Annotated in this window: 49 protein-coding genes and 2 pseudogenes (2 of these 51 only partly in view); 12 read left to right on the top strand and 39 right to left on the bottom strand. The window is 54.2% G+C overall.

From position 1 onward, the window contains the following. From ACK5LI_RS13275 to ACK5LI_RS13260, 4 genes are all read right to left on the bottom strand, one after another. Positions 1–2,175 carry the 5' portion of a DMSO/selenate family reductase complex A subunit gene (locus ACK5LI_RS13275; protein ID WP_416950127.1) on the bottom strand. 267 nt of this gene lie to the left of the window's left edge, so only the first 2,175 of its 2,442 coding nucleotides appear in the window; it begins with the start codon at positions 2,173–2,175; the stop codon falls past the left edge of the window. Between the two features lie 355 nt (positions 2,176–2,530). Further along, on the bottom strand, positions 2,531–3,817 hold the full coding sequence (locus tag ACK5LI_RS13270) for an SO_0444 family Cu/Zn efflux transporter (RefSeq protein WP_416950125.1): 1,287 nt from the start codon (positions 3,815–3,817) through the stop codon (positions 2,531–2,533). A 220-nt stretch (positions 3,818–4,037) separates the two neighbouring features. Next, complete coding sequence (locus tag ACK5LI_RS13265) at positions 4,038–5,291, bottom strand: hypothetical protein (protein WP_416950123.1); 1,254 nt, start codon at positions 5,289–5,291, stop codon at positions 4,038–4,040. A gap of 152 nt (positions 5,292–5,443) precedes the next feature. Further along, the gene (locus ACK5LI_RS13260) at positions 5,444–6,232 is read right to left on the bottom strand and encodes a M48 family metallopeptidase (protein WP_416950121.1); all 789 of its coding nucleotides are present in this window, start codon (positions 6,230–6,232) and stop codon (positions 5,444–5,446) included. Positions 6,233–6,441: 209 nt separating this feature from the next. On the opposite strand from ACK5LI_RS13260, the gene topA reads away from it, so the two are divergent. After that, positions 6,442–8,688, top strand: coding sequence for a type I DNA topoisomerase (gene topA, locus ACK5LI_RS13255; RefSeq protein WP_416950119.1), 2,247 nt, complete (start codon positions 6,442–6,444; stop codon positions 8,686–8,688). Between the two features lie 264 nt (positions 8,689–8,952). Here the strand turns inward: topA and ACK5LI_RS13250 are convergent, their stop codons facing one another. Both ACK5LI_RS13250 and ACK5LI_RS13245 read right to left on the bottom strand, forming a co-directional pair. After that, positions 8,953–10,017: a permease gene (locus tag ACK5LI_RS13250; protein ID WP_416950215.1), complete on the bottom strand. Its 1,065-nt coding sequence runs from the start codon at positions 10,015–10,017 to the stop codon at positions 8,953–8,955. 229 nt (positions 10,018–10,246) lie between these two features. Next, positions 10,247–10,549, bottom strand: coding sequence for an ArsR/SmtB family transcription factor (locus ACK5LI_RS13245; protein WP_416950116.1), 303 nt, complete (start codon positions 10,547–10,549; stop codon positions 10,247–10,249). A gap of 514 nt (positions 10,550–11,063) precedes the next feature. Here ACK5LI_RS13245 and ACK5LI_RS13240 point away from each other — a divergent pair. The 3 genes from ACK5LI_RS13240 (at position 11,064) to ACK5LI_RS13230 (ending at position 15,377) form a co-directional block, all read left to right on the top strand. After that, on the top strand, positions 11,064–11,540 hold the full coding sequence (locus ACK5LI_RS13240) for an RrF2 family transcriptional regulator (RefSeq protein WP_416950113.1): 477 nt from the start codon (positions 11,064–11,066) through the stop codon (positions 11,538–11,540). 162 nt (positions 11,541–11,702) lie between these two features. Next, the gene (locus ACK5LI_RS13235) at positions 11,703–14,000 is read left to right on the top strand and encodes a PAS domain S-box protein (RefSeq protein WP_416950111.1); all 2,298 of its coding nucleotides are present in this window, start codon (positions 11,703–11,705) and stop codon (positions 13,998–14,000) included. Positions 14,001–14,162: 162 nt separating this feature from the next. Beyond that, complete coding sequence (locus ACK5LI_RS13230) at positions 14,163–15,377, top strand: response regulator (RefSeq protein ID WP_416950109.1); 1,215 nt, start codon at positions 14,163–14,165, stop codon at positions 15,375–15,377. 136 nt (positions 15,378–15,513) lie between these two features. On the opposite strand, the gene ACK5LI_RS13225 is transcribed toward ACK5LI_RS13230, so the two are convergent. Next, positions 15,514–15,969 carry an EamA family transporter gene (locus tag ACK5LI_RS13225; protein ID WP_416950213.1) on the bottom strand — a complete coding sequence of 152 codons (456 nt, stop codon included), beginning with the start codon at positions 15,967–15,969 and terminating at the stop codon, positions 15,514–15,516. 929 nt (positions 15,970–16,898) lie between these two features. Between ACK5LI_RS13225 and ACK5LI_RS13220 the strand changes: the two genes are divergently transcribed. Next, on the top strand, positions 16,899–17,453 hold the full coding sequence (locus ACK5LI_RS13220) for a GNAT family N-acetyltransferase (RefSeq protein ID WP_416950107.1): 555 nt from the start codon (positions 16,899–16,901) through the stop codon (positions 17,451–17,453). 86 nt (positions 17,454–17,539) lie between these two features. On the opposite strand, the gene ACK5LI_RS13215 is transcribed toward ACK5LI_RS13220, so the two are convergent. Genes ACK5LI_RS13215 through ACK5LI_RS13205 form a run of 3 tightly spaced genes read right to left on the bottom strand, consistent with a single transcriptional unit; the run spans position 17,540 to position 19,225 of the window. Further along, complete coding sequence (locus ACK5LI_RS13215) at positions 17,540–18,169, bottom strand: tetratricopeptide repeat protein (RefSeq protein ID WP_416950105.1); 630 nt, start codon at positions 18,167–18,169, stop codon at positions 17,540–17,542. Beyond that, positions 18,159–18,551, bottom strand: a complete 393-nt coding sequence (locus tag ACK5LI_RS13210) for a hypothetical protein (protein ID WP_416950103.1) — start codon at positions 18,549–18,551, stop codon at positions 18,159–18,161. The genes ACK5LI_RS13215 and ACK5LI_RS13210 overlap by 11 nt, the downstream gene beginning before the upstream one ends. A gap of 2 nt (positions 18,552–18,553) precedes the next feature. Continuing rightward, on the bottom strand, positions 18,554–19,225 hold the full coding sequence (locus ACK5LI_RS13205; RefSeq protein ID WP_416950100.1) for a YkgJ family cysteine cluster protein: 672 nt from the start codon (positions 19,223–19,225) through the stop codon (positions 18,554–18,556). A 200-nt stretch (positions 19,226–19,425) separates the two neighbouring features. On the opposite strand from ACK5LI_RS13205, the gene ACK5LI_RS13200 reads away from it, so the two are divergent. Beyond that, positions 19,426–19,590 carry a hypothetical protein gene (locus ACK5LI_RS13200; RefSeq protein ID WP_416950097.1) on the top strand — a complete coding sequence of 55 codons (165 nt, stop codon included), beginning with the start codon at positions 19,426–19,428 and terminating at the stop codon, positions 19,588–19,590. A 16-nt stretch (positions 19,591–19,606) separates the two neighbouring features. Here ACK5LI_RS13200 and ACK5LI_RS13195 read toward each other — a convergent pair whose 3' ends face one another. Both ACK5LI_RS13195 and ACK5LI_RS13190 read right to left on the bottom strand, forming a co-directional pair. Next, positions 19,607–19,795: a ferredoxin gene (locus tag ACK5LI_RS13195; protein ID WP_416950095.1), complete on the bottom strand. Its 189-nt coding sequence runs from the start codon at positions 19,793–19,795 to the stop codon at positions 19,607–19,609. A gap of 192 nt (positions 19,796–19,987) precedes the next feature. Next, positions 19,988–21,313 (bottom strand): trypsin-like peptidase domain-containing protein, encoded by a 1,326-nt coding sequence (locus tag ACK5LI_RS13190; RefSeq protein WP_416950211.1) that lies wholly within the window; start codon positions 21,311–21,313, stop codon positions 19,988–19,990. Between the two features lie 192 nt (positions 21,314–21,505). Between ACK5LI_RS13190 and cobT the strand changes: the two genes are divergently transcribed. Both cobT and ACK5LI_RS13180 read left to right on the top strand, forming a co-directional pair. Then, positions 21,506–22,582, top strand: a complete 1,077-nt coding sequence (gene cobT, locus ACK5LI_RS13185; RefSeq protein ID WP_416950092.1) for a nicotinate-nucleotide--dimethylbenzimidazole phosphoribosyltransferase — start codon at positions 21,506–21,508, stop codon at positions 22,580–22,582. Between the two features lie 95 nt (positions 22,583–22,677). Then, on the top strand, positions 22,678–23,649 hold the full coding sequence (locus ACK5LI_RS13180; RefSeq protein WP_416950088.1) for an ABC transporter ATP-binding protein: 972 nt from the start codon (positions 22,678–22,680) through the stop codon (positions 23,647–23,649). A gap of 325 nt (positions 23,650–23,974) precedes the next feature. On the opposite strand, the gene ACK5LI_RS13175 is transcribed toward ACK5LI_RS13180, so the two are convergent. The 5 genes from ACK5LI_RS13175 to ACK5LI_RS13155 form a co-directional block, all read right to left on the bottom strand. Continuing rightward, a complete protein-coding gene (locus ACK5LI_RS13175; protein WP_416950086.1) occupies positions 23,975–24,628 on the bottom strand; it encodes a class I SAM-dependent methyltransferase in 654 nt (217 codons plus the stop codon). A gap of 310 nt (positions 24,629–24,938) precedes the next feature. Continuing rightward, positions 24,939–25,550: a recombination mediator RecR gene (recR, locus tag ACK5LI_RS13170; RefSeq protein WP_416950084.1), complete on the bottom strand. Its 612-nt coding sequence runs from the start codon at positions 25,548–25,550 to the stop codon at positions 24,939–24,941. Between the two features lie 4 nt (positions 25,551–25,554). Continuing rightward, complete coding sequence (locus ACK5LI_RS13165; protein WP_416950082.1) at positions 25,555–25,866, bottom strand: YbaB/EbfC family nucleoid-associated protein; 312 nt, start codon at positions 25,864–25,866, stop codon at positions 25,555–25,557. Positions 25,867–25,916: 50 nt separating this feature from the next. After that, the gene (dnaX, locus tag ACK5LI_RS13160) at positions 25,917–27,674 is read right to left on the bottom strand and encodes a DNA polymerase III subunit gamma/tau (RefSeq protein WP_416950080.1); all 1,758 of its coding nucleotides are present in this window, start codon (positions 27,672–27,674) and stop codon (positions 25,917–25,919) included. A 70-nt stretch (positions 27,675–27,744) separates the two neighbouring features. Further along, the gene (locus ACK5LI_RS13155; protein ID WP_416950078.1) at positions 27,745–28,668 is read right to left on the bottom strand and encodes a branched-chain amino acid transaminase; all 924 of its coding nucleotides are present in this window, start codon (positions 28,666–28,668) and stop codon (positions 27,745–27,747) included. A 253-nt stretch (positions 28,669–28,921) separates the two neighbouring features. Here ACK5LI_RS13155 and ACK5LI_RS13150 point away from each other — a divergent pair, with 253 nt between their 5' ends. Further along, positions 28,922–29,767, top strand: a complete 846-nt coding sequence (locus ACK5LI_RS13150; protein WP_416950076.1) for a M15 family metallopeptidase — start codon at positions 28,922–28,924, stop codon at positions 29,765–29,767. Further along, complete coding sequence (locus ACK5LI_RS13145) at positions 29,743–31,215, top strand: M99 family carboxypeptidase catalytic domain-containing protein (RefSeq protein ID WP_416950074.1); 1,473 nt, start codon at positions 29,743–29,745, stop codon at positions 31,213–31,215. Before ACK5LI_RS13150 ends, ACK5LI_RS13145 begins: the two co-directional genes overlap by 25 nt. Positions 31,216–31,387: 172 nt before the next feature. Here the strand turns inward: ACK5LI_RS13145 and ACK5LI_RS13140 are convergent, their stop codons facing one another. The 12 genes from ACK5LI_RS13140 to ACK5LI_RS13085 form a co-directional block, all read right to left on the bottom strand. Further along, positions 31,388–33,376: a response regulator gene (locus tag ACK5LI_RS13140; protein WP_416950072.1), complete on the bottom strand. Its 1,989-nt coding sequence runs from the start codon at positions 33,374–33,376 to the stop codon at positions 31,388–31,390. Positions 33,377–33,472: 96 nt separating this feature from the next. Continuing rightward, a complete protein-coding gene (gene divK, locus ACK5LI_RS13135) occupies positions 33,473–33,868 on the bottom strand; it encodes a DVU0259 family response regulator domain-containing protein (protein WP_416950070.1) in 396 nt (131 codons plus the stop codon). After that, positions 33,843–34,304 (bottom strand): response regulator, encoded by a 462-nt coding sequence (locus ACK5LI_RS13130; RefSeq protein ID WP_416950068.1) that lies wholly within the window; start codon positions 34,302–34,304, stop codon positions 33,843–33,845. The genes divK and ACK5LI_RS13130 overlap by 26 nt, the downstream gene beginning before the upstream one ends. A gap of 31 nt (positions 34,305–34,335) precedes the next feature. After that, entirely contained in the window at positions 34,336–35,259 is a 924-nt protein-coding gene (locus tag ACK5LI_RS13125) for a universal stress protein (RefSeq protein WP_416950066.1), read from the bottom strand. A gap of 3 nt (positions 35,260–35,262) precedes the next feature. Then, complete coding sequence (locus ACK5LI_RS13120; protein ID WP_416950064.1) at positions 35,263–35,805, bottom strand: hypothetical protein; 543 nt, start codon at positions 35,803–35,805, stop codon at positions 35,263–35,265. Positions 35,806–35,824: 19 nt separating this feature from the next. Beyond that, positions 35,825–36,214 (bottom strand): acidic tetraheme cytochrome c3 TmcA, encoded by a 390-nt coding sequence (gene tmcA / locus ACK5LI_RS13115; protein WP_416950062.1) that lies wholly within the window; start codon positions 36,212–36,214, stop codon positions 35,825–35,827. 21 nt (positions 36,215–36,235) lie between these two features. Further along, positions 36,236–37,555: an electron transfer complex ferredoxin TmcB gene (tmcB, locus tag ACK5LI_RS13110; RefSeq protein WP_416950060.1), complete on the bottom strand. Its 1,320-nt coding sequence runs from the start codon at positions 37,553–37,555 to the stop codon at positions 36,236–36,238. A gap of 35 nt (positions 37,556–37,590) precedes the next feature. Continuing rightward, positions 37,591–38,250 (bottom strand): TmcC family electron transfer complex membrane anchor subunit, encoded by a 660-nt coding sequence (gene tmcC / locus ACK5LI_RS13105; protein ID WP_416950058.1) that lies wholly within the window; start codon positions 38,248–38,250, stop codon positions 37,591–37,593. 14 nt (positions 38,251–38,264) lie between these two features. Continuing rightward, positions 38,265–39,515 (bottom strand): electron transfer complex subunit TmcD, encoded by a 1,251-nt coding sequence (tmcD, locus tag ACK5LI_RS13100; protein WP_416950056.1) that lies wholly within the window; start codon positions 39,513–39,515, stop codon positions 38,265–38,267. Positions 39,516–39,900: 385 nt separating this feature from the next. Next, positions 39,901–40,239, bottom strand: a complete 339-nt coding sequence (locus ACK5LI_RS13095; protein ID WP_416950054.1) for a tRNA-binding protein — start codon at positions 40,237–40,239, stop codon at positions 39,901–39,903. A gap of 63 nt (positions 40,240–40,302) precedes the next feature. Then, the gene (locus ACK5LI_RS13090; RefSeq protein ID WP_416950052.1) at positions 40,303–41,673 is read right to left on the bottom strand and encodes a PFL family protein; all 1,371 of its coding nucleotides are present in this window, start codon (positions 41,671–41,673) and stop codon (positions 40,303–40,305) included. A gap of 26 nt (positions 41,674–41,699) precedes the next feature. After that, positions 41,700–42,254, bottom strand: coding sequence for a glycine cleavage system protein R (locus ACK5LI_RS13085; protein ID WP_416950050.1), 555 nt, complete (start codon positions 42,252–42,254; stop codon positions 41,700–41,702). Between the two features lie 232 nt (positions 42,255–42,486). On the opposite strand from ACK5LI_RS13085, the pseudogene ACK5LI_RS13080 reads away from it, so the two are divergent. Continuing rightward, positions 42,487–42,801, top strand: a pseudogene (locus ACK5LI_RS13080) (helix-turn-helix domain-containing protein); the annotation flags it as partial. A gap of 197 nt (positions 42,802–42,998) precedes the next feature. Next, the gene (locus ACK5LI_RS13075; protein ID WP_416950048.1) at positions 42,999–43,415 is read left to right on the top strand and encodes an AraC family transcriptional regulator; all 417 of its coding nucleotides are present in this window, start codon (positions 42,999–43,001) and stop codon (positions 43,413–43,415) included. Between the two features lie 419 nt (positions 43,416–43,834). Here the strand turns inward: ACK5LI_RS13075 and ACK5LI_RS13070 are convergent. From ACK5LI_RS13070 to ACK5LI_RS13025, 10 genes and pseudogenes are all read right to left on the bottom strand, one after another. Next, positions 43,835–44,428, bottom strand: a pseudogene (locus tag ACK5LI_RS13070) (DNA-3-methyladenine glycosylase I). Positions 44,429–44,440: 12 nt separating this feature from the next. Continuing rightward, positions 44,441–44,872: a YbaY family lipoprotein gene (locus ACK5LI_RS13065; RefSeq protein WP_416950045.1), complete on the bottom strand. Its 432-nt coding sequence runs from the start codon at positions 44,870–44,872 to the stop codon at positions 44,441–44,443. Between the two features lie 632 nt (positions 44,873–45,504). Beyond that, positions 45,505–47,808, bottom strand: a complete 2,304-nt coding sequence (locus ACK5LI_RS13060) for an STT3 domain-containing protein (protein WP_416950043.1) — start codon at positions 47,806–47,808, stop codon at positions 45,505–45,507. 40 nt (positions 47,809–47,848) lie between these two features. Then, the gene (locus ACK5LI_RS13055; RefSeq protein ID WP_416950041.1) at positions 47,849–49,000 is read right to left on the bottom strand and encodes a glycosyltransferase family 2 protein; all 1,152 of its coding nucleotides are present in this window, start codon (positions 48,998–49,000) and stop codon (positions 47,849–47,851) included. Continuing rightward, the gene (locus ACK5LI_RS13050; protein WP_416950039.1) at positions 49,001–50,155 is read right to left on the bottom strand and encodes a DegT/DnrJ/EryC1/StrS family aminotransferase; all 1,155 of its coding nucleotides are present in this window, start codon (positions 50,153–50,155) and stop codon (positions 49,001–49,003) included. Between the two features lie 55 nt (positions 50,156–50,210). Continuing rightward, positions 50,211–50,699, bottom strand: coding sequence for a dTDP-4-dehydrorhamnose 3,5-epimerase family protein (locus tag ACK5LI_RS13045; protein WP_416950209.1), 489 nt, complete (start codon positions 50,697–50,699; stop codon positions 50,211–50,213). 11 nt (positions 50,700–50,710) lie between these two features. Further along, on the bottom strand, positions 50,711–51,829 hold the full coding sequence (gene rfbG, locus ACK5LI_RS13040) for a CDP-glucose 4,6-dehydratase (protein ID WP_416950037.1): 1,119 nt from the start codon (positions 51,827–51,829) through the stop codon (positions 50,711–50,713). Further along, positions 51,819–52,622, bottom strand: a complete 804-nt coding sequence (rfbF, locus tag ACK5LI_RS13035) for a glucose-1-phosphate cytidylyltransferase (RefSeq protein ID WP_416950035.1) — start codon at positions 52,620–52,622, stop codon at positions 51,819–51,821. Before rfbF ends, rfbG begins: the two co-directional genes overlap by 11 nt. Before the next feature lie 233 nt (positions 52,623–52,855). After that, entirely contained in the window at positions 52,856–53,614 is a 759-nt protein-coding gene (locus tag ACK5LI_RS13030; RefSeq protein WP_416950033.1) for a sugar phosphate nucleotidyltransferase, read from the bottom strand. A 39-nt stretch (positions 53,615–53,653) separates the two neighbouring features. Next, positions 53,654–57,671 carry the 3' portion of a DegT/DnrJ/EryC1/StrS family aminotransferase gene (locus ACK5LI_RS13025; protein ID WP_416950031.1) on the bottom strand. The gene runs 500 nt beyond the window's last position, so only the last 4,018 of its 4,518 coding nucleotides appear in the window; its start codon lies beyond the right edge, outside the window; the stop codon is at positions 53,654–53,656.

Genomic DNA, 57,671 nt, shown 5'->3' with positions numbered 1-57,671 from the left:
CATCCAAACACGCTGAGGCGCCACCTGCGCCGTCCACTCAAGGTTGCCATATGACGAGTGGGTTCTTTGCTTGTAATGGTGGCCGATAAGCTGCAGCGGATATTTTTCCGTCAGCGGGTCCGAAGGGCCTTCCCACGCGGGATCATAGATAGGCAGCCCGGTGATACGGTCACCCTTTGGCAGTTCCCAGCGCAGGCCGATGTCATGCAGTTCTTTACAGAATATTTCCACTTTGCCGGAGGGCGTGTTCAGAGGATGTGCATCAGAGTCTTTTCTAAACGCTTCGTATGGCACAGGGGGTTCGCCGTCGATGCGCTTTTTGTATACGCCCATATTGAAGGCCTCTTCCATATCTGCAGGCAGGTCAGAATATTTTTTGCGGGTCTCGTGGTAAAGGTATTCAATCCACTGGTCGCGGGTGCGGCCTTCTGTATATTTCTGCTTCAGCTCGGGGCTGACTGCTCCGGCAATGCCTACGCAAATATCATAAATACTTTTGCACTCACCCATCGGCTCTACAACTTTATCCGCAAAAATCAGATACTGCATGACGGACGATTTGGCTCCGTCACACAGGTCGCGCTCTTCCTGCGTGGTAACGGCAGGCAGCACATAGTCTGCAAACCTGGCGCTGGAAGTCATGAAGTTGTCCACCACCACAATTGTTTCCAGCTTGGTGTCGTCCTTCAGCAGTTTTGCAGTGGCGTTGATGTCTGAGTGCTGGTTGATAAGTGCGTTACCTGCGTAGCTCCACAGGAACTTCATGTCGGCACCCAGCTTTTCCGCACCGCGAACGCCCGCATTGGTGGCGGTCATGGTTTTGCCGCGTTCAATGGCCATGGGCCATGCGTAGTGCGAAATAACGGCCTTCACGTTATTTTTCAGCATGGGGAACGGCACAAAGCTGAAGCCGACGTTGCCTTCTCTTGCTCCGGTGTTGCCGCCGCGCACGCCTATATTGCCGGTAAGAGCCGCCAGCGTGCAGATAGCGCGGGCAGTCTGTTCGCCGTTGGCATGACGCTGCAGACTCCAGCCCTGCACGATGAACGCAGGCTTTGCCCCTGCAACTTCACGCGCAAGCTGAATAATGCGCTGCGCAGGAATACCGGTAATTTCAGATGCCCACTCCGGTGTTTTTTCCACACCGTCTTCGCCCAGCCCCAGAATGTACGATTTGTACGAGTTGTTCGGGCCGACGCCTTCGGGCATATGGTCTTCATCAAACCCGATGGTACAGTTATCCAGAAACTCCTGATCCACCAGATTCTCTCTGATCAGCACGTGGGCAAGGCCGCACACCAGAGCCGTATCCGTACCGGGCCGGATGGGAATCCATTCGTCACCCACGGCGGTATTGGTGTCGGTATAGCGCGGGTCAATGCTGATGATACGGGCCATGCCGTCCTGACGCGCCTTGATGATGTCGTATACCAGACCGCCCCCGCTCATGCGGCAGCCTGCGGGGTTGTCGCCGAACAGCAGAACAAGCTTGCTGTGACGGATATCCGCAAACGTATTACCGGCAACCCAGCCGCTGCCGAACATAGGCGGCAGAGCGCTTTCCAGCTGTCCCGCGCTGTAGTCGCCATACTGGTCAACGTAGCCGCCCATAGCATTCATCAGACGGGCCATGGGGCTTGCGCTGGGATGCCATGAGCGAGACATTACCGCACCAAGGGTGCCGGTACCGTAATTAATGAAAAGCGATTCATTGCCATGTTCCTTGATGGCTTTCTGCATTCGACCGGCGATTTCTTCAAAAGCCTGTTCCCATGTAATGCGTTCGAACTTGCCTTCACCACGTTCGCCTACACGCTTCAGGGGGTATTTCAGTCTGTCGGGGTGGTTTACCCGTTTGCGGATGGAGCGGCCGCGCAGACATGCCCTGATCTGATGGGTTCCGTATGTATCGTCGCCAGTGTCATCCGTACTGATACGCACCAGCGCCCCGTCTTTGACATGGCCTTTAATCAGACAACGGCTGCCGCAGTTCACGGTACAGCATGTCCACACAGACCGGTCGAAACCCAGCGCTTTCTGAGCCTGTGCCTGCCCGACAAACGCCAGCAGGCCGCTGGCGTGCGCCGCAAGGGTTCCCCCTGCAATGGCAGTCCATTTTAAAAACTCTCTTCTGCCCATAGGGGACAAAATGCCTCTATCTTCGTTACTGTTCATTCCGCACCCTCCATTGGCTTTATCAGTGTGCCTGCGTTCAGAAGCACGCTCTTTATGCGTATTTCATCCTCGTTATCAGGATGGGGTATTGTAGTGTTGCTTCTGCCATAACATTGTTTGTCCACGAAGGCCACTCAGCTTGCATTGGAATTGCCTTTTTCAACTAAAATCACACAGTTTGCTGATTACAGTACACTTACGTTCTGCAAACGCATAACATCAGCACGTCCTGTCATGTAACATGCTTGTATAGAGTATAAAAAAGAAGCCCCCCACAGCATCCTGTTGCTGCGGAGGGCTGTATCAGCGGTCCAGCTCTACTTCTTATTCCATAATAATATCAAAATATTGCCACTTAATGGTTACAGGAACAACCATGGGCGTGATCATGTGCGGGGCCTAATTTTTTTGAAGAAAGAAACATGCGGTATACCACAAGTCCCACCAATACGACGGCAGAAGCAACAGCAATAATACCGTGAGAATCTTCCTCTGCAGCTCCCACCCACGCGGTGATGCTCAGCCCCAAGTAGGCGTACAGCCAGTTTACAAACAGCCCGAGGATCACGGAACACACAGCGATGCTGGCTACATACACAGCGGCAACCTTTTTACCCATCAACTTTGCCACCACGGTAAAAGTGGCCGCATTGGTAGCAGGCCCCGCAAGCAGAAACACCAGCGCAGCCCCGGGCGAAAGCCCCTTAAGCGCCATTGCTGCCGCCACAGGGGTGGATGCCGTGGCGCATACATATAGCGGCAGCCCCAAAACAAGCATCACCAGCATACTCATAAGCCCGTCGCCAAGGTAACTGGCAAAAAAAGTATCCGGAACAATGGTTGTAATTACAGCGGCCAGCAGGATGCCTACCATAAGCCACTTGCCGATATCGCTGACAAGTTCGCCGAAACCAAAACGCATTCCGCTGGTAAACTTTTCCATCACTGTAACCGGAGCAGGGCCGGAAGAAGAGCAGCAAGAATCGGAACTGCAGCCGCAACTGTCAAGCCCGGCAAGGTGTTCGTGGTCATGCGCCGTTGCTTCGGAATGCTGCGCATCTGTCGTTTCAGGGTGCACTTGCAGCGGAGTCAGATGTGCATGAGCATCGGAATGCGAATCACACCCGCAGCCAATGCCGCAAGCAGATTCGGCGGGCGCAGCTCCGATGCCGCCAGCCTGCACAACAGGAGCGGGCAAAAGGCCGGAACCGGCTTGCGCCTTACGTTCTTCCGGTAAAAAGTTCACCGCGACACCGGCAACGATGGCTGTAAAAAATGACGCCACGGGACGCACCACAGCCATAACCGGGTCAAGCAGTGCGTAGCTGACTGCTATGGAGTCAACGCCTGTTTCAGGAGTGGAAATAAGAAAGGAAGTTGTCGCACCGCGGCTTGCTCCCTGCTGCCTCAGCCCTGCCGCGGCAGGAATGACGCCGCATGAGCAGAGCGGCAGGGGGACTCCGAAAAGTGACGCCTTGATAACCGGCAAAATCCGTCCGCGGCCCAGATGGCGGGCCACAAGGTCTTCCGGTAAAAATCCTTTCAGCAACCCCGCAACAAAAAATCCAAGCAACACATAAGGCGAAGCTTCCAGCAGGATATCCCAGACAGCCCATGCGTACTGTATAATAATTTCAGGCATGTATCCTCCGGCACCATACAGATGCAGAAATTGAACAAAAGAACATATGAACAAGTATTCATATGTGAAGTACATCTCCTGCCCTTTCGTGTCAACGGGGGCCTGAAAAAATATCCGGCAACAAAAAATAACATCTTGTCCTCTTGCGCATTCCATAAAAAAGCGACCCCCTGTGAAGAAGGCCGCATAGAATCAGGCATTATAAAAAGAGTGTAGCCCGTTATGCGAACATGGATTTGTCGCTGCCGATGAGCGAGAGAGCAAGCTCCATTTCGCGTCCGAGTCTGTCCTGCACGGCGGAACGGACCGAAGAAGTGGAAGAGCCGAACTGCCTGCTGCGCAGGTCATATACAGTACGGATGAGATTACCCTGAAATTCAGGGTCAGTCAGGCCATCGCCGCTATCCAGCTTGCCAAGTGCCTGCCGGAAAATCCGCGCCGCACCGGTGGGGCCATGCTGTACGGCAGTACTCCACAACACTTCGCCCATAACGCCGGTAATATCATCACGATCAAATGCAGTGTTGCGGGTAAGCTTACGCAAAGCGGGCAGGAAATTGTTGTCGCGCACAAACCTGTTTTGCAGCGATTCAAACCGGTCAGGGTCTTCAGCCGCTATTTTCTTCCACTCACGCGGCATTGAGCCCCCCTTGCCGCCGGTGTTGGCAGGGCCTGCTGCTGCAAGTCGCTGCCCATACTCCGGAGCTGCGCGATGTAAAAAGCGGATAAAGGCGTCCATGCTGCCGGCACGTGATGAAATCTGATATTTACCGTATGAGGTACCGCCATGCCTGTCGTAGCCGATGCTGGACACGCCTTTTGTGCCGGATTCAAACTGCGCAGCAAGCCAGCCAAGCGCACGGCTTGCTGCAGCCTGCGCGCCGTCTGCGCCTGCAATACCCGCCGGTGCAGCCTCGGAAGCGGGTTCCAGCGCCGCGGCTGCGGCCTCCATGACTTGTGCCATTTTTCCGGCATCAGATGCCGGTACGGCAGCCCCCATGCCGTCAGGGCTTACGCGTGTCTGCTGCTTATAGGCTTTTGCCGCGGTATCCCACGAAATTGAGCCCCGCACCTGACCGGTATCACTTCCGAGCCCCACCGCATCGGCAATGGCGGATCGGAGTGAAACTAATCCGCTCTTCAACCTCGGGTCAGCCGCCACCTGATTACCATCATCTGTAAGTACACGGGTAAGCGTAGCCAGTGCACGCGTATTCAGCAGGTTCATGCTGCCCATCACGGCGCCTTCGAACAATGACGTTTTTTTGTCGTCCTCGTCGGAGCCAAGCGCGTCGTTCAACAGCGACTGCCCTTTGTTCAAAAACGCAGGGTCAGAAAGCAGCCGCTCAAAACGCCCGCTGTCTTGTATACCTTGCTGCGCCTGCTGCCCGGGCAGGCGTCTGCCAGTAACCGGAGTGCGCAGGACTTTGCCCAGCCCCTGCACACTTAACATGCTGTAAGGATCGTATGCCATGATGCTACCTCGCACGGGGGAGTCCCCCGAAACACTGGTAGCAATCATAGTGCCTGAAGGCACTACCTATGGTAATACAGCACGTTGCACACAAAAAAAACACAGATGAAAACTGTGCTTTTTTTTATTGTCGGATATCCGACGCCGCCGGCCTACTTTGCTGCGGGCCGGTAGTATTGCATCGCTTCCGGCAAAAGGCTTTTGATAGCCTTGATACGGTTTGCATCAGCAGGGTGAGTGGAAAGAAACTCCGGCGGCTTAGGCCCGCCCTGCTTTGCCATGTTTTCCCACAGGATGACGGCAGATTCAGGGTTGTAGCCTGCTTTCGCCATCAGAATAAGCCCGATGCGGTCTGCTTCATATTCGTGGGTGCGGCTGTACGGCAGCATAACGCCGACACTGGCGCCGACGCCGTATGCGGCGAGAACGGCCTGCGTCACTTCGGGTGAAGCCTGTGAACCTACTGCCACAGCAGTGCCTACCTGCCCCACCTGCAACATAACCTGCGTTGAATAGCGCTCTGCACCGTGGCGGGCCAGAGCATGGGCAACCTCATGCCCGACCACCGCGGCAAGCTGCTCTTCCGTCTGCGCGGCTTTAAACAGACCGGTATAGACAAAAACCTTGCCTCCCGGCAGGCAAAAAGCATTCAACTCATCTTTTTTAATGGTATGAAATTCCCATCGGTATTCAGGATGCGCTGCAGCAGCGGCAATACGCTTGCCCACGCGCGATACCATCTGCGCTTTTTCGCTGGTGGTATCAACTTCCTCTGTCTGCAAAAGTTTTTTCGAGGAGCTGGCTCCAAGGGCCATTTCCTGCTGAGAATCCATAAGTATCATCTGGTTACGGCCCGTATACGGCGCTTTGGCGCATCCGGCCAAAGCCACAGCCATAACAACCAAACCAATATAAAACCAATTTTTCATAAATTTGCGCATAATCCCGTCCTTACTGGATTCCGGCTGCTTCCAACCCGTTCTCAGCGGCGAGTACGGGGCATCACCACCTTGACGCTGTTGGCATTTGTCGTATCTTCCCCTACCTGAAAGCATGCGTCAGCGGCAAGCCGCACACGCTTATACATTATGCACCCGTCAGGCTGCAACGCGGCTATGTAACTCCGGCAGACTGCAAACAAGGACAGCTCATGGGCAAAGACCTCATCATCGTGGAATCTCCTGCAAAGGTAAAAACTATCAAGAAATTTCTGGGCAATAAATATATTGTTCAGGCCAGCGTAGGACACATTCGCGACCTGCCTACCAAAGAACTGGGCGTGGACGAGGAAAATGATTTTTCCCCCAATTATCAGGTCATTCAGGGCAAACAAAAAGTTGTTGCGGCCTTGCGTGAGGCTGCAGCCAAGTCTGACAACGTCTATCTGGCGCCTGACCCCGACCGCGAAGGTGAGGCTATTGCGTGGCATGTTGCTGAAATTATCGGCAAAGAAAACACAAAGATCAGCCGTATCCAGTTTAACGAAATTACGGCCCGTGCCGTGCGTGAAGCGCTGGAAAACCCGCGCGAGCTGAACCGCAGCCTGTTTGATGCCCAGCAGGCCCGTCGGGTACTGGACAGGCTGGTAGGGTATAAAATTTCTCCCATTCTGTGGAATAAAGTAAAGCGCGGCATATCCGCAGGTCGTGTACAATCTGTGGCCTTGCGCCTGATTGTAGACAGAGAGCGCGAGCGTTACGCCTTTACCTCTGAAGAGTACTGGGTATTCCGCGCCAACCTTGCAGCAGATGCTCCCCCGCCTTTCAAAGCCGACCTGCACAAAGTAAACGGCAAAAAGCCCGAAATTCCCAGTGCGGAAGCAGCGGCTGCATTGGAAAAATCCATCGAAGGCAAACCCTTTGTTGTAGAATCCGTGCAAAAAAAAGAACGTTCGCGCAAAGCTCAGCCGCCGTTCATCACCTCTACGCTGCAGCAGATGGCAAGCCAGCGGCTGGGTTTTTCCGCCAAGCGCACAATGTCTGTTGCCCAGCGCCTGTATGAAGGTCTTGATCTTGGCGAAATGGGCACAACAGCCCTTATCACTTATATGCGTACCGACTCTGTCCGCGTGGCGGACGAAGCCCGCGACAGTGCCCGCAAGCTGATTGCCAGAGTGTACGGCAAAGAATACTGTCCTGCGAAGGCTCCGGCATACAAGACCAAAGGCTCTGCACAGGACGCGCACGAAGCCATCCGCCCCGTTGACGTCAACCTGACACCCGAGCAGGTGAAGGGTCTCATCGCGCCCGAGCAGTTCAGCCTGTACAAGCTTATCTGGTCGCGCTTCGTGGCCTCTCAGATGGCTCCCGCACGTTTCCATGACACCACGGTGCTCATCGGCTGCGGCGATACCCAATGGCGCGTAAAAGGCGAGCGTCTGCTTTTCCCCGGCTATATGGCAGTTGCTCCCGCATCCACCAAGGATGCCAACATCGAGCTGCCGCCCATGCAGGAAGGACAAGCGCTGGAACTGACCAAGCTGGAAAAGGAACAGAAGTTCACCCAGCCGCCGCCCCGATACTCTGAAGCATCACTGGTAAGAGAAATGGAAGAACGCGGCATCGGCCGCCCTTCCACATATGCCAGCATCATTTCCACCATCGTGGACCGCGACTACACCAAGCTGGAAGAAAAGCACTTTGTGCCTACCGACCTTGGTTTTGTGGTCTGCGATATGCTGACAGGTCACTTTGCCACGTTGATGGACATCGGCTTTACCGCCCAGATGGAAACCTCTCTGGATAAAGTGGCGGAAGGTGAGCAGGACTGGGTATCGCTGATGAAAGAATTTACCAGCGACTTCAACCCCACTCTTGCCGCTGCCGCCAAAGAAATGAAAACCGTAAAAGGCGGACTGGAAACAGAAATCAGCTGCACTGAATGCGGTAAGCCCATGGCTATCAAGTTCGGCAAAGCGGGTACCTTCCTTGCCTGCACGGGCTATCCCGACTGCAAGAGCACCAGCAACTTCACCCGCGATGAACACGGCAAAATTCAGCTTGTGGAGCGTGAAAAAGAAGAACTGCAACCCGTGGGAACCTGCCCTGAGTGCCAGAAAGATCTGGTCATCAAGCGCGCCCGCACCGGCAGCCGGTTCATAGCCTGTACCGGTTACCCGGACTGCAAACACGCGGAGTCGTTCTCCACCGGCGTTCCCTGCCCCAACGAAGGGTGTGACGGAGAACTGGTTGAAAAAAGCTCCAAGCGGGGCAAGATCTTCTATTCCTGCAACAAGTACCCCCAGTGCGATTTCGCCACGTGGAACTACCCTGTTGCGGAAGCCTGCCCTCAATGTGAGTCTAAAGTACTGACCATCAAGTCCACCAAAGCAAAAGGCAAGCATATCGCCTGCCCCAGCTGCCGGTATACGCGCGAACTGCCGGACGATGACGAATAGCAGCCAGCAGCACGTTTGGATAAATATAAGGCGGGGAATTCATCCCCGCCTTTTTTATCGTGTAACGGCAGAAAAATAAAAAGAACGCAATGACACTGTACCAAGAAGCTTCGTTATCAGCGCAGCCTGCCGGACAGGCGTACGAAATAAGCTCCGTTTACCGGAAGGCAGACTGCGGCACCAAGTAATTGCAACACCTTGCCCGTAAACACAAAAAAGCCCGCCAGCAACACTGGCGGGCTTTTATAACAGCTAAGCGTGCTTTTAAATCAGCATATTGAACAGGAAGCCCACCATCAGAATGCCGCCCCCCACCACGCCGAAGAAGGTAAGAATAAGCGGAAGCTTGAGTACGCGGCGCAGGATGACTGCTTCAGGCAATGACAAGGCAATGACCGCCATCATAAACGCCAGCACAGTGCCCAGCGCGGCGCCTTTGCCCAGCAGAGCCTGAACAACAGGAATAATGCCCGCCGCGTTGGAGTACATAGGAATCCCCATTACTACTGCTGCAGGTACGGACCACCATGCTTCCTTACCCATGATGGACGCCATGAATCCTTCGGGAACGTATCCGTGGATGCCCGCCCCCACGGCAATTCCCAGCACAATGTACAGCCAGACCTTTTTAACGATGTCACGCACGGCATCAAGAGCATACTGAACGCGGCCTTCCCATGACATGGAATGCATGGGCATACCTTTCATGCTGCCCTGCTGGCTTTGCGTCACCCAGTCTTCAATATAGCGTTCCATGCCAAGGCGGCCGATAATCCAGCCGGAAACGATGGCAATGGCAAGACCGGTGCCCATGTAGATGGCAGCTATCTTCCAGCCCAGCAGGCCGTATAGCAGAACCACCGCAATCTCATTCACCATGGGGGCGGCAATAAGAAACGAAAAAGTCACGCCCAGCGGAACACCAGCGGTAACAAAGCCCATGAACAGCGGCACGGCGGAACAGGTACAGAAAGGTGTAACAATGCCCAGCACGGCTGCCATGACGTTGCCTATGGCTTCATTGCGTCCTGCCAGCATTTTCCGTGTGCGTTCCGGCGAAAAAAAAGACCGAATAATGCCTACGCCGAAAACCACCAGCATAAGCAGCATAAGGACCTTGGGCGTATCATAAATGAAAAACTCCACGGCATCGCCCAGATGTGTGCCCCGTGCAATCCCCAGCAGATCGTAGGTTACCAGCTGTGAAAACGGGACAAGTTGCCAGTATATAGCAAACCAGAGTATAAGACCTGCTGCCAGTTTGATAGCGGTGCGCGGCTCTATGCCTTTTTTCCGGTTTACCGGAGTCAGCGGCGTAAAAGCCTGCATCGTGCTTGTTGCACCAGTGGCCAGCCCTGCAGAGGTCGCAGCCTGTTTTGAACCATCGCTTTTCTCACCCTGCTGTTCACTCCCGCCTTTAGGCGAACAACAACACGAAGGTGTACTGAAAGGATTATGTTGTGCCATGAAGTATCTCCTGCTTTTGCTTATTGCCGCTTAGCGCGCTAAGCCGGATGTGTTACAAATTAATCGCAAATGCGGCTGCAAGCTGCCCCGCTTACAGAATAACTCTTCCCCGTACAGCGTTTTCCGTGCAGCGGAGGAACGAAGAAACACACGGCAACTCGATTGAGTAATACATGTTGTTCCCGCGTCGTTCGTCCCTCACTATTCCGGCTTTCTTAAGTAGCGACAGATGCTTTGAAACGGTGGACATATCCGAACCTACAAGCTCCTGCAGTTCACAGACGCAAAGCGTACCGTCCGTAAGTGCCCGTACCATCAAAAGACGCGCAGGGTGCCCTAATGCTTTAAATATTGCGGCCTGCTCGTGCAGAATTGTGTCATTTGGAGATGTCATTACATCTACCCTCCAAGCTGTTTGGCGTTTTTGCCAAATACAATCTGCCAGCAATGCCCGTCAAGAAGTATTTGGCGTTTTCGCCAAATACATCGGGGACAACGCAGCCTCCAGGTTGGCTTGTGAAATTGTGCAAGGAAAAAACACCCCATGTCAGTAACCACTAACATTCCGGCATGATGAATGATTCTTTCCGTCCGCCGCACTCCTCCACATTCTTTTTTTCCCTGAACGTACTAATTTAATATATTTTTTTAATGACACCGTTGAGTGTTTCCGGCTGGTAGGGTATTGTTTTGCAAACGGGCAGAAGAAGGTTGCGGGCATTCCTGATTGCCTCAATCTGCTAGGCGCTGTTTCTTGTTTATACAGTGCAAATGGCACAGGCCAAGGCAACCTGCGGCTAAAGGGGTGGCTGTCAACGTGACCGCAGCCGCAGTATATGCCGGGCAGGGCATATGGTTACAGGTTGCCTTGGCCTGATTCTGCGAACCAGAATACCGGAGGGGAAAGAATGCGCCTGTTGACCAACAGCCGATACGGGACCCGCATGCTGCTGGATATTGCGGTTCATGGAAGAGAAGGACCGGTCCTCATGCGGGACGTGGCTGAACGGCTGGGAGTTTCACAAAAATATCTTGAAAAAATAGCACGCCAGCTGAAAGAGGCAGGTTATCTGAAGGCCCAGCGCGGCCCCAACGGCGGCCATACGCTGGCGCGTGATGTAGAAAGTTTCACCGTAGGCGATGTGGTACGCGTACTGGAAGGCGGTACAGACATTGTGGGCTGCGGACGTGATGAAGAAGGTTGTACTCATGCTCAGGGGTGTCTGACAAGAATGCTATGGAAAGAAGCCGGCATTGCAATGTTCCAGAGGCTTGACCGCTTCAACTTTGCCGAACTGGTGGCCTATTCCGATCAAGGGGTACGCTTTGGCGATTTTTGCAAAACCATAGAAGATGAACACTGTAAATGTGCGGCACATTACTGAGCAATCAGAGGTGCCGCTTTTTGTGCACAACATACCCCGAACATTCAGTGACGTAGTCAGAGACTGCAGCGGCCGGAGACAAGGGCAGTTTCCGGCTACGCCGAACACCGCAACCACGCATACTATAGCTGCACTTTGCACATGGTATGAACCGAGGCTGGCATGGTGCACCGTCCCAGATTCCGCATTAGTCTGGCATTACGTATAGTAATAACCACCGGCTTAACACTGCTTGCCGGGCTGGTAGCACTTTCATGGGTAAATCTTCGCTACCACAACCAGTACGCCATGACGGAATTCGCCAAAGGGGCTGACAGGCTGAGCAGCACCATTCTGCTGGGCACCCGCTATGCCATGATGACAAATGCCCGCCACGAACTTGACCAGATCATCCGTGACCTTGCCCGCCAGCCGGATATTCACTCCATCCGCATATACAACAAAGAAGGGGCGATAATGTTTTCCGGCCTGCCGGAAGAAATCGGGCAGGTAACAAACATCCGCGACGAAGCCTGCAATGTCTGCCACCGCATAGAGCCGCCAAAGACAGAACTTGCACTGGACGAACGCACCCGTCAGTTTACATCCGCCGAAGGCGAACCCCTTCTGGGCAGCCTGCGCCCCATTAAAAACGAACCCGGATGCTCAGGCGGGCCGTGCCATTTTCACCCCGCAGAAAAGCAGGTGCTGGGCGCTATGGACGTTGTGATGCGCCTTGGTCCGGCGCAGCATGACTTTACTAACTTTCAGAAAGGAATGCTGGGAGCAACTGCTTTTGTTTTTCTGTTGGCAGCATCAGTCATTGTTCTGCTTCTCAGGCGCTTTATCACCCAGCCGGTATACCGCCTGACGGAAAACACCCGTCGCATAGGTCGCGGAGAGCCTGTTCTGGTAACAGATACCGACCAGCAGGATGAAATTGGCGAACTGGCAACAGCGGTTCGGGCCATGGCAGAAGAAATCAGACAAAAGCAGGACGAGCTGCGACGGCAACGCAAAGAGTACCAGACCCTTTTCGAGCAGGTACCATGCAGCATCACAGTTCAGGACAGCGACTTTCGCCTGCTGCAATTTAACAGAGAATTTGCCGGACGCTTTCATCCGCTGCCCGGCGCATATTGTTATCAGGCCTACAAAGGCAGGACAGCCCCATGCCCCAACTGTCCTGTGGAACGCACTTTTAAGACAGGCCGCTCGCATTGCAGCGAGGAGTACCGGACCAACACGGACGGTACGCAAACACACTGGCTTGTGCATACATCACCCATAACGGACGATGACGGCAACGTTACTGCGGCAATGGAAATGTCCATAGATGTTACTGCGCTAAAAAAAGCAGAGGACCGCCTGCGCCGGTCGGAGCAAAAGTATCACGCCATTTTCAACAACATACCCAACTCGGTATTCGTGCTGGACGCGGAAACCCTGAATATTGTGGACTGTAACGAGACTGCCGTTGCCGCATACGGATACAGCCACCTTGATCTTAAAGACAAATCATTTCTTGATATCTTCCTGCCGGAAGAGCGCAGGCGGTATGCGTCTCAGCTGCGGGCATTCACGGTGCTTACACGCGCCCGTAACGTGCGCAAAGACGGGAGCGAGTTTTATGTTGATATCATGTTGTCACCCGCAGAATACCATGAACGAAAGGTGCTACTTGTGGCTGCAAATGACGTGACCGAACGGCTGGAAACAGAGCAAAAGCTCATTCAGGCCGGTAAAATGGCGACATTGGGCGAAATGGCGACGGGTGTCGCACATGAACTCAACCAACCGCTTACAGTTATCAAAACGGCAAGCAGCTTTATTATGCGTAAGGTTACAAGGCAGGAAAACATTGCACCCGATGTGCTGAGTACCATGGCAAGAGAAATCGACACCCATGTGGACAGAGCCAGCAGCATCATCAACCATATGCGCGACTTCGGCAGGCAGTCAGACCTGACACTGGAACAGGTAGACCTGAACGCAGTTCTCAAGGCTTCCAGCGAGTTTTTTGCCCGCCAGCTGACCCTGCGCCAGATTGAAGTGAACTGGCACCTTACAGAACCGCTGCCGCCGGTAATGGCCGTGCCCAACAGGCTGGAGCAGGTTTTTACCAATATGCTGCTGAACGCCCGCGATGCCATTGAAGAACATTGCGAACGCCACCCTGAATCCAGCCGCGTTATCACCATCACCACGGCTGTAGAAGAGTGCGAAGTCATTGCAAGAGTGTGCGACACGGGAAAAGGCATTCCGCAATCGTTACTAAACAAAATATTCGAACCTTTTTTCACCACCAAAAGTGTGGGCAAAGGCACAGGGCTGGGGCTTTCCATCAGCTACGGGCTGGTTAAGGGCTTCGGCGGCAACATACAGGCCGAAAATGCGGAAGGCGGCGGAGCCTGCTTTACCTTGCGTTTTCCCTCTGCCGGATCAGGAGCTGGTACGGAAAAAGAGGATGAATCCGCTTAGCCTCTCTTCAAAGCCGGAACTAACAACGTTGCTTCACGAAAAGCTGCCCCTTTTGCCATCACCGTTCTCCGGCAGCTCTCTGCAAGTGGAAATAATCTCTTTGGTAACTACGCAGCCATGGCAGCGCAACGGAATAATCCCTGAAAACGCAGCAGGCATTATATGGAATATTCACCCTCTCCGCAGGTGCAAAATGCACCGCTCTTACTGCTGGTTGATGACGAAGCAGGAATTCTAGCGACACTCGGCCCGCTGATTGCAGACATGGGCTACCGAGTTTTAACGGCATCATCAGGACAGCAGGCTCTTGATCTGTTCAGCCAGAATGCCCCTGCGCTGATAGTAAGTGACATACGCATGCCGGGGCTTGACGGTATGCAGCTGTTGCAGGCCATCAAGGCACAGCAGCCTGAAACAGAAGTTCTGATGCTTACCGGACACGGCGACATGAGTCTGGCGGTAGAAAGCCTCCGTTCAGGCGCAGGTGACTTTCTGACCAAGCCGGTTAACGCCGATGTACTGGAATTTGCTCTGGCCCGTGCAGTAGAGCGCATCAATATGCGCAATGCCATACGCCGCCACACTCAGGAACTTGAAAAACTGGTCGAACGTCGCACTAAAGAATTATTAGGCGCCGAGCGCCTTGCCGCCATTGGTGAAACAGCGGGCGGAATGGCCCACGCCATCAAGAATCTGGCAGGCGGGCTTGAAGGCGCCATGTTCGTACTGGAAAAAGGGCTCGAGCTGGACAATCGGGAATATCTGGAGCAGGGCTGGCACATGCTGCGCAACGATGTTGCCCGTGTGCGGGATTTAACCATCAACCTGCTTAACCTGTCTCGTCCCGCAGAGCTTGATCCGCAACCGGCAGATCCTGCATCTGTCGCGCAGGAAGTTGTCCGCCTGCTGGCAACAAGAACAAATGAGGCAGGGGCGACACTGACCTGTGATGAAGAGGCTTCAGGGCATCATCCGGCAGACGGACAATCGCCCCTCTCCGCAACAGCTCTGCCTGTCTTTGATCAAAGCGCTATCCATTCCTGCCTGATGAATCTTGTGGTTAACGCCATAGACGCTGTAGCAGACGCTGTAGCGACGGGACTCCTGCAACGGGGCGACGGGCGTATTACAATCGCCGTTACCGCAACGCCTGTGGTTGTCCGCTGGACTGTTCTGGATAATGGTTCCGGAATACCTGCCGAAGCTGCCGCCGCGCTGGAAAAGGGCCGCTTTACCACCAAACCCACGGGGTCAGGATTCGGCCTGATGGCAACCCGCAAAGCCATGCGTGAACAGGGCGGAGAGCTGCGCGTAACCGCACCGCCTCAGGGCGGCACAAAGGCAGAACTCGTACTGCCTGCAAAACCGGTCTGTTAAAAAAGCCCTGCGCTGGCGCATACTCGCGCCCCTCTCTTTTCTTTTCCATAAGCCGCAAAAAAGCAGAGCCCCCAAAAAGAGCCGCTGCGACAATAACGTAGAGCAGCTCTTGTGCCGACGGGGACTGAAAGGAAGATTACGACCCCGTAGAGAGCAGCCCGATACCACAGACAATGACTGTTCCCCACAGGACACGTCTATGCATGTCTCCTTCCTTCAATAGAAAAGTACCCAATAATACGGATAGCAATACGCTTATCTCTCTGGTTGGTGCCACATATATCACAGGAGTAAATGTAAGCGCATAAAGGACAAGAATGTATGCAAGAGGACTAAAGACTGAAATAAGCAATACAGGTAATTTATGCTGCTTCCATAGTATGTTGATTTGCTCTCTTCTTTTTATTGCCAAAGGTGTTAACAGCACACATCGTCCAAAATTTGCGGCGTAATCTAAAAGCAGAGGAGGGAATAGCAATACTGAGACTGTGTAGGCATCCCATACCGTGTACCCGCCGATTAATGTTCCTGCACCCAGACCAAGCAACAGGGATGGCAGAAAACTGTTTTTTTGCCCTGTATTGCCTGACATTAACTGGCTGACAGAAAAAATGATAAGCAATCCACCTAGTGCGGCTTGTAGTAGAAAGCATGGGACCTGTTGCTCTTGCGATGGGATATACAACTGACAAGTCCCCCTTTCGATATCCATACTGGAGCAAAAGAAAATAGGCCGTATGCAATAGTATGCTGCCAACGATAAAAAATAGCGTGCGAGGTTCGACTGGTACCGGATTGGTACCGACGATTATGAAAGCTATCGGAAGGTAAATTATGATGGAGCACAAGGAAAAGAGCCAAATTAGCTCCGGCCCGCCATTTATCTTTTTAACACAAAAATTCCACGTGGCATGACAGCATGCGGCCAATAACACCAGAAAAAAACCATAAAAAGACATCTTGTTGCCTCATCAGCTATGCATACATTTATTCCCCCGTATTTATTACCGTTAACACATCCTCCCAAAACAGATCGCACATATCCAGCCCGAACATTCAGTAACAGAATGCCCCTCGCAGCGTGAATAGCAACAGCTAAGGTTCAGTAGAGTTAACCTGCTTTTGCAATATGTTTAAAGCAAACAGACAAAAGCCAACTCACAATCCGGCTGATACCATTCCGGCCACTGCCGTGCCGCAGCCAATGAAAAAGCAGCATTGACTCCGTGCAACCTGCCCGACTGTTCTCAAATCAATCTAAACGATGATTGCAGACGCTCAGGTTGCGACTTGAACACCTAACCATTCTCCACAGTCATAATCAACCCTCGCATCCTGCCGGCAGACAAAGTAAAAAGCTGCATCCCGAAAGGAGCCACTGCCCTGTTCATTAACAACAGGCAGAATGCCTGAAGGCGGTTTTCATGTCAGGAGCTCATTGACAGGTGGCGGGAAAATCGCGTTGATCAATATTCCTGCAAAAGAACACAAACGGAACACTGGCGCAGAAAAAGAGAACACATGCAGAAGCTGAAATCATTTTGTTTTGTTCAAGCTGAAGAACTTCCGGTGGATGTATTCAATCTGGTACAGGCGACATTTAATGAATATGTTAACTGCCCTCAGTCATACACAGAGTTTGTCCACAAGTTCAGAAGTCACAACGTGTTTTGTGTTATCGCGTATAACGGCTCTACTGCGGCAGGCTTTACTGCGGGCACTGTATTAGATGCTGGATTCATTCATTGTTACTATATTGCTGTGCAGGACCAGCTGAGGGGCCGTGGTTACGCAACAGCGATTGCCGGACGCGTACGACAGATGATGCTTGAGCACGGCATCAGGCATCAAACGCTGTTCACCATGCAACCAGCTTCCATAACAGCAATATATCGGCGCGCGGGGTTTATTGTCTCTTCCTCTGCGCCGTTGCAGGAAGTAGAAAGGCAGCAGATAAAAAGCATAAATAGCTTTCTGGGCTGCGCGTTGCCTGCTGTGCGGGTAATACCAAATTATTATCAGCGGGCAGATGGCTCCTGCGTTGATGGATACTTTGTATCCTGCGAAGTTACGTAACGTGCAAGACGACTCACTTTCTGTTTTTCACAAAAAAACGCCGGAAGGAAATCCTTCCGGCGTTTTGTATGCATTAGCGGGGCTGATTACCCTTTGCGGTGTGCTTTCAGCTCTTCAAGATAGGGCGGTGCAACGTCAAAGCCCAGTTTCATGGCTTCATCGGCAAACTGCACAGCTTTATCGAACTCGCCTTTTTCAAAGTATGCCAGCGACATGTTGTTGTATGCCGGAGCAAAGGCGGGTTCCTTTTTGATGATCTCTTTGCAGACCTGCAGTACTTCATCGTATTCTTCTACCATGAAGTATGCGGTGGCAAGGCTTGCCTTGGCCTGCACAAAGTCAGGGTCCCATTTAAGGGCTTTCTTCAGCGCCTTGATGGCGGGCTCGGGCTCGCCAAGCTGCAGATGGACAAAACCGATGTTTGCCGCAGCAGCGGGGAACTTCGGACGGCATTGAGCGGCTTCTTCGTTGTAACGCTTGCAACCTTCCAGATCGCCACGCTGCAGGCAGATGCCGCCAAGCTGCACAAACGCTTCGGCAAAGCGCGGGGAATTACGTACACAGTCAAGGAACGCACTTTCCGCAGCAGCCCAGTCACGCTTGGAAAGCAAGGCTACGCCGAGGTTGTAGTAGTGGTTTGCGCAGTTTTCGTTTTCTTTAATTTCGGCCTGTAAATCGGCGATATACTCGTCGATGTTATCGTAGCTATCCTTCATAGTCCGTAAACCCCTCTTTTTCCAACAATTCGTGATACCAGATGCAAAAATCGAAAATGCCCCGGTATTTCTCGTCTCTGTTTATGATGCCTAAAGCGCATTCAAGAGCGCCCTTGCCGTATTCGTTTGTATAATCCGAATGATTGCGGGTTTGCAAAAATTCACGGATCAACTGCTGCGTGGTACGCTTTGTAATGTCCTGTCTGATATCCAGAGGATCATTAGGTTTCTGGAACGGGTCCCACTTGGCGTAACCGATGCGGTCGATAAATTTTCTACGTCGCGGTGACATTTTTTCATAAATGAACCGCTTCTGTTCTTCCTGCTCAGGAGTAAGTTCCTGAATTGTTCCGTCACGGAACATGCTGGCAGAAATATTCATTGTTAACGACCTTCCTTCTTGGGTGCGCCGATACCAAGATAGTCATTATCATACTTGGTAAGCAGCGCCATGGATACCGGCACCAGTACCGTATGCAACTCTTTGAAACGCGAATTTACAGCATCGCGGATTTCAAGGCTCATTTCTGCAAGGCGTTCGTGAATTCTGTCGATATTCACAGTGGGGTATGGCTTGCCGGCTTCAAACGCCGACTTGCCACAGGTATGGGCTTTGCCGCCGATGGCGGTGGGGATGCCGTACAGGCGGCATGTAATGGGCCGATACTGGTACAGTTCGCAAGTATCGGATTCACCCAGCAGCGGACACCGCAAGCGCTGGCGGGCCATTTCTTCCAGAATGTCCTGTGCATCACGGCCATTCTGCACGTCGCGATGAGCCTGACGTTTCAGCTTTACAAGCTGACGGTCCACCTCACCCGCGCGATCAACCAGAGCAGACCTTTCCGGCCCGAAGCCGTACTTAGTTGCAAACTGATGGTTAAGGTACATGGCCTCAACCAGCGTCAGGTCAAACAGCGCGTAGCAACAGTCGCTACAGCCCTTTTCACAGGTCACACACTCGGGATGCGTTTCCTGCACACGCTTGAAGACCGTATCTACTTCGGCCACAAGCGCTTCGTATCTGGCAAAAATTTCGGAAAAATCCTGCGTCATTCTAGTTCTGCTCCTCGCCGCCCCGGTCCGCGTAACAAAACAGACACGCGCCGTTTCAAACAGCAGCATGCGATTGCTTTACTTCGGCGGAGAGGCCGGTTTTTCTGGTCGGTCGGGAAGTCAGGTAATCACCGCGGTCGGGCCTGTCCAGTGCATGACGGTCCAATCATGGCGATTCCGTTACGGAAATGGGCGTTTTTATGGCCCGAAACGGAACCGGCGAACGATGCAGGCCGGAGTTGTTCTGCTTCCGCCACGCCGGACTACGTGTGCGGAATAATACAGGATGCGGGGAATATCCTGTTAAAAAAATGCTGACCGGACAACAGGAATCCTGTCGTCCGGCAGCACGTAGCGTACGCTAGCGAAAAAAAAGCGAGCTTACACTTCTTCGATGGTGATTGCGTCGGTTTCGCAAACTTCCACGCAGGATTCGCAACCGAGGCATTCTTCTTCGTTAACAACAGCAGCTTTGCCGTCCTGAAGTTCGTAAACTTCTACGGGGCATACGTCTACGCATTCGCCGTCGCCGGTACACTTGTCGTGATCAACAGTTACATTCCAACCCATGGTAATCCTCCAGGCGTTTTTATTGGGGCAGTGCCCCGTACGATTTATAAACCGCGCCGCGTAAAGCCGCGAAGCGCGGACTTATGGCAGCTAACCATTGCAGTGCAGATAGCTTTCCCCCCATACGGTGTCAAGACTTGAGGTGCATTCTCAGCAAAGCAGGGCAAAAAATATTATAATCAATCAAAAAAACTACATAATCATGCGCACATAGGCAGCACGCCCATCTCGGGCTGCAACCATGATAACTGCGCCCGACAAACGGTACCGGATAAACGTTTCGGCAAATGCCTGCAAAGAGTCCGTCCGCATGCCTCCTACCTGCAATATCAGATCACCTGCACGTAGTCCCAGACGTGCTGCGGGGCTGCCTTCCTGTACACTCTCCACCATAACGCCCTGCCCCCTTACATCGCGCATGGCCATGCCCCATTTGCGGGTTGCCATGACCAAAGCGTCACGCACAGGAAATACCGCAGGTGTGGCAGACATTTCCATGCGGTCACCCTGTCTGAATATCAGCAGCCTCAACGGGCGACCGCGGGTATGGTTTCGCAGTAGTTGCAGATAATGGTCCTTATCCGTCACAGCGTCTGACTCAATCTGCTGAATAACGTCTCCTGCCTGCAAGCCTGCCTTCTCCGCCGGCGAGCCCTGATATACCGCTGTCACCAGAATGCCGCTTGTATTGTTCAGCCCCAGCCATGCGGCTGTGCGCTGGTCAAGGTCCTGCCCTTCCAGCCCGAGCCATACAGGGCTGACGCGCCCCTTGCTGAGCAAATCCTGCACCACCCTGCGGGCTTTATTCACCGGAATGCTGAATCCGATTCCTTCCGCGTTGGCCTGAATGGCGGTATTTATGCCGATGAGTTCGCCCAGAATATTGATCAGCGGGCCCCCGCTGTTGCCCGGGTTAATGGCTGCATCGGTCTGGATAAGATCGGTAAAGGTGCCCTGCTGCGTGCGTATGGAGCGTTGCAGGGCCGAGACCACACCGGTGGTTACCGTATGTTTAAATCCGAAGGGATTGCCGATGGCAACAACGGTCTCGCCCGGCATGATATCTGAAGAATCAGCCATAGGCACAGAGGGTAATGCCTTTGCGTCATGGATGCGCAGTACCGCAATATCAAAATCCGGTGCTGCGCCCAGCAGTTCCGCCTCGAATGTTCTGCCGTCCAGCAGGTGCGTGCGGATGCTGCTTGCTCCGGCAATGACGTGCGCATTGGTCAGCACAAGCCCTTTCTGCCCGTCAATGATGACGCCGGACCCAAGGCTGTGCCGCTGCATGCGCTGCTGACGCCCCGGAACCCGAAACATTTCACGAAACAGCGGAGACTCTGCAAAAGGGCCGAAGGGGTTGGAGCCTTCAACCATACGTGCGGTAGTAATATTTACTACCGCAGGGGCAACCTTATGCACGGCCCGCACTACAGGCGTGATGCGGGGAGAGTCCGGCATGGCTCCGTGTCCGGCACGGGCGGGAGATGCTGCCGCCAGAAGGCTGAAGCACAGCATGAAAACGCAAAGATATGCTGCCGGTGCTTCTGCAATATGAACGCGCAACGAGGCAAGTCGTGTACATCTTGTTGTTTTTGCCGGAGTATCGCATATGCTCATAGTATCTGCCACCTTTGAATGTCCGCGCAAGCGCGGTATTGCCATTTCACCATGCCGGTTGTACTTTGCCTGATTCGAAAAGGAGTCTCCATGCTGCACCCGCTGCACGATATAATCAAGAGTATACAGCCCGTTGATATAAGCCTTGAGCCTGCCGCACAGGCCCATCTGGATGATCTGACCAAGCCTTTGGGCAGTCTTGGCAGGCTGGAAGAGCTGGCCATGCGCCTTTACTGTATTCAAGGCGGCAACCGCCCTCTGGCTGCTGATCCGGCCCGCATTTACACTGTTGCCGGTGATCACGGCGTTTCCCTGGAAGGCGTAAGCCCGTTTCCGCAGGAAGTCACCCGCCAGATGGTAATGAATTTTCTGAACAACGGGGCCGGTATCAATGTGTTATGCAACACTGTAGGCTGCGAACAATTTGTGGTGGACGCAGGCAGCTGCGGCGGTGCATATCCTGAACACCCGCGGCTTATCCAGCGCAAAATCGGCGCAGGCACCGCCAATCTGGCAAAAGGCCCCGCCATGAGCCGTGAACATTGCGAACAGGCCGTCATGCTGGGCATCGACCTTGCCCGCATGGCACATGAATCCGGCTGCCGCACTGTGGGAACGGGAGAAATGGGCATTTCAAACACAACCCCGTCCACAGCGTTGTATTGCGCATATCTTGGTATCGACCCTGCCGACATCACCGGACCCGGCGCAGGAATCACCCCCGAAGGCGTTGTGCGTAAAACTGATATTATCCGTACCGGTCTTGCCGTCAACAGCAAGGCTGTAGATTCCGGCGATACTCTGGATATTCTTGCCGCGCTGGGCGGATACGAAATTGCCACGCTGACGGGTCTTATTCTGGGCGGTGCCTACTATCGCATGGCAGTGCTGGTAGACGGTTTTATTTCTACCGCCGCGTGGGTTGCCGCATGGAAGCTCTGCCCTGCCGTTGCTGATTACAGCTTTTTCAGCCATGCATCGGCAGAAACAGGCCACAAAGCCGCGCTGAAAATGCTAGGCATTAAACCTTTGCACGATCTTGGCTTACGCCTTGGCGAAGGTACCGGCGCAGCGCTTACATTGTTCCTGCTCCGCTCTGCGGCTGCAATTTTTAACGACATGGCCACGTTTTCCACCGCCGGAGTTGCCGGTAGCGAAATCGTCTAGCATACTATCCGCATGCCGCTGCATGCCGCACCACATACGGCAGGCAGCGGCACCCGAACAGCAACCGGCCCGCGCCGCTACACAACGACAAGCCTATGACAGCATCCGCCAAGCCGCATCTGCAACTGGAAAACGTATCCCGCAGCTTCAAACTGAAACAGCGGCTGCTTGATACGTCCGCCAGCACAGTGCAGGCTGTTGACGCCGTGTCTCTGCACCTTGAGCACGGGGAAACGCTTGGGCTTGTGGGCGAAAGCGGATGTGGCAAAAGCACGCTTGCGCGCATGGTGGCAGGATTGCTGCCGCCTTCTTCCGGACGCATTCTGCTAGACGGCGAGCCTGTGCACCATGAAAGTGGCGCACACGTGCATATGCCGCGCAGTGTACAGATGATTTTTCAGGACCCGTTTTCGTCGCTCAACCCGCGTATGCGTATAGGCCGCAGCATAGGCGAATCGCTTGAAGTGCAGGGAATGCCCCGCGACAAACGGGTGAAACGGGTGGAAGAGCTGCTGAACATGGTGGGGCTTGCGCCGGAACATTACAACCGCTATCCGCATGAATTTTCCGGCGGGCAACGTCAGCGAATCGCCATTGCGCGGGCACTGGCACCGGATGCAAGCCTGCTTATCTGCGACGAACCTGTCTCCGCACTGGATGTCTCGGTGCAGGCTCAGGTCTTGAACCTGCTGGTAGGATTACGGCACGATCTCGGGCTGAGCATCCTCTTCATTTCGCACGATTTAGGCGTGGTGCGGCATCTCTGCCATCGGGTCGCCGTCATGTACCTTGGCCGGATTGTAGAAGTAGCCCCCCGCGACATGTTGTATGAAAGCCCGAAGCATCCATACACCAAAGCCCTGCTGGACTCTTTGCCTGTCCCCGTTCCCGGAGCACGCAAAGGACATCCGCACCTTGGCGGAGAACCGCCAAGTCCGCTCGCACCGCCTGCCGGTTGCCATTTTCACCCGCGGTGTCCGCACGTAATGCCGCAATGCCGCGAACACATCCCCGAAGCCGTACCGATTTCCGATCAGCATCAGGTGCGCTGCCACCTGTACACTTAGCCTGATTCAAGCATTCAGCGATGCCTGCCTCATTCTTCGAGCCTCCTGTATTCACTTGCATTCATTCGATCAGTGCACTTGTCTCAGCACGCACTTATGTAAGTCTTTAGTCGTATGCAGAGGCTACTTGTACAAGATGCCTACGGCCTCAAATTCTTTCACATCAAACCGCAGAGGAAGCATAATCGAAGCACGCTCCCCAAAAGCGGTACTGGAAATCCTGCCCACGCCTATGCCGCACTTCATGCGGTACCATCTGCTTTTTTACCGAACCCGCAAGCCTTAGCTAGCATCTGGCTACGAATCAGCAGCGGCTACTTACCGTCTACACCCGCAGGCAGGTCAAGCGCAAAGTATCACGCAGTACCAGCGGCGTATCATCTGCATGGTCGCGCAGATAGTCCCGCATGGCTGCTTCTATCTGCGGCGTATGCGGCTTGCCGTAATGGTTCAGCGTCGTATCACGCAACTCGACAAAATCATCAAAGACCCAGCGCGTATCAAATTCAAATCGGGCGGCAACAGAGTAGTCGGTGCGCCCCAAAACAGCCTCCACAACATGCAGGTCGATGTTTTCGTTGCGCACAATGGAGCAGAACTCCTGAATATGGCTATGAGAACAAGGCTCAAGCACGCCGATCAGCCCGCCGGAGCAGAGGCAGGCAGCGGCCTGTTCCAGCGCTTTTTCGGAATCAGGATGGTGATGCAGCGAAAGCGTGTAGAGAACCACATCAAAGCTATCTGCGGCAAAAGGCAGCTCCATACCCGAGCAGCAGGCAAAACGGGCTTGAGACAGCACGTTACGGGCCTTCAGCAGAGGTGCTGATTCGGGTTCCACGCACGTGATGCTTGCAGGCAGGTGGGCATACTGCGCCGTAACCCTGCCATCCCCGCAGCCGATTTCAAGCACTCGTACTCCGGCAAGCGGCAGTCCACGTTCAAGCGCCTGAAGAGTATTATGTTCTGTATCTTGTTGCATTACAGACAAATAGAGTTTTTTGAACAAAGCGGCAACCTACGCTTAAGCATAACGAAAGCTGTACTGCCCGAGGAAGTGCTTCACCGCCTTCATAAAACTGCCGGACAAGACCCCAAGCCCTCCGTTTACCCCTTTATCTTGTATATCACCCCGACAAACCCTCCATAGAAAAGCCCCCCCAAGGGCGCGAAGCGTTTTGTTAACCGATCCTATTGGCCAACCCCATTGGGCAAACACGTCAGGCAGCCTCATCAGCCACAAAAAAAGGGATGCACAAGGCATCCCTTTATTCACTCTACATAAATGCTTGTTACAGATCCTGACGATACTGCAGCGACTGGCGCAACGTTTCCTTATCGATAAACTTCACTTCGCTGCCAAGGGGAATTCCCTGAGCGAGGCGTGTTACACGAATGTCCGGAAAATCGCGCTGAATCATGCTGCGTATGTAGGATGCGGTGTTTTCCGCTTCCAGCGTGGTACCCAGCCCCAGAATAATCTCACGGATTTCGCCTTCTGCCAGTCTGCGGCGCAGCCGCTCCAGCTCCAGTGTTTCCGGATTCACGTTATCCAGCGGTGCCAGCAACCCGCCCAGAATCATAAACTGCCCCTTGTAGAAGCCGCCGTCTTCGATAACCAGCAGGCTGTCCCACTCCGAGACAAGGCACAGCGTTTCACGACTGCGCGAGGCATCCGTACAGATGCTGCAGGGGTCAACGTCCGTCAGCGAGCCGCACCGATGGCACAGGTGCAGATTATCACGAAGCCCGGCAATGGCAGTGCCAAGGCCGCGGGTTTCGCTTTCCGGCCACTTGAGCAATGTCATGGCCATGCGCAATGCAGACTTGGGGCCAAGACCCGGCAATTTTGCCAGCCGGTCCACAAGCAGCTTAAGCGGTTCGGGCAAACGTTGTGCAGACACAGTGCTACATCATGCCCGGAATTTTAATGCCGCCGGTAAGGGCAGCCATTTCTTTTTCCACCATATCTTTAGAAAGGCGGACACCTTCATTGATGGCTGCCAGTACGAGGTCCTGCAGCATTTCCACGTCTTCAGGGTCAACTGCGGCGGGATCGATTTTGATGGACTTAAGGTCCTGCTTACCGCTTACAACCACGGTCACCATACCGCCGCCAGCGGTGGCTTCCACAGTGCGTTCCCCCAGCTGTTCCTGCAGTTCGGTCATTTTTTTCTGCATAATCTGCGCCTGGCGCAGCATATCCTGCATGCCTCTCATAGTGATATCCTCCGACAATGTCGCTTATGTGGCGTAGCCTTATGCGACAATTACTTATTGTTTTTCTCTAAATATTTCACAGCCAGAATGCGCGCACCCAGCTCGTCTTTCAAACGCTGTACCGCCGGATGCTGATCAATTTCCTTGCGCAGGTCGCTAAGCGCTTTCCGCTGCTCTGTGGGCTGCCCGACTTCAACCTCGTCGCTGCCCCAGTAGCGCTGCGCAAGCGGCTTAAGAGCCGTCATCATATCCGGATGGGCCAGACGGTCGTACTGCATCTGATACTTGGGAGCAATATGCAAAACGCCGTCGCGGAATACGCCGCTCATCTGTCGCAGGAGCTGCAAACTTACGCCGTCCTGCCCGTTCTGCTGCTGGCAGAACTGTGCAAATCCCTCCCACGTGGCGGGGCCGGACGGCTCAGGCTGCCCCGGCGGGGCTTCCTCCGGCGGAGACGGCGCATCTGCTGCTGCATGGTCCCCTGTATCCGGCTGAGAATCCGCAGGGTGCGGAGCATCATCCGGCATGGACTGCGGAGCGGAAGGCTGCTGCACTGTCTGGCCGTGTGTACCTGCGGGGGGAACCTGTGCGGCTCCCGCAGCAGAAGAGGGGTTTTGCTGCACTGCACCTGCTGCCGGTGCTTTAGGTGCTGCGGCATCTGTGTCCGCAGCTTTGGGCGGCGGGGCCACCTGTGACGCCTGAGACATACCGAGCAGGCGCGGCATAAAGGCAAGGTTCAGCAGCAGCAATTCCAGCGCCATGGCCGGTTCAAGGCTGTTCAGCACTCTGCGTTGCCCTTCCAGCGTCATCTGCCAGCAGGCATGAATATGCGAAAGCGCAAACTGCGGAGCCCATTCCAACCATTTTCTGGCTTCGTCTTCGGGCAGGTCGAGCACGGCAAGCGCACTTTCACCAGCCTGACGCAACATGAAAAGGTTACGCCACACGCTTGTCAGTTCCCGCAGGAAAAAGCCCAGATCCAGCCCCTGATCCAGCACGTCACGCAATACGGATGACACCGCGACACAGTCCTGCCGCTTTACGGCGTCCATAACGCGGAAGAAAAGTTCCTGTCCTGCAAGCCCCAGAATACCACGCGTGTCGGCCACGGTCAGAGATTCGCTGCCGAGCGCCAGCACCTGCCCCATCAGTGACATGGAGTCACGCACGCTGCCTGCGGCTCTGCGGGCTATCAGCTTGACGGCTTCCGGCTCAAACTGGGTGCCTTCGCGGCCGAGAATGCGTTCCAGATGCTCGGCAAGACCGGCTTCCGTAAGACGTTTGAATGTAAAATGCTGACAACGGCTGACAATGGTTACGGGAAATTTGTGCGGCTCAGTGGTCGCCATGACAAAGGTCACGTTGGCGGGCGGCTCTTCCAGCGTTTTCAGCAATGCGTTGAATGCTTCGCGGGTAAGCATGTGCGCTTCGTCAATGATGAAAACCTTGTAACGGCCTTCCATCGGCGCATAACCGATGGCTTCTTTCAAGCGTTTGGCATCATCAATGCCTCTGTTGGAAGCGCCGTCGATTTCCACCACGTCCACAGCCATGCCCTGCGTAATCTTGCGGCATTGGTCGCACTGATTACAAGGCTCTGACGCGGGGCCGTTTGCGCAGTTAAGCGCCTTGGCAAAAATTCGTGCAATGGTGGTTTTGCCGACACCGCGCGTGCCGCTGAAAAGATATGCGGGCGCAACCCTGTTTTCGGCAGCCGCCCGTGAAAGGATGGCTTTAACAGTTTCCTGCCCTGCGACGTCGGCAAAGGTTTGCGGCCTGTATTTGGCGGTAAGCGATGCGTGGCTCATTATTCAGAGTTGCTAAAAGGTGAAAAGCCGGCCCTGCCATGACAGGGCCGGCCATAAATGGCATATGCCGCTACACGGAGTACTTATGCAGCCAGTGAGCGTAGTTCGGATTGTCGCCCTTTACAACCTTGAAGTATTCGGTCTGCAGGTGTTTGGTTACCTTACCTGCTTTACCGGCGCCAATTACACGGCGGTCCACTTCGCGGATGGGGGTGACTTCGGCTGCGGTACCACAGAAGAATGCTTCGTCTGCAACATACAGTTCGTCACGAGTGAACTGCTGCTCCACAACCTTGTAACCCAGATCGGTAGCCAGAGTCATCAGGCTGTTACGGGTAATGCCGTCAAGGATGGACGTAAGGGGAGTGGTTTTGATCACGCCGTTACGTACGATAAAGATATTTTCACCGGTTGCTTCAGAAACATAACCGGCGGTATCCAGCATCAAACCTTCGTCGTAACCGTCTGCAACGGCTTCGGTCTTTGCCAGAATGGAGTTAACGTAGTTGCCCACGGCTTTCGCCTTGGTCATCATCACGTTTACGTGATGACGCTGGAACGAGCTGGTTTTTACGCGAATGCCCATTTCAAGAGCTTCTTCGCCAAGATACGCGCCCCAGGGCCATGTTGCAATAATGGTCTGGATAGGGTTGGTACCGGGGTTAACGCCCATGGCGCCTGCACCCACAAAGCTCAGAGGGCGGATGTAGCCTTCGTCCAGTTTGTTACGCTGCAGAGTTTCCACAACGGCATCCACAAGCTGGTCTACGGTGTAGGGAATTTCCATACGTAGAATCTTGGCAGAAGCAAAAAGACGCTCGATATGTTCACGGAGGCGGAAAACAGAAGAAGTACCGTCTGCACTCTTGTACGCACGGATGCCTTCGAATACGCCCAAACCGTAATGCAGGGTGTGGGTCAGAACATGCACATTGGCTTCGTCCCAGGCAACCTGCTTGCCGTCAAACCAGATCGTTTCCGATTTCTGGACCATTTGTAACCCCTTTACGCGCCCTTTTTGCAGGACGCCGGTTGCCGTCTGACTCCCTATGCGGAGCGACGAGGATGATTGCATTCAGATCAACAACACACGCTAAAAGAACTCAGCCCGTCTGGTCAAGCGGCAGCATACCTGATCCTTTGTGTTGCAGGCTATTTTCATCTACAATACTGTATACCCAGTCCGCAGCAACCTGCGGTCCCACAGCAGCTACAGCTCAACCGCGGAGACACGTCTGCACACACGCATGAACAGAAGACATTTTCTTGCCATTGCAGCCTCGGCATGCGCCGCAGGCCTGCTGCACCACGGGCCCGCTCTGGCCGGAGCGCTGACGCAGTTTGCCCCGCAGCAGGGACTTATAGAGTCGCCTGTGCGGGATTATGTATCGCGGATGCAGAACTTTGACGCGCCCGATCCGGCAGATATCATCTTAAGTCCCGAAAGATTCTCCACACTAAAAAAAGCCACAGCCCGCCTTGCCCGCACCGAGCGGGTCGTAGGCCATGGCAATTTTTACATCTTAAGCTTTGACGAAGCGTTGCGACTGGCCGACTCGTACCCATCCATCGGCACCTTCAGCAAAGCAGAAAAGGACCTGCTGGACGAAATTTTTCACACCGATGCCTCTGTATACGGCTTTTACGGTACCAAGCCTGTCACCAGACTGACGGAACGCATTCCGCAACGCGAAGTGATAAAAGTTCCGGGCATGGGCAACTGGCTATTCAAAGGCAAGCCGGAGGAGACATGGCAGGCTATTCAGCAGATTTTCGGCGAAAGGGTTATTCTGACTTCGGGCGTGCGTGGTGTGGTAAAACAGTTCATGTTGTTTCTGAACAAGGCCGTTGTCTCTGAAGGCAACCTGTCGCTCGCTTCGCGTTCTCTGGCGCCTCCCGGTTATTCGTTTCATGCGGTAAGCGATTTTGACGTTGGGCAGCACGGCTTCGGCGAAGCAAATTTTACAGCCCGCTTTACTGAAACTGACATCTTCAAACAACTTGAAGAACGTGGCTACATCACTTTGCGCTACCCGCAGGACAACCTGCTGGGAGTACGATTTGAGCCATGGCACATAAAGGTACTGTCATGAAGCGCATCACTATCGCGTTGATACTCTTTCTCCTGTCGTTTACGCCAGCGGTCTTTGCAGCGGACAGCCTGACAGCTCCTGCGCTGGATTTTACACTGCACAAATTAGAAGCAGCGGCAACAGCACCTGCCGCTACCACACAGTCCCCGCCCACGCTGCTTATCATCGGCGGCATTCAGGGCGACGAACCGGGCGGTTTTAATGCCGCATCACTGGTGGCTTCGCACTACACCATTACGCACGGCAACGTGTGGGTAGTGCCGGACCTGAACTTTCCCAGCATTATCAAACGGTCACGCGGCATACACGGCGATATGAACCGCAAATTTGCCAAGCTTCCTTCCCGCGACCCTGAGTTTGACACCGTATCCCGCATCAAAAACATCATCGTCAGCCCTCAGGTGGACGCCGTACTTAACCTGCATGATGGCAGCGGCTTTTACCGCCCCACATGGGAAAACAGCCAGTGTAACCCGAACCGCTGGGGACAGTCTGTCATTATCGATCAGGCGACCCTTAATGCACCCCGTTACGGCAACCTTGAACAAATGGGAAAAACAGCAGTAGACCATGCCAATGACGAACTGCTGGACGGTAACCACAGATACTACCTGAAAAATACCGAAACGCGGCGGGGCGACAGGGAGATGGAAAAAACCCTGACATACTTTGCCATCCTGCACGGCAAGCCCGCCTTCGGCATCGAAGCCAGCAAGCAATTTCCCACGCACGTCCGTGCGTACTACCATCTGCGCGTTCTGGAATCATTCATGCGGCAGATGGGAATACAGTTCACCCGTAACTTTGCCCTGACCAGAGGCGGCGTTTACGGCGCCATAGAACGTGACCTTGCCGTACGTCTGTATGACGGGCGCATCACGCTGCCGCTGGACGACATCCGCCGGACAGTGAGCTACATCCCCATGCACAAAGGGCAGCCGGTAACCTTTTCACCGCTGCGCCCGCTGCTCACGCTGCTGCCGGACAGCAACCGCTTTGACGTCTACTACGGCAACCGCCGCCTGACAGCCATCAACCCCCAGTATTTTGATTACGACAATTCGCTGGAACACGTTGCATTGCAGATTGACGGCGAGTCCACCGCGGCAAAAGTGGGAGATGTCGTCTCTGTTCAACGCGAATTTATGGTGGAGCCTATAAAAGGCTACCGTATCAACGTGATCGGCATGACGAAAAAAGGCGTAGATGATGAAGCGGGACTTAATGTAAGCAAGGCTGATTTTCTGCCCGGCTTTTCCATCGATACCCGCGAATCTCTTTACAGAGTTGAAGTATACCGCCAGCGTGAAGGAAAAGAAGACGCCTTTGCCGGTATGCTGATAATGAACTTTGGCGGTCCGACAGCGCAGCAGCAGCTTGCCATGGAAAATAGTCCGGATGACGCACCGGCAAGCCTTGATGATGCGGAGTCAACGCAGGGCCGTTAGCGCATATTCATAAAAAACAGCCCCGCTATAAACGGGGCTATTTTTTATGACAACAATATTACATTTTCCCTCAATGCCCCTTGTTCCCCTGAAGGGTTCCATCCGCATGCGAGAAGCCATCAACAGCTTCTCCGGAGACAACTTCACAGGCAGCTACTAACCCGGCAACAGCTTATCCGGCAGCCAGCTCCACAGCTTGCGCCCCGTTACCTGCTCCGGCGTTCTCTTCATTTTCTTTTGCAGAGTCAGACAGAACTCGCGGCAGGCTTACCACAAAAGTGGTACCCTGTTGCGGTTCCGAACCTACCGAAATAGTACCGCCATGCTGCTGTACCGTCTGCGAGGCAACAAACAGCCCGATTCCTGTTCCTGCTGCACCTTTGGATGAAAAAAACAGCGTGAACAGCTTTTCACGGGTTTCACGGTCCATGCCCGTACCGTTGTCGGTAATAAGAAACTCAACCCTGTCAGACAGACCTGTAACGCTTAACAACACTTCGTGCTCTTCTTTCGATTTATCAGCAACGCAGGCTTCCACTGCATTTTCCAGCAGGTTGACAAACGCGGCAGAAAGAGCGCCGGAATCTGCCTCAAACGTACCTGCATCCGGTTCAACCTCAACGGTAAACTTGATATTCTGCGCCTCAGCTTTGGGCTGCACAAGGGCGGCAACCTCGGAAGTAAAATGTGAAGTCACAACCATTTCCCAGTTGAGTGCCCGCTTTTTGGAATAGTACAACAGATCGAGAACCATCTTGCGCAGGCGGTCTGTCAGATGCTTCACATCGTTATAGCTGTCTTCGATGCGTTCCGTGTTACCGCGTTCAAGGCCGGAGCCAAGGCGGTAGATGCCACCGTCCAGTGCGGTCAGCAGCCCCTTGATGCCATGCGCCGTGGAGCCCAGCAGCAACCCGAGATTGGAAAGGCGGTCCTGCAACCGCCGCAACTCTGTGATGTTTGTAGACATCTCCATCACTTCAATAATGTTGCCGTTCGCATCCCGTAGTGGCGCTGTCCACACAAGAACATTGTATTGCTCGCCGGAGCGCGAAGTGACAACGGTTTCGTACTGGTGCGGCTGCCCGTCAATGAACGTACGCTGAACAGGACAGCCCGAACAGGGCGTCTTGCGGTGCACGAAAACATCATGACAGAAGCCGCCCACGGCATTGCCGAAGTCCTCACGAAAACGCCTGTTTGCTTCCACCACACGGAACTGTTTGTCCTGCACGGTGATATAACAGGGAGCTTCTTCAAAAAGCTGCCCGTAGCGGTGACGGGTTAAGCGCAGCTCTTCATGCAGCCGACGGGCTTCCGAAGTATCGACAGAAATTTCCAGCACCAGCTCGACTTCGCCGTCATTATCCAGAATGGGTGCGGTATGAACCAGTACCGGAATACCGTTGCCATGCTTATCGATAAGCATTTCTTCCGTCCTGCTGCCGCGCCCTTCACGAATGGCGGTCAGCACGGGGCAGCCGTTACTTTCTTTGTCACGCCCGTAATATGCTTCCCAGCTCTGGTGCCCGACAAGATTCCCCAGCCGCTCCCTGTAAAGGTCGTTTGCGGATATGATCTCCAGATAACGGCTGTGCACGGCAACAAAACAGGGCAGCTCGTTGAACACTCCGCCCATGGCGCTGTCCATGGCGTTAAGCAGGGCTTTAAGACCCACGGAAAAGCCGTCCATCATCTGCTGTGCGGCAAGCTGACGCTCCGCCTCAACAAGCCTTGCGGATTGTTCCCGTACTTTATTTTCCAGATTTTCTGTGTAGTCACGCAGCTGAGCGCGCATGGAAATACGTTCATTGGCCCTGCTCAGGGCTATTTCCAACACGTCGTCATTGATGGGCTTGGTGATAAAGTCCGTGGCATCCTGTTTCAGACTCTGGATGGCAAGGTCCATATCGCCGTGACCGGTTATCATGATGACTTCCGTTTCCGGCGACTGTTTTTTTATCCGCGCAAGAAGGTCAAGGCCCGAGAGGCCAGGCATTTTAATATCGGTAAGAACGATGTCGGGCTGCGTCTGATCAAAAAGTCGCAGGGCTTCCTCACCTGTGGCAGCGGTGGTCACGCGGTATCCGGCATCAGCAAGTGACAGACCCAGAACGGTACGGATTCCTTCTTCGTCGTCCACCAGCAGGATGGAATGGCTCATGGATACTCCTCGGCGCATAGCAGCGCGTTCCGGCAGTATGGCAGCCTGCCGGTGATTGCGTCGGGACGCCCCCCGCAAGGAGCGCGCCCCGTCATGCTATTCGTCGGCGGAGGCCATAGCGGCGGCAGAGCGCCCCTGCTCTCCCAGCGTTTCACGTATAATCTCAAGCAGTTTATTAGGGTCAAACGGCTTTTTAAGCGACGCCACAGCGTTACGGATAGCCAGGTGAATACCGGAAAGGCCGCTGATGACAATGACCGGTGTTTCTTTGAACTCCGGAGCTTTGCTCATCTTACGGTAAAAACGCGGCCCCCATTCGTTGGGCATTTCCAGATCAAGTGTGACCAGATCCGGCTTTTCGCGCTCCATCACGGCCATTGCGTCTGCTCCGTCTGAGGCGGAGCATGTGGCGTAGCCATTGTCGCTTAAGATATCCACAAGATATTTGACGATATAAGGGTCGTCGTCAACAATCAGGATCTTGTGCGGCATTGCAGCTCTCCTTGTATTCCCTGTGCCTCTTTACGTCGTTTTTCTGCGAATCCAGCACGGTACGGACAGTGCTGAGTAATTCTTCCGGGCACGGCGGTTTTTCCATATATGCCTGCGGCGGCGGCAAATCGCCCTGCGCCAGCCCTATCATGGCCAGCCCGTGGGCAAAGGTACCCGCCCCTACTGCCGAAAGCATAACTACAGGCACGCTGCGCAATTCAGGGTCGGAACGCAGCCCCCGGTACATCTCCAGCCCGCCCTGATGCGGCATCATAACATCCAGCAGCACAAGGTCGGGGTTATGCGTACGGGCCATTTGCAGGCCTTCGCTTCCGTTTCGGGCGGCCACCACGTGATAACCGCCCGTTTCGAACAGCGCCTTCAGGTAAAACCTGAAGCTCATTTCGTCATCCACTACCAGAATGGTCTGCGGCATTACCGCCTCCCGCTGTCAGACCGCAGTGCTATCAGGCGGCAACTTTATCAGGATGCACCACACTTGCCACAGGGCATGCGGAGCGGAGCACAACCTGCTCTACGGTACTGCCTATTTCAGCCTGCTCGGGATCAACTTCCTTGGTGTGGTGTGCCATTACCACAAGGTCAGCCTGCCGTTCCCGGGCGTACTTGAGAATCTCGACATACGGAGTACCTTCCCAGATATCCACCTGGTAGTTGTCAAAGTCGCCCATTTGCGAAATGTAACGCTCCTCCATCTGCTTGTGGGCATGTTGCAGGCGGCTTTCGATATCGGACTGGCTGGGGAAAACCCCCATCTTGGAGGCATGCATATCAAAAGCGTGGAACAAATGCAGGCGTGCGTTCACTTCCTTTGCACTGCTGAGGGCGAACTTGAACGCAGAGTCAGCAGCTTTTGAGAAGTCTGTGCAGAAGACAATGTTTGAGAACAGGTTCCAGCAGGTTGTGCATGGACGGTTGACGATAAGCACCGGACACCGTGCAGTGCGGGCCACGCGCTGCATGGTGCTGCCGATGACGCTGCGGGTGCGGGCTGCACCGGGGTCGTCGTCGCGGGCATTTGCCCCCATGACGATCAAATCCACATCGTTATGGCGGGCAAAGCGCAGCACTTCTGTATGCGGCACGCCCACTGCCAGTTCGATGTTGGTGTTTTTTTCAAAACCTTCAAGCTGTTCCGCATACGTGCTTTTCAGTTCATCAATTACCCATTCGCGGTAATCAGCGTCTGCGTGTTCTTCCTGCCCTGTACGCAGATCGCGCACCATATGGGAAAAACCGCGGCTCGGCACACCAAGCACGTGGAACAGAAGCAGCTTTGCGCCATTGCGCCGTGCAAGGTCAAAAGCAACCTTTGCCGCATTGTCACTGGCCGGAGAAGCAGAAGTGGCGAAGAGAATTTTTTTGAACATATGCTACCTCCTGAGGCTGCATTGCCGGGAGCCGCCCTGAAAGCCCATCTCCCATGCGATGCCTTCGATGACGTCGAACAGACTGAATGCGGTCTCACATATAAGCACATCCGGTCTGTCGCCAAATACAGTATGTTTCACGCCGCCCAGCGCCAGAGGCATATCCAGCAATTCACCAAGAGATATGAACCGCAACTCGTGCTCCTGTCCGCCATGTTCGCTCGTGCCCCGCAGGGTGGTGTAGGACTGTACTGCAGGATTTCCCGGAAACCCTGTAAGTTCAATGAGTTTTGCAAGCTGCAACACCGTAAACGCATCCGTTATGCAGTTGGCTGAAGGCTGTTTCTGCGTCTCAGCGAGCGCTTGCGCAAAAAACGGACTCAGCCGTGCAAAATCGGGATACAGCCTGAGCATCTGCATGAAGCTGCGTAATGTGACCCCCTGCTCCAGCGAGACCACCATGCCCAGAAGCGCCAACGGATCGTTGGAAACCGGTGCATCCTGCGACTCAAGGTAGCCTGTGGGGAGCAATGCCACATTGTTCATGCCATGCCTTCCGTACCTGTTATGCGGGCCACGGCTTATGACAGCCGCCGCAGTTGGCAGGACCTTTGCCTGTTGTTTTATGGCACCCCATACACTGGCGGTGGTAAGCCCGCTTAAGCGGCGTGCGGTCGTCCTTTACCGTAAGGGCGTGACAGTCTGCACAGGGAGTGCCTTCGCTGGTTTCTTCCAGCGTCTGCTTGCCGTCAATTTCTCCATGATGGCACGCCGCGCAGTCATCAATGCCTGCTTTTTCGTTATGCTCATCGTGCGCAAACGCTGCGGCAGGCCGTGTCAGCGGCTCAAACGCGCTGGTAGATACTGTGATAACGCCATCAGGCGCGCCAGCCAGAGCATAGGTCACACCTATGGCGGCCAGCAGAGTCAGGACAATGATCGTGCGGTGCAACATATGACCTCCCTGAACCGCCGCCTACTGAGCGCCGGGCTTTTCCATGCAGTCGTAAATCAGGTCGCCGAGGAACTTGAGCGACATGCCCAGCTCGTAATGATGGATGATATCCTCAAGGCCGCCGTGACAGTTGTGACAAGGGGCGATAACCACGCCAACCTCCGTACGCTTGAGCTGCTCGGCTTTAGCCCTGTTGCCCTCCACCCTGACGTTTTTAAAAGGCGGCCCGCAGTTGATGACCCCGCCACCTGCGCAGCAACACAGGTTGTGTTCGCGGTTGGGTGTCATTTCCACCACGTTAGGACACAGGAACCCGACAACCTCGCGCAGTTTTTCCATCAACCCGCGTCCCCTGATAATATTACACGGGTCATGGATGGTGACGGGTTCTTTAAACTGTTTAGCCAATTTGATTTTGCCTTCTGTGAACAGCTCCCAGAAAAATTCGACAGAATGAACCACCGGCACGGGGTGCCACTTCCAGCCGAGCCAGCGGTTGCCCACATCATAGATGGAGCGGAAGGCATGGCCGCATTCGCCCATGACAATGCGTTTAACTTTAAGGCGTTGTGCCGCTTCAAAGTGAGCGCGCTTCACACGGCCCATTATTTCGTAATCGCCTGTAAACATGGCCATATCGCTATTGTCCCAACCGGGGGTCTGAGGCAGAGTCCAGTCGACTCCGGCCTGATCGAAAATGACACCGGCCTGATAAATAAGCTGGGTACGGAATTTAGGTTCCGGAGCGATAACAGAGTACATGATGTCCGCGCCTTCCTTCTCAATGGGAAAACGCACTGTTGCAATCTCGTCGCGGGCTTCTTCTTCCTGCCATTGCAGGCTGTCTATCCATTCGTCTTCTTTTACCCACATCTGGTTCATTGTGCCGGAATGGCTGTGGGCCGTATCCTGAATATACAGAGGGGTAACGCCCAGCTTGTGGCATATGCGGCGTACGGTGCTCATAATGTAGCCCGTATCAATACCTATGGGACAGTAATGCGTACAGCGGCGGCACAGGTTGCATTCCGTATAGGCCAGTTGCGCTATCAGGTAGATATCGTCCGGTGTAAGGCGTCCGTTTGAACGCAATATCTTCCACATCGTCTGGTCTACCTTGCCTGCGGGCGAATAACTGGGGTCGCCATCATGTGACAGGTAATAGTGGCAGGCAGGGGCACACATACCGCAGCGCATGCATGTTTCGGCATACGCCTTCAGCTTGGCTCCGGTTTCCCCCTGAAGCACATTCTGGATAACGCTCTGGATTTTATCCGGTGTAAGCGCTTTTATGCCGCGCTTCAGGCCTTCGTCTTCGATTTTCCGGTCGGCAATGCCCATTTTCGGCCTCCTCAGGAGTAGCTAGGCGGAAGTTGTTACCAGTCGCGGCAATGGCGTACGCCGCCGAATTCAGACCCCATGTACGCCCGCGTGAACAAAGTAAGCAGCGCATGGCTGAGCCGCGTAAACGGTATCGCTACCAGTACGGCCTCGCCGGACAACACGTGCAGCGTACTCATGATAAGGTTGTCGCCCACCATATGGGTGGCCATGAATCCCGTAAGAAACGGCAGGGCCACCAGCGCCAGCGCCAGCCAGTCGCCGGGACGGGTGATAAAGCGCACGGCGGGGGTGAACAACCTTCGGTAAGCAAAGAAAATGCATATGCCCAACACGGTCAGCGTCATTATATCTGCTACAGGGTCCGGCAGGCTCCAGAAATCGATGCCGAAGGCGTAATCCCACAGCACGACGTGCGATGACAAAAAGATGGCAATGCCAAAAAAGCAGAGGTGGAATACAAATGTCAGTACGGTGACCGCCGGATTTTCACGCCAGCCCAGACTGCCGAAAGGAACTGCCCAGTGCAGAATGGAGCGCAGGCTGAACTTCCAGTCCATATAAGCCAGAGAAGAGCCGTCTTTAGCCTTTGCCAACCGCAGCATGGTTACCAGCCTGTATACGCTGCCCAAAATAAACACGGCCCACGCAGCCCACGCCAGCGGCCCGGAAACGAAGTTGTAGAAAGCCGTCACATCCGCCTCCCTTGCTAGTAGAGCTGCGCAACAATGCGCAACGCCTTGCCGTTTCGAACGCCACGCAACAACAGCTTGCGGCCATCCGGACTGAATACAGGATCAAAAGCAGTATCAAATGCTTCCGTTACCGGAACGTCATCAAACAGGATAACCATTTTGCCGTTACGCTCGACACGGACGGCTATATGGTTGCTGTCAGGGCTGAAGGCAGGCTTCCACGCCATGTCGTACGAACCACGCCAGGGCTTTCCGTCGACCACAACCTGCCAGTTTGCATTTTTCTCACAGGCGAGAGCAACTGCCCTGTCCCCCGAAGGAGAAACCGTAAGTTCGGTTACGACGGGTGCGCGGAAGTTCCACGGCAGATCATTAAGTGAAACTGTAAAGCTGCCATATTCCGGTGCGACGATGGCCCACAAGTTTCTGCCGTCCTTACTGTACTGCAGGTTCCAGCACTGGGCGTTACGCGCTTTCCAGAGCATCTGCCCTTCCAGCGCAACACCCCACTTGCCCCCTTGCCGGACCGGCGCAGCCACACTGCCCGAGGCAGGGTGGAAACATGGCTCCCACACACACTGATATGAGCTTGTCCACGGTGTACCATCCACAGCGATGGTATAATCATAAAGATTGCGACGGACCTGAGCAGCCACACGGTGACCGTCAGGCGAAAAAACAGGAGTCCAGCAGTTCACAAAGTTGGCAGGCCATGCCGTGCCGTTGACCGCGACACTGTAAATTCCCTGCTGGAATGTAGAAATGTCTGCCTGCCCCATGGATTGCGTCTGCACAACGGCAGCGGTCTTGCCCCCTGCTGGGCTCATACAGAAATTGGTGGCGTTTTCGTACAGCGTTTCCCATATAACGCCGTTCACAACCATGCCGTACTCGCCGTCCTGTTGTACCGGTACGGCAATTTCACCCGCAGAGCCGAACAGGGTACCCCACAGATAGCCGTACCTGTCGGGCCACAACTCTTCTCCTGCCAGCATGGTCCATTCGCCGTCTTCCTGCACCAATGCTGAGATTCTTCCGTCAGGCGTAAAGCGGGGAAGCCATATTTTATCGTATGTTTCTTCCTGTACAGTATCGTTGCAACGCAACGAGAATGTGGCTTCGTCCACGGCACATACAGCAACAAAGTTTTCACCATCGGGCGAAGCCTGCAACTCTTCCTGCCAAAGGTGGCCTTCTTCAGGAGCGGTAGACTCTATAATGGTGCGTTCACCGGTTTCCCAGTCCCATGCATCAGGTAGTTGCATGCTTGCCTCCTTTTCCGCAGCATAGTGTAGTGAACGTTATTACGATGCACTATGATCAATCTAACAGTGCATTGCGTGATATTCTTTACTCTATCTTTCAGGTATAGATACCATAAAAAATTATTTTGTGAAGTATTTATTTGAAATAAAATAACTATACTACACAGGTGGAGTATTATTTTATACTTTTGCAGTAGCAAATAAAAAACCCATCATATATTTTATACTGCACAGGTATACAATACATGCATTAGATTGTATTATGCTTGCAATCACCACTACAGTTTCCAGTGCAATCATCTGTAACAATGCATAATGCCAAAAACGCAGAAGGGCGGCACCGCAACTGGTGCCGCCCTTCTGCGTTTGGGATGTATCAAGTCTGCTAATGCAGTTTTGAACCATCGGGAACAGGTTTATCAGGAGCGATAAGTACGATGTCGCCCTGCGCATCTGCAAAGCCCGTTACAAGGCATTCAGACATAAAAGGGCCAACCTGCTTGCGCGGAAAGTTGACAACGGCCACGACCTGACGCCCTACAAGACTTTCCATATCGTAGTGCGCTGTGATCTGCGCACTTGATTTACGTACTCCGACTTCTTCACCGAAGTATATCCAAAGCTTGTACGCAGGCTTGCGGGCTTCAGGGAAAGGCTCCACACGCTGAACCGTGCCGACACGAAGCTCCACCTTTTCAAAATCGTTCCAGCTGATCTCCTGCATGGTTCCTCCTTTGCATTTTCTGCATATCAAAAAAAAGCGGGGCATGGCCCCGCTATATAGCTTCTAGTTTTTCAGGCTGTGGATGGGTGCCGGAATGCGCCCGCCAAGCCGTATGAACTGTTCGGAACTGCCACCGGCCGGAACAGGCATAATGGCAGATTCGCCCAGCAGCCCGCCGAACGAAACCGTGTCTCCGGCTTTTTTACCGGGTACGGGGATAATGCGCACGGCAGTGGTCTTGTTGTTGATCATGCCGATGGCCATTTCATCCGCAATGATTGCGGCAATGGTCGTTGCGGGGGTATCTCCGGGAATCGCCACCATATCAAGACCTACGGAGCAGACACTTGTCATGGCTTCCAGCTTTTCCAGCGTCAGAATGCCCTTGGCCGCGGCTTCGGCAATGTTCAGGTCTTCAGATACGGGAATAAAGGCACCGGAAAGGCCACCCACGTGCGAGCTGGCAAACGCGCCACCTTTTTTGACAGCGTCGTTCAGCATTGCCAGAACGGCAGTGGAGCCGGGCACGCCGATGGAGGAAAGCCCTACGCTCTGGAATATTTCACCCACGGAGTCGCCCACCTGCGGCGCCGGTGCAAGCGAAAGGTCTGCAACCCCGAAGGGTACGCCAAGACGTTCTGCAACTTCGCGTCCGATAATTTCGCCAACACGGGTTACTTTAAAGGCGGTACGCTTGATAACATCTGCAATATCACCCAGCGAACGGCTCTTTGTTGCCATGGCGCGGTCGATTGCTTTTTTCACCACACCCGGGCCGCTAACACCGACGTTGATTACAACGTCAGGCTCACCGGTACCAAGATAGGCTCCGGCCATAAAAGGAACGTCCTGCGGGATGTTGGTAAAGACCACCAGCTTGGCGCAGCCGATGCCGTCGCGGTCTGCGCTGCGGTCGGCAATTTTGACGATGGTATCGCCCATCAGGGCCACGGCGTCCATGTTGATACCGGAGCGGGAAGACCCCACGTTGATGGAAGAACAGACACGGTTTGTTGTTGCCAGCGCTTCGGGCAGAGCCTCGATAAGGGCCATGTCGCCCTTGGTCATACCTTTTTCAACCAGCGCGGTAAAACCGCCCAGAAAGTCCACACCGGCATTGCTTGCGGCGGCGTCAAGAACCTGCGCAGCCTTAACCATTTCGTCCGGTCCGAAAGGTGCGCCGACGACAGCCATAGGGCTGATGCTGATGCGCTTGTTTACAACGGGGATGCCATATTTTTCGCCCACTTCGTCACAGGTGGCTACCAGATGCTCTGCGTAGCGGCTGATTTTGTCGTGTACGCGGGTGGCAAAACGGTCAAAGTCGTCGCTGGCACAGTCAAACAGGCTGATACCCAGCGTTACGGTACGCACATCCAGATGCTCGTTACGGAGCATGTTCAGAGTGCTGATAACTTCGCGATCGGTAAGCATTGTAAATCCTTGCTGCAAGAACGCGGCTAAACGGGCAGCACGCGGTGGATGGCTTCAAAAATATCACGGTGTTGCAGGCTTACCCGCACACCGAGCTCTTCCGCTTTGTTTTCCAGTGCCTTTTTAAAGTCGGCGTTGTGTACCGAAGGCGGAATGGAAATTTCAAACATGATCAGAGCATTGCCCGAGTCATGGCGTTTGATGGCCTTCAGGTTTTCAATGTTCACGGCCCATTCGCTCATCACACCGGTAATGCCGGAAATAAGTCCCTTGCTGTCCGGCCCGTCCAGCGTGACCACAAACAGATCTGTCTGCGGCTGCGCAGTGGCGGTGCCGGCTTCATGTTCACGGATAAAGCATCCAAGCCCCTGCCATGCCATGTGCGATGTCAGTGCATCACGCAGCGCCTCAATGCTAAGACGCTCGGGAAGACCCGCAATGAACAGCGCCGCAAAGGCTCCCTCAAGAATGGTCTGGCTGACCTCGACAATATCGCAATCAAGTTCATGCAGACGTTGCGCAACGGCATTTACAATGCCGGGGCGGTCACGTCCGATGATGGAAACGACAACCTTGTTCATATTCGGTCTAACTCCCTAGTGTATTGGATTCGTCACAGTGCAGTGGGCGGCTGCGGCTGTCAAGCGGCGGAATGCCTTGCGATTGTTCCTTAATATCGGCATCACAGCCAGCTATCCGGTTGTCATATAAAAAATAGTACAATAAAACCGACCTCCGTAGTGCGGCACTGATGTTTATTGTTGCAGCCATCTTTCGTCCCGAGAGAGTGTTCCGCAAAAAAAGTCATGTGCCATGCACGACGATTTAGTATTACGGAGGAAAGGAACAGACACCATGCACAACAACGCGACGGAAACATATCGCGTGCGCATACTTCGAGCCATTTTATGGCTCGAAGAGCATCTGGAACATGCTGTTACGCTGGAAGAAATGGCCGCACAGGCACATTTTTCACCGTTTCACTTTCACCGGGTATTCCGCGGTATGGTGGGAGAATCGGTCAAAGCGTACATCCGTCGCCTGAGGCTGGAAAAAGCAGTGCACCGGCTGGCATATACCAGTGCAAGCGTGATGGAGATATCTCTTGATGCCGGTTACGAGGCGCAAGAGGCGTTCAGCCGTGCGTTTAAGGCGCAGTTTCGCTTGTCGCCCAGCGCGTTGCGCAAAAAGGTGTCACAAACGGGTACCATACCCTCTGGAGTACTGGGAGAAAACACCATGACTAAAGTCGTTGCCGGATTTACTTTGGAAAGTCTGGGCCTGCAGCCTGTTGTAAAAAATTCGATCCCATCCGCGTTGCATTTGTGCGCCACACCGGACCCTACGAACAATGCGATGGCGCCTGGAAAGAATTATGCGACTGGGCATGCCCCAAAGGCTTATTCGGACCGCAGACTCAGGTTTTGGGCGTTGGATACGATGACCCTGAAATCACTCCGCCTGAAAAAATCCGCTATGACGCCTGCATTTCCGTAGGGCCGGACGTTGAAGGCGAAGGTTCTGTCGGCATCCGCGAAATCGAAGGCGGAGAGTATGTAACGGCAATCTGGAAAGGCCCCTACACCGGACTTATGAATGTGTATGCCGCGCTCTGCGGACAGTGGGGTCCGAGTTCGGGCCGCGAATTCAGCGGCAAGCCCTGTGTCGAGCAGTATCTTAATGACCCTGCAACCACCAAGCCGGAAGACCTGCTCACTGAGATCAGAATCCCTTTAGTCTAGTAGCAGGGCTGACGGAGTAGTGGCGAAGTAATGGCATCACAAGATGCCGCTGAAATGCAGGGCAGAAGTCTGATGAACTGTCGCAGTACGTTGTCTGATGCATCCGGCTGAAGCGCAGAAAGCATTCCCCGTGGAGTTTTAAAAAAAACTTTATACTCCGCGCCGGACAACAGTTGCAGCGCTCGTCGCCCTGAAAACGCTGTCTGATGCATCTTGGCGTGCCTGACCTCGCTGGCAAAAAGGCTGGCAGCATAGATGCCGTCATGTATCCCTGAAAGCCACGGGGTGCCCTGCCCCTACCCTTATTCTGGGGCTGTCTGGGGCTGAGATTCAAAGTAGTAACCGCCCGCAGAGGCTGACCTCTGCGGGCGGTTTTGCATACACAAACAGGAACCGCATGAACGCCAGCACGGCGCGAACTACATCGCTTCGCCCAAAGCCCGTACCGGTTCGTACCGCGGACAGGACATCAGATGATCATTTACAAGCCCCGTGGCCTGCATGTGGGCGTATATAATTGTGCTGCCTACAAAATTGAACCCGCGCTTTTTCAAATCCTTACTAATCATATCTGACAGCGGGGTAGTGGCGGGCACCTGCCCTAATTCACGCCACGCATTCTGAACAGGCCTGCCATCCGTAAATCCCCAGATATAACTGTCAAACGAGCCGAACTCCTGCTGCACCTGAAGGAACGCCTTTGCATTGCGCACGGCAGAAGCAATCTTCAGCCTGTTTCGCACTATGCCCTCGTTCTGTTGCAACGTTGCCATGCGGGCATCATCAAAGGATGCCACCGCTACAGGATCAAACTGAGCAAAGGCGGTACGATATCCTTCACGTTTGCGAAGAATGGTAAGCCAGCTCAGACCTGCCTGTGCACCCTCCAGCACCAGAAATTCAAAATGCTTTCGGTCATCGCGTACCGGCACCCCCCATTCCTAATCATGATAGGCTATTTCTTCCGGCTCACGAGCCCATGGGCAGCGGTCACCTGTATCAAGCGTGATCATCTTTGCACCTTGTTACTGAACCTTTATCAAAACGAGTTCTGCGGTGTTGGATGCGCCTCTGGTAATTACGGAATAATGCGTATCCGTAATAAACAGCAGCTTACCGTTTACACGAATGTCCGCGGCAACAGAGTATGTGTGCCGCGGGTCAATCTCTGCGGGATCATAAGCCACGCTGAATGCGTAAGGAGGATTACCGGGTGAAGGAATCACCTGCACTCCGAGAGTCTTGGCAGGAGCATCCGCCAGAGAGACATCAAGCAGCCTGATGGTCAGCTCCGCATCGGGCGGTAACATGATGCGTTCACGATACAGCGCAGTTCCGGTAACGGTTGCATGTTCAGGCGCAGGATTTTTTACAGCACAGGCGGTCAGGGCAAAACAAAGCAGAAGCAGAGTGCCAAAGGCGAAAAGTAAAGAGCGAAACGACAGTTGTTTTTGCATCGGGGCAGTCCTTTATGTCAGTTTTGATAGTATTAAATTAATGCCAAAAAGGCATTTTAAGGCTTATTTTTGCGTAAAAAGGGCTTTTTTACTGTTGAATCGTCAAAATCCGACAGTTACGAACAATATGATTCCGCTTCGGATTTCTTCCTGCCGGATACCTGCGAATCCGGCAGAGGGACTCTTTCCGGAAGCGGGCTATCTTATAGTAAAGCCGGAACAATACACTCCCTCAACAAAAGCCTGTCTGAGAGTATGCCACAGCCATGTCAGCATGAAAACCGGAAAGACAACGTAACCGCACGAAAGTACAGATTGCCGGCAATCGAGGGGGGGGTGGGTAAGAATGTCGCTCGCTATCCTGCCGGAATACCGATTCCTGTCAGGAGTGGACAAAGTACAGTTGCATAATACGTAGTGGTGAAGAACTTCACGCGAAAGCAGCTTGCCCTTTGTCCTCCACACACTACGCACCGGTCGGCACAAAACGGGTCAGGCTGCGTGGCTGCAAGCACATGAATGTTACGTATAAAAGATTCCCCCAGCCTGACGGGGGGCTGCATACAAAAAACGGATGCCCGTTCAGGACATCCGCACTATTACGATATCAGCACACGGCAGCGGGCTGTTGTCTACAGCACCTCAAAAACCTTTGTCTTACCGTTACTGAACACCAGCTTAAAATACCTGCTGATATCTTCATTGGTGCCGTCATCCACCAGTAATTGCAGCCCCATGCTGTTAAACACAGTCCTGTCTACTATCAGAATCATACCGGCGTCTTTATCAATTACAAAGTGTTTATCGTTAAAATGCGGATACAGACGCTGTGTCACTGTATCACCGGAAAATACGGTAAGGGATTCCGCCTGAATGGGCTCCATTCCTTTTATAAGAAATATGCCTTTTTGCGCACTGAACTGGACAGCCCTGTCAATGGAAATGACGTTGGTATCTTCCCACTTGCGGGTACCGAAGTCCCACGTACCATAACGGCTGATCCACGCGGTAAGACGAAGCTGTTCGGCAGAAACAACAAGGTATTGCTTGTTCGCAGCAGCGGGCTGGCTGTCACTCAGATAAAACGAATGCAGCTTCTGCTCTGCCTGTTCCGGTGTCATCCCGGTAAAGGCTCCTGAAACAGGCGGGGTCGCCCCTGCCACGTAGCGGATAAGCTGGTTGGCAAAGCGGGGGACATCAGTAGTTAACGCTGCCGCAGGGGCATAAATCCGCTGGTTGGAATGCCGCGCCCCGTCTGCAACGGTGGTACGCCGCGCGTAATACTGGGCCGCATAGCCCCAGTCCCACCAGTACCACAGCATGGAGTCTTCCGGCGTGTTGTGACGGATAAAGTCAAGCGCCTCCACCTGCTTGGGCGTAATGATGGAGCCCTGCGCCAATGAGGAGGCCAGCTGCCCCGCAGGCCAAGTGAGGCCGAGAGTCGCCAGTATAGCCACGCCAGCATAGCCGTACCGCAACACAGGCACACGTGCTTGAGCCATACGGAAAAAAAAGCGGGTGACGCAATGTACACCCCACGCAATGCCAACCGCAAAGCATGGCGAAGCAAACATGGCAAAGCGTGCGCCCAGCGCCATACTGCCGATACCCATTGCCAGCATGGGGAGCAACAGCGCAGCAACAGGCTCAAACAACATCAGCACCATAAACAGCAACAGGCCGCAGACTGCCACACTGCCCCAGCTGTGTATGCTGCCCAGAAAAGCAGCAGGCGACAGTTTCTGCGCTTCAATGATGCTGCCCACCACAGAAGGAAAGGTCAGCGCCTGCGTCACCACGGCAGCATCTTTGGTGCCGGAATAGCCGATGATGGCGCTCCGCATATAGTTCAGACCGGCAGGTTCCAGCGCAAGGCCAGCAAACAGCAGCACCAAAGCCGCCACAAAGCCGCGTCTACCGGCCAGAAGGCAGTTCATCAGGTCAGGGCGGTTGCGTTCTGCAAGCCACAATGCAACCGCAACACTAAGTCCGAGCGGTCCCAGAATGGCAGGAAGCGTGTACAGAAACAAACCACATGCAGTCTGGCGTATGGTTTCTTTTTTTGCCAGCAGCCCGCCAAGAATAATAGCGATTCCTAAAAACGCCTTGCCCAGCAGGTTAAACATATTGTGTATGGCTGGCTGCCAGAAAATAAACAGCCCCGTGCCCAGCAACACAATCGCCCACAAAGGGGAAACAGTGCCGGAAAAAGGAGGAGAAATAACATCGGCGGCATCAGCGGAGTCAGAGTCCTGCGCCGCATATACTCCGCTGCTCTGAGCATCTCTTTGTGCCGTACCATGTTTAGGACTACAAGCGGCATCCCCTATACTTTCGCCCTTTCTGCGCTTTCTGCCTTTTTCAGCTTCACGGGCCGGCGGGCGGCAAAGCCCCTGCCGCAGCAATTTCAGTGGCTTATACAGTCTGTCATGCAGCCACAAAGCCGGAATCATGGTGTTGATGATCAGAGCACCCGTAACCAGCAAATCCGTGTCAAAATAACCTAATCCGGTTCGTGCCATCAGTCCCGGGGCAGAGGCGGTAAGCACTCCGGCTACAAAACCGTACATGGGCATACCCAGCGCAACGCCCCAGCCCACCATAAGCGGGGCCACAAGGCAGGCCATCACGGCAGGCAGGTAAAAAGCCAGATTGCCGTAAGCAAAACCGGTAACGAAGTGCAGAAAAGCCAGCATGCGTGGAAGCGGATGCTGCTGGTCGAACTCAAAACCCGTTGCCGCAGCAAGCCAATGGTATGCATCGTGTGTGGCAAGCAGACGCTCGCCTTTGTACACGGCATCAAACGCAGCCCAGCCGGGCAGTTCCAGCAGCCGGATATAAAGAGATACGGCATAAGCCGCTACACACAGAATGGTAATCTGCTTCCAGTTAACGGAATCCGTCTGCAAAAAGTCACTTGCGGGATGCTGTTCCAAAAGATACTCCTGAGAAACGTACAGCAATATACTGCTCTAATTATCTGAAAAAACGTGCAAACCGCATATACGCCGCTGCTGCCTGCCGGTAAAGAGAAGACGGCAGAAAAGACAGTGAAAACATGGCAACGGCTTTTATGGTATTAATCCTGCCCCGCAGTGCAGCACGGGATGCCGCACCATTTCCCGCCTTCCAGTGCCCTACTGCTTCACGAAAGGCAGCCTGTGCCTGCAACAGCTCCGCTTCTGCATGGCAGCGGGTGGCAAAGTGCGGCAGCAGACGGGTGAACTTGTTGCACATCATCCGTGTTTCATCTGCAGCCAGTTCAAACTTGTCAAACGTGGTACTGCCGGAATGAACCCGCCAGCGCGTCAATGCTTCCGGCACGTGGTCCAGCTTGTGCGCCCATGCTATGCGCAGAAAAAGGTCTGCCTCTTCGCAGATGGAAAAAAGCGGATCAAAATATAACGGTGTACCGTCTCCGGCTGTCTCCACACCTGCCACATGATCAAGCGCGCTTCTGCGGATCATGGCGGAAGACATACTTATCCAGTACCCGCGAAGAAGCTGCGAAAACACACGCCCACAGTGCGGAGGGGTGAGCGCAAAAATACGGTTCAACTCTTCGCCGGTATCGGTAAACTGCATGGTATCAGTGCAGACAAGCCCCACTTCCGCATCCGCGTCCAACAGAGCAACTTGCTTTGCCAGCTTTTCGGGCAGCCATATGTCGTCGCAATCCAGGAAAGCTATGTAACGCCCCTGCGCTTCGCACATGGCAAGGTTGCGCGCCATGCCCAGCGGCACCGTCTGCGCGGCACGGAAAATACGCATCCGCGCATCATTGCACGCTTCCACAAGTTCGTGGCTGCCGTCTGTGGATGCATTATCCCAGAAGATGACTTCCCAGTCGGTATAGGTCTGGGCAAGAAGGCTCTGCAAGGTCTGCGGCAGATGCCGGCTGCAGTTCAGGCAATTCATGATGATGCTGACCGAGGGTGCATCTCCGCTCTTATCCTTTTCAGGCTGCATCGTTGACTGTCCGTCTTTCCGATCCGCCGGATGCTTCTCTTTTTCATCACCTATGGGCGCACCGGCGGCATTAACGGCAGCGGGCTGTGCCTCCTGCTCTGTCTGCTCTTTCTGCTCTGGCGCCGGAACTGCCTGCTGTGCAGAATTTGCGGAACTCATTTACCTGTTCTCCCGCATAAACGCAGCAATGCGCCCGCATACTGCGCGCACATCATCTTCTGATAAGGCAGGATGCAGCGGCAATGTCAGCAGTTCGTGCTCCAGCTGCTCGCTGACCGGCAACGACTGGCTGCCTCCGCCAAACAGGGTATGAAGGTGGTTGGGGCGGTAATGCAATCCAGTTGTCAGCCCTTCGCTATCAAGCAAAGAACGCAGCCTGTCACGGCGACCGTCGGTTATGCGCACCGCCATTATGTGAGCTACGGTTTCATCCTGATTTGTTTTCAGCAGTTCCACACCGTCGATACCGGCAAGCAATTCATAGTACAAAGCAAACAACCGCTTGCGTGCAGGTATGAATTCTTCCGGCAGGCGGCGCAGCTGCACACGGCCGATGGCGGCCATCAGGTTACTCATATGATAGCGCCAGCCCTGCTCTTTTACGTCAAAATTCCAGCTTCGCTGTCCGGCAAAGCGCTTTTCGGTATCGCGTTCCACGCCTAGCAGGCGGGCATCTTTAACAGCGGCATTCACAGCGGGATCATTGCTGATAATAGCGCCGCCTTCGCCGCAGGTGATGTTTTTTATGCCGTCAAAGCTGAAGCACACCACGTCGCCCATACTGCCGATGCGCTTGCCGTGGTATGTGCCCCCGAAAGCATGAGCCGCGTCTTCAATAACACGCAGGTTATGCTTGCGGGCAAAGGCATAGACAGCATCAAGATCGCCGGGATACCCTGCATAGTGAACGGGCATGATGGCCTTTGTGCGCGGTGTAAGCCGCCGCTCTGCATCGGCAAGATCTATGGTGACGGTATCGGGCAGTACCTCGCATGCCACGGGAACTGCTCCCGTGGCGCGTATGGCCTGAAAAGACGCGACGTAGGTAACAGACTGCACAAGAACCTCTGCCCCTGCGGGCACTGTAGCCTGCACAGCCAGATGCAGAGCAGACGTACCGGTGTTCACGCAGGTGACGTGTTCTGCAGGCACACCCAGATAACCGGCAAGTTCCGCCTCAAAACGCTGCACTTCCGCGCCCATGCCCAGATAGCCGTCTTCCATGATTATGCGGGTCACAGCTTCAGCTTCCTGCTGCCCCACCACAGAGCGGGAAAGCCTTAACGGGCTGTCTTTTCGACTGAACAGGTCCATATGCATCCTTAGCAACGCGCTGCTTCGTGTTTGCTTTTTCTGTGTATTAAAAATGTTAACCTTGGGCGGATAGATCCACCTCTGCCCACGAGAACGGAATAAAAGGCGCATCAACCGGTGCACGCTCAGATTCGCCCTGCCTGTGGGGGATGTCCGTACAATTAGCGATAAGTGCCGGATAATCGCCCAATGCCGCAAAACCGTACCAGACCTGCGGCGGAATGCGCAGCAACCGGTAGTCATACGGCCTGCCCAACGTCACTTCCGCGAGGCGCTGGTACGTTGGCGAGCTCTTTCTATCATCAAACAGCACCACGCGAACCCGCCCCACCGGCACGACAAAGTGCTGTGTCATCAGGCTATGGCGCTTCCACGCTTTCACGTGGCCGGGCAGCACTTCTGAAAAATAGACTTCGCCAAAGCTTGTAAATCGGGGCGAATCGCCGCGCATCATATGCAGCACAGGGCCGCCTTCTGCCGCTATCTGCTTCAGCTCTGTCAGCTGTGCACCGTCTACAGGTAGCAGAATGGCGGCAGCGCTCATGTCTGCAGTATTCAGGAAATAGTCCACGGTAGTCCTCCATGTACGGCCTTGCGGACGTATTCCGCGATCTGGCCATTGGTGAAAGCGGACATATCACCGGAATCACCGGAATAAAAGCGGCTATACCACGCCGCGGTAAAATGTATCGTTTCGTCGTGCTGCAGGACTGCGCGCCACCCCAACCGTGCCAGCGCTTTATCGCAGCACAGCTTAAGCAACGTGCATTCTGCGGCAGCGCATGCAGGCGGAGTGCCGAACTCGGCAGTAAAACCGCTCCAGTGTGCGGCAAGCTCGTTTACCACATCACCCACAGTGCGGATGACATCTGCAGACGGGCCGAAGTTGAAAGCCTGCCCGTGCAGGATATAGGCACCCTGCCCGCCCGACGCTTCATGTTCCTGATACAGCCGTGCACCAAGCCACAGGTAGCCGGAAAGCGGTTCCAACACATGCTGCCACGGCCTTGTGGCGGCAGGGTTACGCACGGATACCGACGCACCTTGCGACCACGCGCGGGCGCAGTCCGGTACGATTCGATCTTCTGCCCAGTCACCGCCGCCGATGACATTTCCTGCGCGAACAGTAACGCAACGAGGCCCCTTGGCAAAAAAGGAGGTCATGTACGAATGAGCTATGATTTCCGCACAGGCTTTTGATGCGCTGTACGGGTCATCTCCACCCAGATGGTCTGTTTCACGGTAGCCCCATTCCCATTCATCATTGCGATAGCACTTGTCGCTGGTGATACACACAACCACCTGCACAGAGGGTGTGGTGCGCACGGCTTCCATAACATGCATGGTGCCGATGGCGTTGGTGGCTATGGTGGCTGCGGGGTCGGCGTATGAGCGTCTTACCAGTGCCTGTGCCGCCATATGAAAGACAAACTGCGGCTGAAAATCGGCAAAGGCTGCTTCCACCGCCTGCCTGTCGCGGATGTCACCGGTGTAGGAAGTGATACGACCTTCAAGCCCCATTGCACTATAGCCGGAGGGTACAGTCGGAATACCGTCCGCAAAGCCTGCCACAGTGGCACCGAGTTCCAGCAGCCACGAGACAAGCCATGAGCCTTTAAAGCCCGTATGTCCGGTTACCAGTACCCGCGCACCGCGGTATACATCAGCAAACATCCGTACCCCCTGCTCTGACATCCGTTTTTGCAGCCCACGGCGCATTGCCTTTGTCCCACATGGCATTCAGGTTGGTGTAGTCGCGCAAAGTATCCATGCAGTGCCAGAAGCCTTCATGCCGGTACATGCCCAGTTTGCCTTCTGCGGCAAGGCGTTCAAGCGGTTCTTTTTCAAGATCGCAAGAAGGATCTTCCGCAAGATAATCAAGAAACGAACGTTCAAACACAAAGAAGCCGCAGTTTATGTATTCGTTAAGCACGGGCTTTTCCTGCCATGACAGGATATTGCCTTTGTCATCTGTCTGCACCGCGCCAAAACGCGAAGGCATACGAACTCCTGTAAAGGTGCCCAGATTGCCGGATCGCTGATGAAAATCGAGCAGCGCGTCAAGATCAATATCCGCAACGCCGTCGCCATACGTAACCATAAAGCGTTCCGTATCAATGTGACTGGCAATGCGCTTGATGCGCGCACCTTTCAATGTATCCTGTCCAGTGTCACATAACGTCACCCGCCAGTCTGTGGGGCAGCTGTTGTGGGTGGTCACACCGCCGGAGGCAAGATCTATGGTAAAGTCGGAATTCCGGATTTTATATTCCCAGAAATACTGTTTGATCATATCGCCCTTATAACCAAGCGGCAGGACAAAATCCTTAAAGCCGTGACGGGCATATATATCCATGATGTGCCACAAAATCGGGCGTCCGCCGATATCAAGCATAGGCTTGGGGCGGCTTCCCGTTTCTTCGCGCAGGCGGGTTCCCTTGCCGCCGCACATGATTATGACTTTCATGCGGGTATCCTCAGTATGTGTTTCGCGGGCATCCCGCGGTGTTTATTCAGTTCTCGGCCAGTCTCATCGGAGCGCATTGTTATGCAATGTTGCAGACTGGAATTTAAAACAAGCTTCTACCTGAAAAATAAGGTCACAAAAGCGATGCTCCGCCCTTCACCCGTTTGGCTGCGGACAAAACCTGAACGCAGGCCTTTCACCAGCTCGGCGGGTTCTCTGTGCAGACCAACTGCCTACGCAGCAAATTTTTTACTTGTGTCTCCCGTATAAAATACCTGCGGGGCACGGTGGGCGGTGCAGTGCCAGAAGCCTTTGTGCAGATACATTCCAAGCTGTCCTTCTGCTGCAAGGCGTTCTAGCGGTCCGCCTTCAAGGTCACAGCAGGGATCATCTGAAAGGTAGTCTAAAAATACGCTTTCAAAGACAAAAAAACCACAGCTGATATACTCGTTAAGCAACGGGGTCTGCTGCCAGGAAAGAATGTTTCCTGTGGCATCTGTCTGTACCGACCCGATGCGCGGCGGAGTACGTACTCCTGTAAAGGTACCGATGTTGCCGGAGCGCATATGGAAATCGAGCAGGGCCTTGATGTCTATGTCAGCCACTCCGTCGCCGTATGTCACCATAAAACGCGGAGAATCAATATGGTGCGCAACGCTCTTGATGCGTGCTCCCTTCAAAGTATCCTGCCCGGCATCACACAGTGTTACCGTCCAGTCTGTAGGGCAGGTGCCGTGCGGAGTGACATGTCCCGTGGCAAGGTCAATGGTGAAGTCAGAATGCAGAAAAGTATACTCGCTGAAGTATTTCTTCACCTGATCACCTTTGTAGCCAAGAGGAAGGATAAAGTCTTTAAAGCCATGGCGGGCAAAAATGTCCATGATGTGCCATAGCGGCGGCCGGCTGTTCGTGTTGGCCTTGACATTCGGATGGATTCTTACTTCATCAAGTATGCGAGTACCTTTGCCACCGCACAGGATAATGACTTTCATACCAGTTAGTTCCCTTTCAGATAAATTCAAGGCTGTGTGTTATTTAGCTACATCCTTTATTACACTACGGAAAAACCGTAGCAGCTCATCCGCGTGTTCCGGCGGGACATCCGTAGGCCAGTTGACCAGATGAACGCTCATTGCTTCTGAAACAGGACACGCCCCTCGCGTGTACCCTGCAGAATGCAACCCCCCTGCCGTGCAGACAACAGGTTCGCGGAACCATATCCACGCGGTATCAATTTTTCGTTCCATGCGGCTAAGCATTGCTTGCGCATCCGGCACGGGCATTACAAACCTGTGCGGAATGATGTGCCGTGAAGTATCGTAGTATGCGGCAGGCACGTAAGGCGCCAGCGACGTATCTGCAATAACGTCCAAGTACCGCTGCAACATGACGCGTCTGTTCTGCGCGGCGGCATCAAAGCTGACCAACGCAGCTGCGCCCCCACGGGCCAGAAAAGCAGGCATGCGCGCGGGGTACGGGTACGGATGTTTAGCGGCAGGCAGAGCAGAATCCGGCGTACGTTGCTGCGCTTGTTCTGTTTCAGAACTGCTTATTCCGCCATCACGCAGACAGGCCGTTTGTTCGGGCTGTTGCGGCTGCTCTGCTGCAACATTGCTATCCGGCTGTCTGACGCTGTCAGAGTCTGAAGAGGCAGACGTTCCGGTCTTTGCGCAGCCGGAAGAATGGAATATTTTTTCTGCCGCGCATGCATCCGGTGCATCTGCCGTCAAAAAAACCGGCCCCTTATGATACAGGCGGTCACTTATACGGCGCAGCAGGCTTGATATAGGGTACCTGCCGTAGCTCTCGGGCCGGTGCAAGGTAGACTCGAACAGCAGTTGCTGCCACAGCCTCAGCTGGTGGTCGCTGTCCAGCTCCGGTGCAGTTTGAGCAATTGCGGCGACTGCATCGTACAAGTCTTTATTTCGAGTGTAGACAACACCGCCGATAAGCGTGTTCAGCGGCTTGGAATGATCTGTAGAAAAAATGGCCGCATCACCGAATGAGCCTGTAATCCGGTCTTTCAAGCGCGAACCAAGGGTAAGAGCGCAATCTTCAATAAGCAGCAGCCCCTGTTGCCCGGTAAAAGCCGCAAGCTCATCCACACGACACGGAATGCCGAAACTATGCTGTGCAACCACAACCTTGGTACGTGGGGTCACGGCACGCCGCACAGCTTCCGGCGAAGTGCCAAGCGTGACAGGATCAACATCTGTATACACAGGCACAGCACCTGTTCGCAGTATGGCGTCGGCCATAACCGCGCAGGTAAAAGCAGGCAGAATGACTTCATCACCTTTACCTATGCCTGCCGCACACAATAACGCGTAAAACCCCATACGGGCAGATGCGAAGCTTACAGAATGACCGGCACAGCGGAGTGCATCATCGGCTTCCGCACATTTCTCAAACCGTGTTGCCTCATTTGCATCATCTGCGCATGCCGCATCACTGGCAGCGCGGTGCCGCATCGAATCTGTCTGCGCATGCGGTACAATTCCAAACGGTGAGGCTGTCGTTTCCGCCACGTCTGCCTCCGGCATCCGGGTACGCCCCAGACGATTCAGCAGGGCGGTGAAAGCCTCTTCATATTCTGCGACCGTCTTATGCGGGTCTGCAATAGCGGCAGGTGACGGCGTTGTCGTGGCAGATGCCGCAAGTCCGCCCGTTAAAAAACCGTACACCGTGGTGCTGAAAAAATACCGGACCATACGCCGGATGGCACAGGCTGCCTTTTTATGACGTGAGGGAGTAAGCCGCCGCGACTCCGAAGGATACGCAGGAACAGGCAGTGTAGCCAATGCCTGAGCGTACGCGTTATCGGGCGAGAGGCAGGCAAGGGCCGCACGGTATAGGCTATACTCTACTTCTGCCAGTGCGCTTTCAGATGTTATATAACAGGAACCGCTATCGCTAACCCCGAGAGCTTGTGTTTCTTTTGCGGCACTGTTCATCAACTGATCATTGCTCAGTTCTTCTGATTCGGAATATTCACTCACATCAGCAACTGATTTGCTATACTGTACGACATGATCGGGTGAGTTTTGTATACCAGAACCGCTACTTTTATAGACAGCCGGGTCCGCCATATACTCCGGTTCAACAGAGCGCACGGCAGAAACAGCGCCAGACGGTTGCCGGAATTCGGCAGTTGCTGAAGATTGCAGTAAAAAATCACGCTCGGCATAGGTCCATGCCTGGGGCTGATGCGTTGTTCCCGGTGCGCATCCGCGCCCATTGACCGCAATGCGGTTTGTAGCATTCTCACCTGCTGCCTTCATGCTGGCAGCATCGCTGCCCTGACACAGAGGTTCTGTCTGTTCTGCGGCGTCTGCAAGGCATTGAGGCACACCTAGTGCGTGCAGAATGCAGGCGACTGTCGGGTTATGAAAAACAGCGTCCCTCATTGCCATTCCGCTACGGCACATTGCGGTTCTTTCAGGCTCTGTAAGTGATAACAAACGGGTGGCGTGCCGCTTAATGTCTTCCGCGCAGTGAGCGGCAAACCAGATTTCACCTTCGCCGGGGGCGGGCATATAATTCAAGGCTCCGCTGCCGCCCATGGACGACACAATAACAGGAATGCCGTGACAGGCCGCTTCCGCCAGTGAACCGGACCCTGTGCCGATGACAAGCCGTGCCCGCTGCAACGCCTGCGGCATGGTGCCGCTTACTGGCTGCGCCCCGCGAGGCAGCAATGCGGCGTAATCCTGCGGGTCGGTATCGGGATGGAACTTGACCAGCAGGGCTGCCCCGTCCGGCAGCGCCAGCGGGATTTCACAAAGTCGCGAAAGAAGAGAGCGGTTTTCCGCTTCTGAAATGGACAACAACACAAGCACGTCGGCACCAGTGCCATACTGCTTGCAGTCATCGGTAAAAAGGTGCCCGTAGCGCAAAGCAGGACCGGCAACAGCACGGCCTGTGGCATCCTCCGCCAGCGCATGAGGTCCGACCGCCAGAATAGAGTCGGGCAACACCCCGAGCGGCTCTTCTGCCATATCGGGCTGCATGTTCATTTGTTCGGGCGGCACCACAAGCAGCTGCGCGCCGATAATTCTGCAAGGAAAACCGGAGTCACGCACACCGCGAAACAGCAGCTTCTCTGTCTGCTGATTTTCAAACCATGATACGATGGTCAGGCTACTCCGCTTTTTTCCGGCAAGTCCGGCCGACAAAGCCCCCAGCCTGCGGCCTGTGCGCCAGCGGGCAAAATAACGGACGGTAACATCATGCAAAGACATCCACAGCGCGCGACTGATACGGCTATCAATAAAAGAGTTGGAGACAGATAAAGACTGTTCTGATTGCGCCGTATCCTTATGCTCCTCGGGGCCAGCTTCGACGGTGCTTCCTGAATGCATAGCAAAGCTATGTCCGGAGCCTGATTCTGCACCTGAGTGCGTTGTTGCGGGAGAGCCTGCGTTGCCTGTTTCTCCGGTGTCCGAAAAAGTCTGAGCTGCGCATTGACCGCCACAGCGCAAATCTTCGTCTGACTTTCCTGCACCCGCGGTCGCACTTTCGCCTGTGGAATGAGCATGGGAGGAAACAACAGTTGAAGACGCGGTCCGTTCTGCTTTTTTACAACCCGTATCCGCTTGCACATCGGCCTGCATGTCACCCTGAAAATAGTCTGACAATCTGCTTACGGAATCGTCATACAAAACGCTGTCAGTTGCAACACGGCCAAGTGACTGCCTGTCTGATTGCGACAGGTTATCAGCCTCTGTACTTCGGGAGTTCGGGGCCGCTGTGGAGCAATGAGGAGCCGCATGTTCTGAACAGCCAGCCTCGTCTGCGTCCGCGGAAGAGGATTGGGCATGACTTGCGCCAGATTCAGCATATGCAAACGCCCTGTCGGACTCTTGAGCCGTATCGGGCGTATCTGTGTCCAATGCGTTGAACACGCGGCGCAGAACAAAAGGAGTTTTAATTATGTTCCATGTGATGGCGGCAAAATCGCTGATACTGAACAACTGCGTATCAAGCACAACAGGCACCCGCTGCCGTTCCAGCACCTTAAGTGCCCTATAGTAAACAAGCGGGTTTTCG

The sequence above is a fragment of the Oleidesulfovibrio sp. genome, assembly GCF_047973035.1.
Taxonomy (GTDB): domain Bacteria; phylum Desulfobacterota; class Desulfovibrionia; order Desulfovibrionales; family Desulfovibrionaceae; genus Oleidesulfovibrio.
The sequence above is the reverse complement of the archived record's forward strand: the minus strand, read 5'-3'. Positions and strand labels throughout refer to the sequence as shown.

What these genes read in the sequence shown, in the direction of transcription:
- ACK5LI_RS13250 (WP_416950215.1), bottom strand. Translation starts at nt 10,017, where the DNA reads ATGCAGGCTTTTACGCCGCTGACTCCGGTAAACCGGAAAAAAGGCATA.
- ACK5LI_RS13050 (WP_416950039.1), bottom strand. Translation starts at nt 50,155, where the DNA reads ATGGACCTGTTCAGTCGAAAAGACAGCCCGTTAAGGCTTTCCCGCTCT.
- topA (WP_416950119.1), top strand. Translation starts at nt 6,442, where the DNA reads ATGGGCAAAGACCTCATCATCGTGGAATCTCCTGCAAAGGTAAAAACT.
- ACK5LI_RS13245 (WP_416950116.1), bottom strand. Translation starts at nt 10,549, where the DNA reads ATGACATCTCCAAATGACACAATTCTGCACGAGCAGGCCGCAATATTT.
- ACK5LI_RS13065 (WP_416950045.1), bottom strand. Translation starts at nt 44,872, where the DNA reads ATGCAAAAACAACTGTCGTTTCGCTCTTTACTTTTCGCCTTTGGCACT.
- ACK5LI_RS13235 (WP_416950111.1), top strand. Translation starts at nt 11,703, where the DNA reads ATGGTGCACCGTCCCAGATTCCGCATTAGTCTGGCATTACGTATAGTA.
- ACK5LI_RS13225 (WP_416950213.1), bottom strand. Translation starts at nt 15,969, where the DNA reads ATGTCAGGCAATACAGGGCAAAAAAACAGTTTTCTGCCATCCCTGTTG.
- ACK5LI_RS13190 (WP_416950211.1), bottom strand. Translation starts at nt 21,313, where the DNA reads ATGCTGTGCTTCAGCCTTCTGGCGGCAGCATCTCCCGCCCGTGCCGGA.
- ACK5LI_RS13085 (WP_416950050.1), bottom strand. Translation starts at nt 42,254, where the DNA reads ATGAACAAGGTTGTCGTTTCCATCATCGGACGTGACCGCCCCGGCATT.
- ACK5LI_RS13150 (WP_416950076.1), top strand. Translation starts at nt 28,922, where the DNA reads ATGAACAGAAGACATTTTCTTGCCATTGCAGCCTCGGCATGCGCCGCA.
- ACK5LI_RS13130 (WP_416950068.1), bottom strand. Translation starts at nt 34,304, where the DNA reads ATGCCGCAGACCATTCTGGTAGTGGATGACGAAATGAGCTTCAGGTTT.
- ACK5LI_RS13210 (WP_416950103.1), bottom strand. Translation starts at nt 18,551, where the DNA reads ATGAATATTTCTGCCAGCATGTTCCGTGACGGAACAATTCAGGAACTT.
- ACK5LI_RS13195 (WP_416950095.1), bottom strand. Translation starts at nt 19,795, where the DNA reads ATGGGTTGGAATGTAACTGTTGATCACGACAAGTGTACCGGCGACGGC.
- ACK5LI_RS13215 (WP_416950105.1), bottom strand. Translation starts at nt 18,169, where the DNA reads ATGAAGGATAGCTACGATAACATCGACGAGTATATCGCCGATTTACAG.
- divK (WP_416950070.1), bottom strand. Translation starts at nt 33,868, where the DNA reads ATGCCGCACAAGATCCTGATTGTTGACGACGACCCTTATATCGTCAAA.
- rfbG (WP_416950037.1), bottom strand. Translation starts at nt 51,829, where the DNA reads ATGTTTGCTGATGTATACCGCGGTGCGCGGGTACTGGTAACCGGACAT.
- tmcB (WP_416950060.1), bottom strand. Translation starts at nt 37,555, where the DNA reads ATGGGCATTGCCGACCGGAAAATCGAAGACGAAGGCCTGAAGCGCGGC.
- ACK5LI_RS13095 (WP_416950054.1), bottom strand. Translation starts at nt 40,239, where the DNA reads ATGCAGGAGATCAGCTGGAACGATTTTGAAAAGGTGGAGCTTCGTGTC.
- ACK5LI_RS13260 (WP_416950121.1), bottom strand. Translation starts at nt 6,232, where the DNA reads ATGCGCAAATTTATGAAAAATTGGTTTTATATTGGTTTGGTTGTTATG.
- ACK5LI_RS13220 (WP_416950107.1), top strand. Translation starts at nt 16,899, where the DNA reads ATGCAGAAGCTGAAATCATTTTGTTTTGTTCAAGCTGAAGAACTTCCG.
- tmcD (WP_416950056.1), bottom strand. Translation starts at nt 39,515, where the DNA reads ATGCAACTACCTGATGCATGGGACTGGGAAACCGGTGAACGCACCATT.
- ACK5LI_RS13240 (WP_416950113.1), top strand. Translation starts at nt 11,064, where the DNA reads ATGCGCCTGTTGACCAACAGCCGATACGGGACCCGCATGCTGCTGGAT.
- ACK5LI_RS13140 (WP_416950072.1), bottom strand. Translation starts at nt 33,376, where the DNA reads ATGAGCCATTCCATCCTGCTGGTGGACGACGAAGAAGGAATCCGTACC.
- ACK5LI_RS13125 (WP_416950066.1), bottom strand. Translation starts at nt 35,259, where the DNA reads ATGTTCAAAAAAATTCTCTTCGCCACTTCTGCTTCTCCGGCCAGTGAC.
- ACK5LI_RS13045 (WP_416950209.1), bottom strand. Translation starts at nt 50,699, where the DNA reads ATGAGCGCTGCCGCCATTCTGCTACCTGTAGACGGTGCACAGCTGACA.
- cobT (WP_416950092.1), top strand. Translation starts at nt 21,506, where the DNA reads ATGCTGCACCCGCTGCACGATATAATCAAGAGTATACAGCCCGTTGAT.
- ACK5LI_RS13175 (WP_416950086.1), bottom strand. Translation starts at nt 24,628, where the DNA reads ATGCAACAAGATACAGAACATAATACTCTTCAGGCGCTTGAACGTGGA.
- ACK5LI_RS13090 (WP_416950052.1), bottom strand. Translation starts at nt 41,673, where the DNA reads ATGCTTACCGATCGCGAAGTTATCAGCACTCTGAACATGCTCCGTAAC.
- ACK5LI_RS13180 (WP_416950088.1), top strand. Translation starts at nt 22,678, where the DNA reads ATGACAGCATCCGCCAAGCCGCATCTGCAACTGGAAAACGTATCCCGC.
- ACK5LI_RS13265 (WP_416950123.1), bottom strand. Translation starts at nt 5,291, where the DNA reads ATGGCATACGATCCTTACAGCATGTTAAGTGTGCAGGGGCTGGGCAAA.
- dnaX (WP_416950080.1), bottom strand. Translation starts at nt 27,674, where the DNA reads ATGAGCCACGCATCGCTTACCGCCAAATACAGGCCGCAAACCTTTGCC.
- ACK5LI_RS13030 (WP_416950033.1), bottom strand. Translation starts at nt 53,614, where the DNA reads ATGAAAGTCATTATCCTGTGCGGTGGCAAAGGTACTCGCATACTTGAT.
- ACK5LI_RS13055 (WP_416950041.1), bottom strand. Translation starts at nt 49,000, where the DNA reads ATGAGTTCCGCAAATTCTGCACAGCAGGCAGTTCCGGCGCCAGAGCAG.
- ACK5LI_RS13230 (WP_416950109.1), top strand. Translation starts at nt 14,163, where the DNA reads ATGGAATATTCACCCTCTCCGCAGGTGCAAAATGCACCGCTCTTACTG.
- rfbF (WP_416950035.1), bottom strand. Translation starts at nt 52,622, where the DNA reads ATGAAAGTCATAATCATGTGCGGCGGCAAGGGAACCCGCCTGCGCGAA.
- ACK5LI_RS13165 (WP_416950082.1), bottom strand. Translation starts at nt 25,866, where the DNA reads ATGAGAGGCATGCAGGATATGCTGCGCCAGGCGCAGATTATGCAGAAA.
- ACK5LI_RS13200 (WP_416950097.1), top strand. Translation starts at nt 19,426, where the DNA reads ATGGCCCGAAACGGAACCGGCGAACGATGCAGGCCGGAGTTGTTCTGC.
- tmcA (WP_416950062.1), bottom strand. Translation starts at nt 36,214, where the DNA reads ATGTTGCACCGCACGATCATTGTCCTGACTCTGCTGGCCGCCATAGGT.
- ACK5LI_RS13145 (WP_416950074.1), top strand. Translation starts at nt 29,743, where the DNA reads ATGGCACATAAAGGTACTGTCATGAAGCGCATCACTATCGCGTTGATA.
- ACK5LI_RS13120 (WP_416950064.1), bottom strand. Translation starts at nt 35,805, where the DNA reads ATGAACAATGTGGCATTGCTCCCCACAGGCTACCTTGAGTCGCAGGAT.
- ACK5LI_RS13270 (WP_416950125.1), bottom strand. Translation starts at nt 3,817, where the DNA reads ATGCCTGAAATTATTATACAGTACGCATGGGCTGTCTGGGATATCCTG.
- ACK5LI_RS13205 (WP_416950100.1), bottom strand. Translation starts at nt 19,225, where the DNA reads ATGACGCAGGATTTTTCCGAAATTTTTGCCAGATACGAAGCGCTTGTG.
- ACK5LI_RS13155 (WP_416950078.1), bottom strand. Translation starts at nt 28,668, where the DNA reads ATGGTCCAGAAATCGGAAACGATCTGGTTTGACGGCAAGCAGGTTGCC.